51 protein-coding genes and 2 pseudogenes (1 of these 53 running past the window's edge) are annotated in these 57671 nt (G+C 63.0%); 22 read left to right on the top strand and 31 right to left on the bottom strand.

Translation table 11 applies throughout. The features are described from left to right. The 6 genes from ACFSQT_RS31845 to ACFSQT_RS31820 all read right to left on the bottom strand — a co-directional run. On the bottom strand, positions 1–1846 hold the 5' portion of the coding sequence (locus ACFSQT_RS31845) for an ABC transporter permease (protein WP_379025574.1). 137 nt of this gene lie to the left of the window's left edge; only the first 1846 of its 1983 coding nucleotides appear in the window; the start codon lies at positions 1844–1846; its stop codon lies off the left edge, out of view. After that, positions 1843–2922, bottom strand: coding sequence for a quaternary amine ABC transporter ATP-binding protein (locus tag ACFSQT_RS31840; protein WP_379025572.1), 1080 nt, complete (start codon positions 2920–2922; stop codon positions 1843–1845). Before ACFSQT_RS31840 ends, ACFSQT_RS31845 begins: the two co-directional genes overlap by 4 nt. 75 nt (positions 2923–2997) lie before the next feature. Continuing rightward, positions 2998–3972, bottom strand: a complete 975-nt coding sequence (locus tag ACFSQT_RS31835) for an ABC transporter substrate-binding protein (protein WP_379025570.1) — start codon at positions 3970–3972, stop codon at positions 2998–3000. 439 nt (positions 3973–4411) lie between these two features. Continuing rightward, positions 4412–5176, bottom strand: a complete 765-nt coding sequence (locus ACFSQT_RS31830; RefSeq protein WP_379025568.1) for an SDR family oxidoreductase — start codon at positions 5174–5176, stop codon at positions 4412–4414. 67 nt (positions 5177–5243) lie between these two features. Next, entirely contained in the window at positions 5244–6134 is an 891-nt protein-coding gene (locus tag ACFSQT_RS31825) for a DUF427 domain-containing protein (protein ID WP_379025614.1), read from the bottom strand. Further along, entirely contained in the window at positions 6131–7786 is a 1656-nt protein-coding gene (locus ACFSQT_RS31820) for an ABC transporter substrate-binding protein (RefSeq protein WP_379025566.1), read from the bottom strand. Before ACFSQT_RS31820 ends, ACFSQT_RS31825 begins: the two co-directional genes overlap by 4 nt. Before the next feature lie 113 nt (positions 7787–7899). On the opposite strand from ACFSQT_RS31820, the gene ACFSQT_RS31815 reads away from it, so the two are divergent. Beyond that, positions 7900–8802, top strand: coding sequence for a LysR family transcriptional regulator (locus ACFSQT_RS31815; protein ID WP_379025564.1), 903 nt, complete (start codon positions 7900–7902; stop codon positions 8800–8802). Between the two features lie 36 nt (positions 8803–8838). Here ACFSQT_RS31815 and ACFSQT_RS31810 read toward each other — a convergent pair whose 3' ends face one another. From ACFSQT_RS31810 to ACFSQT_RS31775, 8 genes are all read right to left on the bottom strand, one after another. Then, positions 8839–10881: a dipeptide ABC transporter ATP-binding protein gene (locus tag ACFSQT_RS31810; protein ID WP_379025562.1), complete on the bottom strand. Its 2043-nt coding sequence runs from the start codon at positions 10879–10881 to the stop codon at positions 8839–8841. Then, positions 10874–11752, bottom strand: a complete 879-nt coding sequence (locus tag ACFSQT_RS31805; RefSeq protein WP_379025560.1) for an ABC transporter permease — start codon at positions 11750–11752, stop codon at positions 10874–10876. Before ACFSQT_RS31805 ends, ACFSQT_RS31810 begins: the two co-directional genes overlap by 8 nt. Next, on the bottom strand, positions 11749–12702 hold the full coding sequence (locus tag ACFSQT_RS31800; RefSeq protein WP_379025612.1) for an ABC transporter permease: 954 nt from the start codon (positions 12700–12702) through the stop codon (positions 11749–11751). The genes ACFSQT_RS31805 and ACFSQT_RS31800 overlap by 4 nt, the downstream gene beginning before the upstream one ends. Before the next feature lie 71 nt (positions 12703–12773). Next, positions 12774–14438 carry an ABC transporter substrate-binding protein gene (locus ACFSQT_RS31795; protein WP_379025558.1) on the bottom strand — a complete coding sequence of 555 codons (1665 nt, stop codon included), beginning with the start codon at positions 14436–14438 and terminating at the stop codon, positions 12774–12776. Between the two features lie 264 nt (positions 14439–14702). After that, positions 14703–15887, bottom strand: coding sequence for a mandelate racemase/muconate lactonizing enzyme family protein (locus ACFSQT_RS31790; protein WP_379025556.1), 1185 nt, complete (start codon positions 15885–15887; stop codon positions 14703–14705). Between the two features lies 1 nt (position 15888). Then, on the bottom strand, positions 15889–16995 hold the full coding sequence (locus tag ACFSQT_RS31785) for a mandelate racemase/muconate lactonizing enzyme family protein (protein WP_379025554.1): 1107 nt from the start codon (positions 16993–16995) through the stop codon (positions 15889–15891). Positions 16996–17032: 37 nt separating this feature from the next. After that, complete coding sequence (locus ACFSQT_RS31780) at positions 17033–17725, bottom strand: GntR family transcriptional regulator (protein ID WP_379025552.1); 693 nt, start codon at positions 17723–17725, stop codon at positions 17033–17035. 105 nt (positions 17726–17830) lie between these two features. Further along, entirely contained in the window at positions 17831–18631 is an 801-nt protein-coding gene (locus ACFSQT_RS31775; protein ID WP_379025550.1) for a HalD/BesD family halogenase, read from the bottom strand. Positions 18632–18738: 107 nt separating this feature from the next. Between ACFSQT_RS31775 and ACFSQT_RS31770 the strand changes: the two genes are divergently transcribed. Next, on the top strand, positions 18739–19671 hold the full coding sequence (locus ACFSQT_RS31770; protein ID WP_379025548.1) for a LysR substrate-binding domain-containing protein: 933 nt from the start codon (positions 18739–18741) through the stop codon (positions 19669–19671). A 21-nt stretch (positions 19672–19692) separates the two neighbouring features. Here the strand turns inward: ACFSQT_RS31770 and ACFSQT_RS31765 are convergent, their stop codons facing one another. Then, positions 19693–20844 (bottom strand): efflux RND transporter periplasmic adaptor subunit, encoded by a 1152-nt coding sequence (locus tag ACFSQT_RS31765; RefSeq protein ID WP_379025546.1) that lies wholly within the window; start codon positions 20842–20844, stop codon positions 19693–19695. 14 nt (positions 20845–20858) lie between these two features. Beyond that, a complete protein-coding gene (locus tag ACFSQT_RS31760; RefSeq protein ID WP_379025610.1) occupies positions 20859–24035 on the bottom strand; it encodes an efflux RND transporter permease subunit in 3177 nt (1058 codons plus the stop codon). 62 nt (positions 24036–24097) lie between these two features. On the opposite strand from ACFSQT_RS31760, the gene ACFSQT_RS31755 reads away from it, so the two are divergent. Both ACFSQT_RS31755 and ACFSQT_RS31750 read left to right on the top strand, forming a co-directional pair. Next, a complete protein-coding gene (locus ACFSQT_RS31755; protein ID WP_379025544.1) occupies positions 24098–24361 on the top strand; it encodes a hypothetical protein in 264 nt (87 codons plus the stop codon). A 182-nt stretch (positions 24362–24543) separates the two neighbouring features. Next, entirely contained in the window at positions 24544–25134 is a 591-nt protein-coding gene (locus ACFSQT_RS31750; protein WP_379025542.1) for a TetR/AcrR family transcriptional regulator, read from the top strand. Positions 25135–25488: 354 nt separating this feature from the next. Here ACFSQT_RS31750 and ACFSQT_RS31745 read toward each other — a convergent pair whose 3' ends face one another. The 5 genes from ACFSQT_RS31745 to ACFSQT_RS31725 form a co-directional block, all read right to left on the bottom strand. Continuing rightward, positions 25489–26511 (bottom strand): LacI family DNA-binding transcriptional regulator, encoded by a 1023-nt coding sequence (locus ACFSQT_RS31745; protein ID WP_379025540.1) that lies wholly within the window; start codon positions 26509–26511, stop codon positions 25489–25491. Positions 26512–26681: 170 nt separating this feature from the next. Further along, positions 26682–27473: an ATP-binding cassette domain-containing protein gene (locus ACFSQT_RS31740; RefSeq protein ID WP_379025538.1), complete on the bottom strand. Its 792-nt coding sequence runs from the start codon at positions 27471–27473 to the stop codon at positions 26682–26684. Between the two features lie 3 nt (positions 27474–27476). Continuing rightward, positions 27477–28463: an ABC transporter permease gene (locus ACFSQT_RS31735; protein ID WP_379025536.1), complete on the bottom strand. Its 987-nt coding sequence runs from the start codon at positions 28461–28463 to the stop codon at positions 27477–27479. 113 nt (positions 28464–28576) lie between these two features. Then, the gene (locus ACFSQT_RS31730; protein ID WP_379025534.1) at positions 28577–29512 is read right to left on the bottom strand and encodes a substrate-binding domain-containing protein; all 936 of its coding nucleotides are present in this window, start codon (positions 29510–29512) and stop codon (positions 28577–28579) included. Between the two features lie 349 nt (positions 29513–29861). Continuing rightward, entirely contained in the window at positions 29862–31019 is a 1158-nt protein-coding gene (locus tag ACFSQT_RS31725; RefSeq protein ID WP_379025532.1) for a fumarylacetoacetate hydrolase family protein, read from the bottom strand. A 234-nt stretch (positions 31020–31253) separates the two neighbouring features. Here ACFSQT_RS31725 and ACFSQT_RS31720 point away from each other — a divergent pair, with 234 nt between their 5' ends. The 7 genes and pseudogenes from ACFSQT_RS31720 to ACFSQT_RS31690 all read left to right on the top strand — a co-directional run. Then, positions 31254–32537, top strand: a complete 1284-nt coding sequence (locus tag ACFSQT_RS31720) for an NAD(P)/FAD-dependent oxidoreductase (RefSeq protein ID WP_379025530.1) — start codon at positions 31254–31256, stop codon at positions 32535–32537. A gap of 103 nt (positions 32538–32640) precedes the next feature. Continuing rightward, positions 32641–33525, top strand: a complete 885-nt coding sequence (locus ACFSQT_RS31715; protein WP_379025528.1) for an ABC transporter permease — start codon at positions 32641–32643, stop codon at positions 33523–33525. Further along, on the top strand, positions 33522–34388 hold the full coding sequence (locus tag ACFSQT_RS31710) for an ABC transporter permease (protein WP_379025526.1): 867 nt from the start codon (positions 33522–33524) through the stop codon (positions 34386–34388). The genes ACFSQT_RS31715 and ACFSQT_RS31710 overlap by 4 nt, the downstream gene beginning before the upstream one ends. Next, positions 34373–35437, top strand: coding sequence for an ABC transporter substrate-binding protein (locus tag ACFSQT_RS31705; RefSeq protein WP_379025524.1), 1065 nt, complete (start codon positions 34373–34375; stop codon positions 35435–35437). The genes ACFSQT_RS31710 and ACFSQT_RS31705 overlap by 16 nt, the downstream gene beginning before the upstream one ends. 232 nt (positions 35438–35669) lie before the next feature. Then, entirely contained in the window at positions 35670–36278 is a 609-nt protein-coding gene (locus ACFSQT_RS31700; RefSeq protein WP_379025522.1) for a cupin domain-containing protein, read from the top strand. Beyond that, a complete protein-coding gene (locus ACFSQT_RS31695; RefSeq protein ID WP_379025520.1) occupies positions 36268–37353 on the top strand; it encodes an ABC transporter ATP-binding protein in 1086 nt (361 codons plus the stop codon). The genes ACFSQT_RS31700 and ACFSQT_RS31695 overlap by 11 nt, the downstream gene beginning before the upstream one ends. A gap of 1003 nt (positions 37354–38356) precedes the next feature. Next, positions 38357–38831, top strand: a pseudogene (locus tag ACFSQT_RS31690) (IS5 family transposase); the annotation flags it as partial. On the opposite strand, the pseudogene ACFSQT_RS31685 reads toward ACFSQT_RS31690, so the two are convergent. Continuing rightward, a pseudogene (locus ACFSQT_RS31685) lies at positions 38828–38955 on the bottom strand (transposase); the annotation flags it as partial. The pseudogenes ACFSQT_RS31690 and ACFSQT_RS31685 overlap by 4 nt on opposite strands. Before the next feature lie 82 nt (positions 38956–39037). Between ACFSQT_RS31685 and ACFSQT_RS31680 the strand changes: the two are divergent. From ACFSQT_RS31680 to ACFSQT_RS31670, 3 genes are all read left to right on the top strand, one after another. Further along, complete coding sequence (locus tag ACFSQT_RS31680) at positions 39038–40252, top strand: IS701 family transposase (protein ID WP_379019609.1); 1215 nt, start codon at positions 39038–39040, stop codon at positions 40250–40252. Positions 40253–40403: 151 nt separating this feature from the next. Then, positions 40404–40793 carry a hypothetical protein gene (locus ACFSQT_RS31675; protein WP_379025518.1) on the top strand — a complete coding sequence of 130 codons (390 nt, stop codon included), beginning with the start codon at positions 40404–40406 and terminating at the stop codon, positions 40791–40793. A 300-nt stretch (positions 40794–41093) separates the two neighbouring features. Then, a complete protein-coding gene (locus ACFSQT_RS31670) occupies positions 41094–41447 on the top strand; it encodes a SnoaL-like domain-containing protein (protein WP_379025516.1) in 354 nt (117 codons plus the stop codon). A gap of 98 nt (positions 41448–41545) precedes the next feature. Here the strand turns inward: ACFSQT_RS31670 and ACFSQT_RS31665 are convergent, their stop codons facing one another. Genes ACFSQT_RS31665 through ACFSQT_RS31655 form a run of 3 tightly spaced genes read right to left on the bottom strand, consistent with a single transcriptional unit; the run spans position 41546 to position 42947 of the window. Continuing rightward, complete coding sequence (locus tag ACFSQT_RS31665; protein ID WP_379025514.1) at positions 41546–42025, bottom strand: SRPBCC family protein; 480 nt, start codon at positions 42023–42025, stop codon at positions 41546–41548. Further along, a complete protein-coding gene (locus tag ACFSQT_RS31660; RefSeq protein WP_379025512.1) occupies positions 42022–42378 on the bottom strand; it encodes an ArsR/SmtB family transcription factor in 357 nt (118 codons plus the stop codon). Before ACFSQT_RS31660 ends, ACFSQT_RS31665 begins: the two co-directional genes overlap by 4 nt. Continuing rightward, on the bottom strand, positions 42375–42947 hold the full coding sequence (locus ACFSQT_RS31655; protein ID WP_379025510.1) for a dihydrofolate reductase family protein: 573 nt from the start codon (positions 42945–42947) through the stop codon (positions 42375–42377). Before ACFSQT_RS31655 ends, ACFSQT_RS31660 begins: the two co-directional genes overlap by 4 nt. Before the next feature lie 155 nt (positions 42948–43102). On the opposite strand from ACFSQT_RS31655, the gene ACFSQT_RS31650 reads away from it, so the two are divergent. Beyond that, a complete protein-coding gene (locus ACFSQT_RS31650) occupies positions 43103–43459 on the top strand; it encodes an ArsC family reductase (protein ID WP_379025508.1) in 357 nt (118 codons plus the stop codon). Positions 43460–43678: 219 nt separating this feature from the next. On the opposite strand, the gene ACFSQT_RS31645 is transcribed toward ACFSQT_RS31650, so the two are convergent. From ACFSQT_RS31645 to ACFSQT_RS31635, 3 genes are read right to left on the bottom strand one after another with little or no spacing between them, the layout of a single operon-like run. After that, the gene (locus tag ACFSQT_RS31645; RefSeq protein WP_379025506.1) at positions 43679–44032 is read right to left on the bottom strand and encodes a DUF488 domain-containing protein; all 354 of its coding nucleotides are present in this window, start codon (positions 44030–44032) and stop codon (positions 43679–43681) included. A gap of 22 nt (positions 44033–44054) precedes the next feature. After that, positions 44055–45311 (bottom strand): aminopeptidase, encoded by a 1257-nt coding sequence (locus ACFSQT_RS31640; protein WP_379025504.1) that lies wholly within the window; start codon positions 45309–45311, stop codon positions 44055–44057. Between the two features lie 26 nt (positions 45312–45337). Further along, a complete protein-coding gene (locus tag ACFSQT_RS31635) occupies positions 45338–46306 on the bottom strand; it encodes a LysR substrate-binding domain-containing protein (RefSeq protein ID WP_379025502.1) in 969 nt (322 codons plus the stop codon). A 95-nt stretch (positions 46307–46401) separates the two neighbouring features. Between ACFSQT_RS31635 and ACFSQT_RS31630 the strand changes: the two genes are divergently transcribed. From ACFSQT_RS31630 to sbmA, 3 genes are all read left to right on the top strand, one after another. After that, positions 46402–46626, top strand: coding sequence for a hypothetical protein (locus ACFSQT_RS31630; protein ID WP_379025500.1), 225 nt, complete (start codon positions 46402–46404; stop codon positions 46624–46626). 116 nt (positions 46627–46742) lie between these two features. Then, complete coding sequence (locus ACFSQT_RS31625) at positions 46743–47903, top strand: YbfB/YjiJ family MFS transporter (protein WP_379025498.1); 1161 nt, start codon at positions 46743–46745, stop codon at positions 47901–47903. 114 nt (positions 47904–48017) lie between these two features. Next, positions 48018–49280, top strand: coding sequence for a peptide antibiotic transporter SbmA (sbmA, locus tag ACFSQT_RS31620; RefSeq protein ID WP_379025608.1), 1263 nt, complete (start codon positions 48018–48020; stop codon positions 49278–49280). Positions 49281–49306: 26 nt separating this feature from the next. Here the strand turns inward: sbmA and ACFSQT_RS31615 are convergent, their stop codons facing one another. Continuing rightward, positions 49307–50314 (bottom strand): polysaccharide deacetylase family protein, encoded by a 1008-nt coding sequence (locus ACFSQT_RS31615; protein WP_379025496.1) that lies wholly within the window; start codon positions 50312–50314, stop codon positions 49307–49309. A 191-nt stretch (positions 50315–50505) separates the two neighbouring features. Here ACFSQT_RS31615 and ACFSQT_RS31610 point away from each other — a divergent pair, with 191 nt between their 5' ends. Next, positions 50506–51171, top strand: coding sequence for a tetratricopeptide repeat protein (locus tag ACFSQT_RS31610; protein WP_379025494.1), 666 nt, complete (start codon positions 50506–50508; stop codon positions 51169–51171). Continuing rightward, the gene (gene der, locus ACFSQT_RS31605) at positions 51168–52601 is read left to right on the top strand and encodes a ribosome biogenesis GTPase Der (protein ID WP_379025492.1); all 1434 of its coding nucleotides are present in this window, start codon (positions 51168–51170) and stop codon (positions 52599–52601) included. Before ACFSQT_RS31610 ends, der begins: the two co-directional genes overlap by 4 nt. 18 nt (positions 52602–52619) lie before the next feature. Here der and ACFSQT_RS31600 read toward each other — a convergent pair whose 3' ends face one another. After that, positions 52620–53543: a LysR substrate-binding domain-containing protein gene (locus ACFSQT_RS31600; RefSeq protein ID WP_379025490.1), complete on the bottom strand. Its 924-nt coding sequence runs from the start codon at positions 53541–53543 to the stop codon at positions 52620–52622. A gap of 123 nt (positions 53544–53666) precedes the next feature. Here ACFSQT_RS31600 and ACFSQT_RS31595 point away from each other — a divergent pair, with 123 nt between their 5' ends. Further along, positions 53667–54989, top strand: a complete 1323-nt coding sequence (locus ACFSQT_RS31595; RefSeq protein WP_379025488.1) for an MFS transporter — start codon at positions 53667–53669, stop codon at positions 54987–54989. 7 nt (positions 54990–54996) lie between these two features. Here ACFSQT_RS31595 and ACFSQT_RS31590 read toward each other — a convergent pair whose 3' ends face one another. Beyond that, positions 54997–56190 (bottom strand): acyltransferase family protein, encoded by a 1194-nt coding sequence (locus ACFSQT_RS31590; RefSeq protein WP_379020035.1) that lies wholly within the window; start codon positions 56188–56190, stop codon positions 54997–54999. 279 nt (positions 56191–56469) lie between these two features. Between ACFSQT_RS31590 and ACFSQT_RS31585 the strand changes: the two genes are divergently transcribed. Continuing rightward, positions 56470–57654 carry a cell wall hydrolase gene (locus ACFSQT_RS31585; RefSeq protein WP_379020033.1) on the top strand — a complete coding sequence of 395 codons (1185 nt, stop codon included), beginning with the start codon at positions 56470–56472 and terminating at the stop codon, positions 57652–57654. Positions 57655–57671: the final 17 nt, after the last annotated feature.

Genomic DNA, 57671 nt, shown 5'->3' with positions numbered 1-57671 from the left:
GGCCGAGATCGCGGGTGCCGACCATGGCGCAGATGATGATCATCGCCAGCGCCATCAGGATCGTCTGGTTGACGCCGAGCATGATCTCGGGAAGCGCCAGTGGCAATTGTACACGAAAGAAGGTTTGTCGCGGCGTGCAGCCGGACACTTTAGCCGCCTCGATCAGCGCCGGCGGCACCTGGCGGATGCCGTGATTGGTGTAGCGGATGGCCGGCACCACGGCGAAGGCGACGGTGGCGATCATCGCGGTGACGTCGCCGACGCGGAACAGCATCACCACGGGGATGATGAAGCAGAACGACGGCAGCACCTGCAGCGTGTCGATGACCGGCGTGACGATCTTCTCGAAACGGTCGCTGCGTGAGGCCGCGAGCCCGATCGGAATGCCGATCAGGCACGCGATGAAGGCCGAGATGCCGCAGAGATAGACCGTCGCCATGGTCTTTTCCCACAGTCCGGTGACGGCGCAGAAGGCGGTCAATGCGGCGACCAGGGCGGCTAGACGCAGGCCGCTGAGCTGATAGCCGGCAAGGCCAAGCAAAAACACCGCACCCAGCCATGGAAAGCCCTCGCAGAAGGCGCGCAGCGGGTTCAGCACGTTGAGAATCAGCGCCACGCGAAACGCTTCGATCATGTCGAAGAAATTGATCGTCACCCAGTTCACCGCCGCTTTCCATAACGGCGCGGTGGTGAAGGTGATCGCCTTCGGCACCGTCGCGAAGGCCGGCACGAACAGGCCGAGCAGGGTGGTGACGACAAGAATGGCGATGGCCAGCGTCAGATTGGGGTAGCGCCGCCAGAAGCTCGGGCTCACCGCCTGATGGACATGGCCCTTTGCCTGTTTGTGCGCTATCGCCTGGCTCAGCCGGTCGAGCGCGATCGCCAGCGCGACGATGGCGAGACCGGCCTCCATCGCCTCGCCGACCTTCAGCGCCCGCAGCGCCAGAAGCACGTCGTAGCCGAGGCCGCCGGCGCCGATCATCGAGGCGATGATCACCATGTTCAGCGCCAGCATGATCACCTGGTTGACGCCGATCATCAGCGTCGGCCGCGCCGATGGCAGCAGCACCCGCCACAGTTTCTGCCGCGCCGTGCAGCCGGCCATCTCGCTGAAATCGTCGATTTCGGATGGCACCCGTGACAGGCCGAGCATTGTTGCCCGCACCATGGGCGGCGTGGCGAAGATGGCGGTCGCGATCATCGCCGAAACCGGGCTGTTGCCGAACAGGAGCAGCATCGGGATGAGATAGGCGAAGGTCGGGATCGTCTGCATCAGGTCGAGGGCAGGGGAGACGATGAGCCGTTCCGCCGACGGCTTGCGCCATGCCCAGATGCCGGCGAACAGCCCGGTGACGATGCAGAACGGCACGGCGATGGAGATCAGCGCCAGCGTCAGCATGGCGCTGGTCCACTGGCCGAACAGCGCGATGTAGAGGAAACAGCCGCCGACCAGCATGCCGAGCTTCCGGCCGCCGGCGGCATGCCCGGCAAGGAACGCGGCAGCGCAGACGCCGACCCAGGACAGGCGTGGCAAGACATAGGCGTCGGCGCCGTGACCGATCTTGAAATTCTTGGCCAGAAGGTTGAGCGCGAAGTCGAGCGGCACGCCGAGCACCGCGGTGATCGAGCGGGTCAGCCACGACAGGTTCGACTTGATCCAGGCCATCAGCGCGCCGACCCAGTCGGCGACCGGCACGGTCGCGCTGGCCGGATAGTTGACGGCCCAGGGCAGGCTGTCCTGCAGCAGGAAGACGACAAGCACGACGGCAAGCGCCGAGGCCCAGACCAGCAGCCAGACCTGAACCGGGCGCGCTCTTGCCTCGCCGGCGCCAGCCGTCACCGTCATGCGCCGGCCCTCGAACGATCGATCCCGGCCAGCAGGTCGATCACCGCTTGCGGCGTCACTTCGCCGATCGGCTTGCCGGTGCCGTTGACCACCGCGAACGGCTTGCCGGCCGATACGATATCAGCCGAAAAACTCGCTATCTTGGCATCCGGCGCCACGGTGCCGCCATGCTCGGCGCCGTTGCAGGCGCGCATCAGGCTGCGGGCCGAGATCACCTTGGCGCGGTCGACGTCGCGGGTGAACTCGGCGACATAGTCGGTCGCCGGGTTGACCACCAGTTCCTCCGGCGTGCCGATCTGGATGACCTCGCCGTCCTTCATGATGGCGATGCGGTCGGCCAGCCGGATCGCCTCGTCGAAATCATGGGTGATGAAGACGATGGTCTTGTGCAGCATCGTCTGCAGCCGCATCAGTTCGTCCTGCATCTCGCGGCGGATCAGTGGGTCGAGGGCCGAGAACGGCTCGTCGAGAAACCAGATTTCCGGTTTGGTCGCGAGGCTGCGGGCGATGCCGACGCGCTGCTGCTGGCCGCCGGAAAGCTCGCGCGGATAGAAATGCTCGCGGCCACGCAGGCCGACAAGCTCGATGACCTCACGCGCACGCGCCTCCCGCGTCGGCCGGTCCTGCCCCTGGATGCTGAGCGGGAAGGCGATGTTCTCCAGCACGTTGAGATGCGGCAAGAGCGCGAAATTCTGGAACACCATGCCCATCCGGTGACGCCGCAATTCGATCAGCGCCGCGTCGGAAATCTTGAGCAGGTCCTTGCCCTCGAACTCGACCTTGCCGTACGTCGGCTCGACCAGCCGCGACATGCAGCGCACCAGCGTCGACTTGCCGGAGCCCGACAGGCCCATGATGATAAAAATCTCGCCCTGGCGGATCTCGAGATCGACGGCGCGCACCGCGCCGACCAGACCGGCAGCAGTGACGTCGGCCATGCTGGCCTTGCCATCGCGCTCGCGGATGAAATTCGCCGCGTTCGATCCGAACAATTTCCAGACATTGCGGCAGGCAAGCTTTATCGGACGGGCATCCTTGCCCGGCTGTGTCGGTGCCTGTTCAGTCCTATCCGTCATCCAATCGTCCTTCTGGAACGTCAGGAATAGACCCGGCTGATCAGCAGCCGGGTCTCACTTTTCCAGTCGGAACAATCACTGCGCCCAGGCTTTCCAGTCTGCCTCATGCGCTGCGATCCAGGCGGCCGCGACGTCTTCCGGCGTCTTGCCGCCGAGATCGATCTCGCCGCTCATCTTGTTGAGCTCGTCGGTGTCGATCGTGAAGGCCTTCGCCACCTTGTAGGCGACCGGCCATTTGTCCTTCATGCCGGACCAGGAGTATTTCCAGATCTCGCCATGCGGCTTGCCGCAGTCATATTTGGCGTCGGGGTTCACGCCCCATTTCGGGTCGTTGTAGCATTCGGGCGTGTATTCGGGGAATTGCACCCATTCGCCCTTGTACTTGGCCGGCGCCCAATGCGGCGAATAGATCCACAGCATGATCGGCGCCTTGCGCTGATAGGCCGATTCCAGCTCGGCGAACATCGCCGCGTCGGTTCCGGCGTGGATCACGGTGAAGGGCAGTTTCAACGCCTCGACACGCTCGTCGTCAAAGCCCTCCCATGTTACCGGGCCGCCGAGATAGCGCCCTTTCGGTGCGGTCTCCGCCGTCGAGAACGACGCCGCGCATGTGGCGTCGAGCAAGGCATGCCAGTCCGGCAAGGTTGGGCATTTTTCCTTCATGTATTCGGGAAACCACCACTCTTCCTTGGCCTTGGGTCCGAGCTTGCCGAGCCGTTCGGTCTGGCCGGTCGCATCGGAGGCTTTCATGGCTTCGCCGGCGGTCGTGTCCCAGAACTCCAGGCCGACATCGAGGTCGCCATTGGTGAGGCCGGTGGTCAGACTGGAGAGGTAGTCGGCGGTCGGATATTCGACCGTATAGCCAAGCTTTTCCAGGATGCCGCCGAGGATCTTGGCGTTGAGGTTGACGCTGGTCCAGTCGAACAGCGCGATCTTGATCGGGTCGTTGGATTCGGGCGCGGCGGCTTGGGCGGAAGGCGTCAGCAGGCTTAGCGTCGCGAGCGCGACGGCGCCCATCGACAGGTTCGAGATCTGGCTGCGAAATGACATGCTTGTTCTCCTTCAAGCTGTGTGAAAATTATCGTTGGTTCCCTTCTTGCGGCTTTTCTTGATTGTGTTGGAAAGGCGGTTCGTTGCGCAAGCCCGTCGGCGCCGAATTGTCGCCATGGCTTTGGCCAAGGCAGGCAAGACGGCGCTCAATTCTGGTGATGGCGGAATAGGACTGGAGTGTCGGGGTCATGGCTGCCGACGGACCGTTGCGGGAGCGATCACCTGTGGGTCATTTGCCAGTCTTGCGGCGCCCTTCAAGGTGCGAGCCATCAAGGTTCCATGATCTCGGCTGTCGGCCCTGGCAAGCCCCATCTCGCTAAGCCGTTTCATGAGATGAAATTATATATACCAAGGTTCATCTCGCGCAACGATTAACGCCTGCGGGATGCACGATTTCAGACTGCACGCGAAGTCGAGCCCGGCCGCTCGATCTTTCGTCCTACCAGCAGACGTAGCCGCCATCGACGATCAGGTCGAGGCCGGTGACGAAGCTTGATGCGCGGCTGGCCAGGAACACTGTCGGCCCGACCATTTCCTCCGGCGCCGCAATGCGCCCCATCGGCGTGTCGCGTTTGAAGATCTTGATTTCTTCCGCCACCTCCGGCCGCTTGTTCATCGGCGTCAGCGTGTAGCCCGGGCTGATGACGTTGACGCGCAGCCCGCGGTCTGCCCACTCCATGGCGAGGCTCTTCGACATATGAATGACGGCGGCTTTCGAGGAGTTGTAGTGCGCCTGCGTCAGTCCCCGGTTGACGATGGTGCCCGACATCGAGGCGATGTTGATGATCGAGCCGTTGTGCCGCGCCAACATCTTGCGGGCTTCGGCCTGACAGGACAGGAACACGCCGGCGACATTGACCTCGTGCACCTTGCGCCATGTCTCCAGCGACAGCGTCTCGGCCGGTTCCGAACCGGCAATACCGGCATTGTTGACGGCGACGGTCAGCGCACCGAGTTCGCTCTCGACGCGATCGATCGCCGTCGCGAGGTCGCTCTCGGAAGTCACTGTGCCGGTCAGCACCAGCGCCTTGCGGCCGAGCGCCTTGATCCGGTGGGCGGTTTCGTCCAGACCACCCTTGGAGGCATGGCCGAAACAGGCGACGTCGGCGCCTGCCTCGGCCAGTCCGATCGCGATTGCCTGGCCGATGCCGCTGCCCGCGCCCGTGACCAGCGCGACATCGCCGTCCAGCTTGAAAAGATCCATCGATAGCCCTCCCTGCCTCGGAGAGGGTATGCGCTGAACCGTGCTCTGATCAAGCGCCCTGCGTTGCTCAGAAATAACCGTCCGACGCGGCGGTGGCTTCCTTGGGGATTTCGACGCCGTCGACCAGGATCTTGTCGACCAGTTCGTGGTGGAAGCAGACCAGCCCCTTGATCCGCTCCGCCTCGTGCACCGGTTCCGGATAGTACCAGACGAGGTTCTCGTGGCGCTTGGCCTTGGTCGTCACGTGATAATAGCTGGAGATGCCCTTGTAGGGGCAACGCGAGATGTAGCGGCTTGGCGCAAACATATCGAGCCGCGTGTCGGAGATCGGCAGATAGTGGCGCACCGGATGGCCGGTCTCGAACAGGAACACGCCCCGGCATGAATCGGCGACCTGTTCGCCGTCGAGGATGACCTGCACCCGCCGCGACGATGGCAGGCAGTCGACGCGGCGGAACGGATCGCGGGCATGGACGAAGATCTCCTCGTCCTCCTCGAACCAGTGGCCCATCTTGCTCCAGTAGAACGACATATGGTCGGCGAGCGGCGGGCTGCCTTTCACCGGATCGGCGTAGCGCCAGGCCGCGTCCTCGACCAGCGTCACGCCGGTGTTGAGCGAATAATGGGTCGCGACGCCCTTGAATGGGCTCTCCGTCGTCGTCGTGCTCGGCAGCAGGAACTCCTCGCGCACGTCGCTCATCGGAAAATAGTAGACCGGCAGATGGTCGGACTCGTAGAGCACCAGCGCGTTGACCGTGTCGGCGACCGTCATCGACCCGACCTGCACCCGCAGCCGCTTCTGCGTCGGCATGGTGAAGGCGACATAACCCGGCTCGAACTCATATTGGACGATGCTGTCGAGCAGCGGAAAATGCGGCCCGCGGCCGCGCAGATGGCGCTTGCGAATGGTACTCTCCCGTTGCTTTTCTTTGGTGATCGGGCGCTGGCGCACGGTCAGCTCAATGACACGCGATCGAGCAGCAGCCCGGCGGCGATCGGCGGCAGTCCGCTGACATTCTTGCGCACCGGCACCAGCAGATCGGGGAAATAGCTGAAAATGACCGGCGTTTCGTCGAGCAGCAGTCTCTGGATGTCGGAGGCGGTCCTGCGCTGCGCGCCGACGTCGAGCGCCTTCAGATAGCTGGTGACCATGCCGTCAAAGGCCGGGCTCTTGAAATGCGCTGCATTCCAGGGTCCGTCGCTGACCAGCGGGCTCTTGAGGAAGACGTTCGGCACGCTGCGGTGCGCGTAATCGGTGATGCCGAGCGGGCTGTCCAGCCAGTCCGACTGTCCGAACACCGCCTTGCCGTAATACTTGTCCTGGTCCTCGATGTTGAGCGCGACGCGGGCGCCGATTTTCTTGGCGAAGTTCTGGAACAGCTGCGCGTAGCCGGGAATGTCGGAATAGCGCAGCGTCGTCAGCGTGATGTCGAAGCCGCCGGCAACGCCGGCCGCCTCGAGCAGTTGCCTGGCCTTGGCGAGGTCCTGGACGCGTTGCGGCACCGTCTTGTCGGTCGCGGGGAAGGCCGGCGCGAACGGGCTGTCGTTGCCGGTCGCCGCCATGCCGCGGCACAGGCCATCGACCAGCTTGGAGCGATCGATGCACAGCGCCAGCGCCTGGCGCACGCGCTTGTCGGTGAACGGGCCGGTGTCGCAGCGCATGTGCAACTGGCGGTGCGCGGTCGAGGCGACACGCAGCACCGTGATGTCGGGGCTGTTGAGCACGACCTGGCTGACGTCGAGCGGAACGGCGTCGAGGATATCGACCTCGCCGGCCTGCAGCGCCAGGATGCGCGGCTGCACGTCGCCGTAGAACTTGAATTCGAGCCGGTCGGGCAACGCCTTCTCGCCCCAATAATCGGGGTTGCGCACGAAGGTCGCGCCGACCTTCGGCGTGTAGGTCTCCAGCCGGAACGGTCCGGTACCCTCGAAGGTCTTTTCGTAATCGCCCTCGTAGCTCGCCGGCAGGATGACGGCGTTGTAGTTGTCGATCGACACGGAATAGGGAAAGCTGCCGTTCGGCGCATCGAGGTGGAAGGCGACGGTATGATCGTCGACCTTCTGGGTGCCGCCCTTCGACAGCAGGCCCTTGAACACCGACAGCGCGTTCGAGGCACCGCTCGGATCGGCCAGCCGGTCGAAGGTCGCAACGACGTCATCGGCCTTGAAGTCCTCGCCATTGTGGAATTTCACGCCCTTGCGCAGCTTGAAGGTCCAGACGCTGCCGTCTTCGTTCGGCGCCCAGCTTTCCGCCAGCACCGGTTTCAAGGTGAGGTCCGGCTGGGTGACGCAGAGAAATTCCGCGGTCTGGAAAACCAGCTGGTAGCTGCCGCTGTCATAGTAGGTGACAGGATCGATGGCGCCGCCGGGCGTCGCCACGCCGGCGCGCACCGTGCCGCCGGGCTTGCCCTCGGCGCGGGCCTGCTGCGTGCCGAGGCCGGCAGCAGTGACAAGGCTGCCGAGGAACGGCAGGGAGAGGCCGAGCACGCTGCCATGGCGCAGGAAATCACGCCGGCCCATCCTGCCGGCCAGCAACTCGTCGACAGCGGAATTTTCGATTGCTGTGAGATTCCGGCGAGCGGCGTCGATCATCCTGAAATGCTTTGGCATGGCTGCATTCCTCGCTTGTCTTGGGTTTTGCCATCTAGTTCATTGTTGACTGCCGCCGGAAAGCGATATTTTTTGATAGGGGCCATCGAAATTTTCGATGCAAGGGGTGAGGCATGGACACTGAAAATCTGCGCAGCTTTCTCGAAGTTGCCGCCCATGGCAGCTTCACCGAGGCGGCCAGCCGGCTCAATCTCGCCCAGTCCACCGTCAGCGCTCGGATCCGCGGGCTGGAGGAGCAGTTGGGACGCCGGCTTTTCGTGCGCGATCGCGATGGCGTCACGCTGACGCCGGCCGGCCGGCAGTTCCTGCCGCACGCCTCTTCCATCACCCGCACCTGGGAGCAGTCGCGGCAGGACATCGCCGTTCCCGATGGCTACGAGACGCTGCTGCGGCTGACCGCGCCCGCCTATCTCTGGGACCGCATCACCTCGCCATGGGTCGAGTGGATGCGCGCCAGACGGCCGAACGTGGCGCTGCGCCTGGAGGGCAGTTTCCCGGATCTGGCGATCGACCAGCTGGCGGAAGGCCTGCTCGACATCTGCATCCTCTATCTGCCGCGCCCGCATCCCGGCATCGTCTACGAAACGCTGGCCGTCGATCAGGTCGTGCTTGTCCAGCATGCGGCGCAGACGAAGCCATGGACCGAAAACTACATTCTCATGGACTGGGGGCTGGAATTCCGCATCGAGCACGACCGCGCCTTTGCCGGCATGGTCAAGCCGGCGATATCGGCGGGGCTGGTCTTCATCGGGCTGCAGCATGTGCTGTCGCGGCAGGCGGCGGCCTATCTGCCGCTCAGCGCCGTCAGCACTCATATCGAGCGTGGCGAGATGCGGCGCATCGACAATGCGCCGGTGTTCCAGCGTCCGATCTACCTCGCATACCCGAGCAACCCCGTCTCGTCGGATGTGCTGGATGTCGCGCTCACCGGACTGCGCACGTTGGCGACAGACTGGACCAGCGATCGGGGCTTTGCGGAAGGCGACCGGTCTTTCAGCATGACCGGCCAGATGTGACGGGCCGGATCACCGGAGCGTCCACGGTGATGCCCGCTATGCCGGCTCGGTCACGACTGCCTTCTGTAGCCTCGCCAGTTCCGCATAGGGAATGTGGCAGCGGATCGAATGGCCGGGCTGCGCCTCGCTGAGCGGCGGTTCCTGCTGCTCGCAGATCGCACCGATCTTGCGTGGGCAGCGTGTGTGGAACACGCAGCCAGAAGGGGGGTTGGTGGCGCTGGGGATTTCGCCGTCGAGGCGGATGCGCGCCGTCTCGGTCTGGTCGAGCTTGGGCACCGCCGATAGAAGCGCTTCGGTATAGGGGTGATGCGGGCCGGAGAAGACTTCCTCCGAAGGTCCGATCTCCATGATGCGGCCGAGATAGAGCACGGCGATCTTGTCGGAGAGGTAACGCACAACGCCAAGGTCGTGCGAGATGAAGATGTAGCTGACATCTTCCTTCGACTGCAGGTCGGCGAGCAGATTGAGGATCGCCGCCTGGACGGAGACGTCGAGCGCGGAGGTCGGCTCGTCGCAGACGACGATGCGCGGATCACCGGCAAAGGCGCGCGCAATGGCGACGCGCTGCTTCAGCCCGCCCGAGAGCTGGCGCGGCTTGACTGCCAGATGCCGGTCGGTCAGACGGACCGAACGGACGAGGTCGTCGAGGCGCGCCTCCTGCGCCTTGCCGGAAAGGCCGGCCAGCCGCTTCAAGGCGCGGCCGAGGATGTGGCGGATCGAATGCGAGCGGTTGAGCGCGGAGTCCGGGTTCTGGAAGATGATCTGCATCGCCTTGACCTGGTCGTCGCCACGCTTCTCCAGCTTCGGCGCCAGCGCCTTGCCCTCGAGTTCGATGGTGCCGCCGTCATCGGGCGGCACAAGGCCGAGCAGCAGCCTGGCGAAGGTGGTCTTGCCGCTGCCGGATTCGCCGACCAGCCCCAGCGTCTCGCCGGGCCTGAGATCAAGCGACACGTCCTTCACGGCGCGCAGCGCATGGCCATGGCTGGCATAGGTCTTGTTCAGCCCGGCGACACGCAGCACCGGTGCGGTTGTCGGCTTGGGCACTGTCGCAACATCGCTCGGTGTGGCGCGCGGCAGAGCTTGCGCCTTGTCGTGGTGGAAGCAGCGCGACAGGCGCTTGCCGCGCTCGTCACTCAGATCATAGAGCGGCGGCAATTCGGTGCGGCAGCGGTCGTCGGCGAGCGCGCAGCGATCGGCAAAGGCGCAACCCTTGATGTCGGCACCTATGCCGGGCAGGAAGCCCGGAATGGTGTCGAGGCGGCCCTGGTCCTTGCGCTGGCCGCCGCGCGGCAGGCAGCGCAGGAGCGCGACCGTATAGGGATGGCGCGGATCGTTGAAGACGACATCCGTCGGCCCTTCCTCGACCAGCATGCCGGCATAGAGCACGCCGACGCGGTCGCACATGTTGGAGACGACCGCCAGGTTGTGGCTGATGAACAGGATCGAGGCCGACAGTTCCTGCCTGAGCTGTGCGATCAGGTCGAGCACTTCTGCTTCCACCGTCGCATCGAGGCCGGTGGTCGGCTCGTCGAGGATCAGCATCGACGGATCGTTGGCCAGCGCCATGGCGATCGCCACGCGCTGCTGCATGCCGCCGGAGAGCTGGTGCGGATAGCGCTGCATGACGCTTGTCGGGTCGGAGATGCGCACCCGGTTCAGCATGGCGATTGCCTTGTCGGTGGCCGCCTGTCCCGTTATGCCGCCAAGCTCGAAGATCTCGGTCAGCTGCCGGCCGACGCGGATCGACGGATTCAGCGCCTTGCCCGGGTCCTGGTAGACCATCGAGACGCTTTCGGCCCGCGCCCGCCTGAGCGCTTCGGCGTCCAGCTTCATGATGTCCTGGCCGTCGAGCGAGATCGCGCCGCCGGTGATCGAGCCGTTTCTCGGCAGGTAGCGCACGACGGTGAGCGCCACGGTGGATTTGCCGCAGCCGGATTCGCCGACCAGCCCGTAGGCTTCGCCCTGGCCGATGTTGAGGCTGAGGTTGCGCAGCACCGCGCGGTTGCGGCCGGCAACGCGGTAGGCAACCGACAGGTCGTGTAGTTCAAGGGCGTTTTTGGCCTTGGCGGACTTAGTCATTGAGCGCTCCATGAACGCCGTCGGCCACCAGATTGACACCGATCACCAGCGAGGCGATGGCGAGCGCATCGAACAGCACCGTCCACCAGAAGCCGCCGCCGATCATGCCGTAATTGCTGGAGATCGAGAGCCCCCAATCGGGCGACGGCGGCTGGATGCCAAAACCCATGAAGGAGAGCGTGGCGACGGCGAAGATGGCGTAGCCAAGCCGCACGGTGGTCTCGACCAGGATCGGCGGGATGACGTTGGGCAGAATTTCGACGAACATCGTATGCAGGGCACTTTCATGCCGTAGCTGCGCGGCGGCGACATAGTCGAGTTCGCGCTCGGCGAGCACCGCGGAGCGCACCGTGCGCGCGATGATCGGCGCGAAGCTGAGGCCGATGACGACGATGACCGTTGTCTTGGATGTGCCGAGCGCGACGATCGCCAACAGCGCGACGATGACCACCGGGATCGCCATGAAGGCTTCAAGGATGCGGCTGACGACATCGTCGACGAGGCCGCGAAAATAGCCGGTGAGCAGGCCGAGCGCCGTGCCGGCCACGGTCGCCAGCAAGGTTGCCAGCGGGGCGACGGTCAGGATGTCGCGCGAGCCGACGATGACGCGCGAGAAGACGTCGCGGCCGATCTGGTCGGTGCCGAACCAGTGTTCGGCCGAAGGCGGCGCCAGCGCGTTGATGATGTCGTCGGCGAGCGGATCGTAGGGCGCGAAATGTTCGCCGAACAGCGCGCAGGCAACCCAGAACAGCACGATGGCGAAACCGGTCAGGAAGGTGCCGGAGCGCAGCAGCGACAACAGCACCTCCGCCAGCGGGCCGCGCCGGCGCGTGTCGTCGGGAGTGGGGGAGGTGGTTTGGACGGCGCTCATTGATCTGACCCCAGCCGGATGCGCGGATTGAGCACGGAATAGAGGAAGTCGGCGACAAGCGTCGCCACCGCATAGACGATGCCGATGGTGAGAATCCCCGATTCCAGCATCGGGAAATCCTTGCCGCGCGCCGCGGTGAAGATCAGCGAGCCGATGCCCTGGTAGCGGAACAGCGTCTCGATCACGACGAGGCCGCCGATCAGATAGCCGGTCTGCGTCGCGATGACGGTGATGGTCGGCAACAGCGCGTTGCGCAGCACATGCCGCCAGATCACCGTGCGCCATGGCAGGCCCTTGAGCACGGCAGTTCGTGTGTAGTCGGAATCGAGCGCCTCGATCATGCCGGAGCGTGCCATGCGGGCGATGTAGCCGAACAGCACCAGGAACAGCGGCAGCGAAGGCAGGATAAGGTAATAGAGCTGGGTGAAGAAGCCGGCATTGCGCGGCCAGGCGGCCGATATCGGCAGCCAGCGCAGCCAGACGCCGAAAATCAGGATCAGGATGATGCCGGTGACGAATTCGGGCAGCACCGTCACCGACAGGCCGCCAAGGCTGATGATGCGGTCGAGCGGCCGGTTGAGATTGAGCGCCGCGATGACCCCGCCGAGGATGCCGATCGGCACCACCAGCACGAAGGCGACTGCCGCCAGCTTCATCGAATTGCCGAGCGCATCGATGACGAAGGGCGCGACCGGCGAGCGGAAGATGTAGGAGGTGCCCATGTCGCCCTGGACGAAGTTCGAGATCCAGCCCCAGTACTGCACCAGCAGCGGGCGATCGACACCGAGCGTGTGATTGAGCGCGTCGACGGCGCGCTGGTCGGCGAACGGGCCCAATATGGCGCGCCCGACATTGCCGGGCAGCACCTGGCCGCCCAGAAACACCATGATGCTGAGCAGGAACAGCGTCACCAGCGATAGCGAGACACGCCGGACAAGGAAGGAGAGAATGGCTAAGACTCCTTGTGGAGCCAGCCCCCTTGGGGGAGCTGGCTGTTACAGGATTGGCTTTCCCTTTCCGTTCAGGCCTTCGATGCCTTGTCGAGGAACAGCTGCGACATCGCGGTCGGCTGCACGCCGGTCACGCCTTTCGCCGTCGCCGTCAGATAGTCGTAGAAATAGCCGAAGATGACCGGCGTTTCTTCGAGCAGCAGGTTCTGGATCTTGCCTGCCGTCGCCTTCTGCGCCTCGAGGTCGAGTGCGGCGATGTAGCTGGTCGCCAGCGTGTCGTAGTCCTTGTTCTTGAAGTGCGCCGCGTTCCAGGTACCGTCGCTCTTCAGCGGTGCTGCAAGATAGACATTCGGCACGCCGCGGTGGCCATAGTCGGTGATGCCCATCACCGAATCCAGCCAGTTCGACTTGCCGAACACCGCGTCTCCGTAGTAGCCGCCCTGGTCGAGGATATTGAGCTCGAGCTCGATGCCGATCTCCTTGACCCAGTTCTGGATCAGCTGGGCGTATTCGGGGATTTCCAGATAGCGCTCGGTGGTCAGCGTCACCTTGAAGCCCTTGGCGGCGCCTGCGGCTTCCATCAGCTGCTTTGCCTGCGCGATATCCTGCTTGCGCTGCGGCACGCTCGTATCGGTCGAGGGGTAGGCCGGGGCGAACGGACTGTCATTGCCTGGCGAAGCCCGGCCTTTCATCAGGCCGGCAACCAGCTTGTCACGGTCGAGGCTGAGCGCGATGGCCCGGCGCACGCGCGGGTCCTTGAACGGGTCCGAATCGCAGCGCATATGCAGTTGCTGGTGAGCGACCGACTTCAGGCTGATGATGTCGACATTCGGATCGTTGAGCAGCGCGACGCCGGACAGCACCGGCAGTTGGTTGATGATGTCGACCTGTCCGCCCTGCAGTGCCAGGATTTGCGGCTGCGTGTCGGTAAAGAAGGTGAATTCGGTGCGCTCCGGCAACGCCTTCGTGCCCCAATAGTCTTCGTTGCGGACGAAGGAGGCGCCGACCTTTGCCGTGTACTTCTCGATCTTGAACGGCCCGGTGCCGTCGAAGCTCTTTTCGTAGTCGCCCTTGTAGCTCGCCGGGATGATGACGGCGTTGTAGTTGTCGGACGACAGCATGTAGGGGAAGTTGCCGTTCGGCGCGTCGAGGTGGAATTCCACCGTGTAGTCGTCGACCTTCTTGCTGGCGCCCTTTTGCAGGATGCCGTTGAATACCGACAGCGCGTTGGACGAGTTTGCCGGATCGGCAAGGCGGTCGATGCTGGCCACGACGTCGTCGGCCTTCATCTCGCCGCCGCTATGGAATTTCACGCCCTTGCGCAGCTTGAACGTCCACACCGTGCCGTTGTCGTTCGGCTTCCAGCTTTCGGCCAGCGCCGGCTGCAGCACGAGGTCGGGGCCGTCGACGCAGAGGAACTCGGCAACCTGCTGCATGATCAGCAGGCCGCCGGCGTCCGCGATGGTGACCGGGTCGATCGTTGCCGCCGGCACGCTGCTGGCGACGCGGATGGTGGCGCCGGGCGCGCCTTGGGCGCGCGCTAGCGACGGCATGCCGCCGAGGCCGGCGGCTGCACCGATGCGGCCCAGCAGCGGCAGCGACAGGCCGAGCAGGCTGCCGTGACGGATGAAGTCGCGGCGGCTGACCCTGCCGTCGACGAGGCCATCGATCAGGTGATTTTCAAGCGGCGAGCGATTGCGCCGGATCAGGTCGAGAATGTGATAATTCTTGCTCATGGGTTTTTACCCTTCCCCTGTGTTCTTATGGTTGACGAATTTTTTGCGGATTTGCTCCATTTCCGATCGTCAGAAAGGCCTGCTAACCGGGACTGTAGCATGCGGTTTTGTCCGGTCCATCCGGTCGTTGGCGTGGATGCGCCGGATTCCTGGCTGCACTGCTTCCACCGTCTTTGTCCGACCTTCCCGACCGAAGTCACGGCGGTTGGCTTCTCGTCTGTTGGCCACATATCTTGGTCGTTTGTTCTGGCCGCCTGCCGTCATCTAGTTCAGCGGCAAACGGCGATAGGTTCCGGGCTTTGCCGGATCATGATACTTGTTGCACGGTCCTTTCTCGGTAAAGTCTCTGTGACAGGCAGCGAGGTTTTCCCGCGACAACGTGATGCCGAGACCGGGGCCTTCCGGCACGCGCACGACGTTGTTTTTCGGCGAAAACGGCCCTTCGTCGGTGACATCCATCGGCAGCATGCGAAACAGCGACTGGTTCGGCTCCCTGATCCAGCCGAGTGCCGCGCACAGATGCAGATAGGCCGCGCTGCCGATGCCGCTGTCGCCGCTGTAGCACCAGAAATCGATGCCGGCGTGCTCGCAGGCGCCGACGAAACGCAGCAGGCGGCCGATGCCGCCATGCGTCGTCGGGTTACCGACGAAAGCGTCCGGCACCTTGGTTTCCATGGCGCGGGCAATATCGATGTTGTGGGTCGAGAACGGGATCGAGCAGTGGCGCCGCAACTCGCGCATCTCCTCGATGGTGGCCACCGGATCTTCCCAGTTGCGCACCCCGAGCTCTTCCAGCGGCCGCGCCAGCCGCCGCGCCGTCGCCAGCGAATAGGCCTGGTTGGAATCGATGCGGATCATCGCATCGTCGCCGAGTTTACGGCGGATCAGCTCGACGATTCTCAGCGAGACTTTCGGGTCCTCGGTCGAGAACTTGCCTTCGAAAAAGGTCGTCCCGTATGTCTCGTGCATCTCGACGCAATAGTCGGCGACTTCTTCCGGCGTCGTCTCGCCTTTGACCTTCAGCCCGTCGCCGCGCAGCGAGAAATAGTCGGTGAACGGGATATCCTTGCGCACGGCGCCGCCGAGCAACTGGTAGAGCGGCTGGTTCCACGCCTTGCCGCGCAGGTCCCAGAACGCCATCTCGATGGCGCCGAAGGCCATGATGCGGGTGCGGTCGTTGATCGACTGCACACCGGTCCAATAGGGCAGGCAGACATTCTCGGCGCCGGCAATGTCGAAGGCGTCGCGGCCGACCAGCCGTGGCGCAAGGACATCGTTGATGATCGCGGCCGCTGCTGGCGTCGGCGCCTCACCGAGGCCGATCAATCCATCCTCGGTCTCGACCTCGACGATGGTGGGCGAAAACCCGTCGAGCTCGCCGAACACCCAGGCGTAGGGCGCCTCGAGGCGCAAGTTGACCGGAGTGGCGGTGATGCTGCGGATTTTCATCTCAGTGGCCGACCTCGAAGAACGGCGCGCCAAGCAGATCGGGAACGACGTCGATGCCGAGGCCAGGTCCATCCGGAATGCCCATGCGGCTGCCGGTGACCGGCGGCATGTTCGACGCCGTGCGCACCGTCACCCATTCGTGGAAGGCGATGGCATGCAGCCGGCGTTCCTCCGGTGTCGACAGCGACAGATGCGCCATCGCCGCGGTGTCGATCTCGGCGCCGCCGGTGTCCTCGACGGTGATCATGAAGCCGAGGTCGACGGCGAGATCGCGGATCTGCCGCGTCTTGGTGACGCCGCCAAGCCGCGAGATCTTCAAGGTCAGCCCGTCGGCGGCACCCTTGCGGTGGATGTCGAGCATGTCGTCGAGCGAGGCGACGGACTCATCCAGCACCATCGGCTTGTCGAGCGAACGGCGCACCGACATGCATTCGTCGATCGTCGTGCAGGGCTGCTCGAACGTGTAGTCGATGGCCCGCGTCGTGTCGGCGAACTGGCGCGCCTGGTAGGGCGTCCAGCCGGCATTGGCATCGCAGAAGATCACCGTGCCTTTCGGCACCGAAGCGGCAACCGCAGTCACACGCTCGATGTCGTCATGGACATTGCCGCCGACCTTGACCTGCAGCCGGTGGAAGCCGTCCTTGACGATGCGCTTGGCCAGCGCCGCCATGGCCTCGACGCTGCCGTGGGTGACGACCTTGTAGAGTTCCGCGGTTTCGCTCTCCCGGCCGCCAAGCAGCGTCACCAGCGGCACGTCGGCGGCGCGCGCGGCAAGGTCCCAGCAGGCCATGTCGAGCGCCGACTTGATGTAGGGGTGGCCCTTGAACACGGTGTCCATCAGCCGGCCGATACCAGCCAACCCGCGCGGATCCTGGCCGATCAGATGCGGGGCGATCTCCGGCACGCCTGAGCGCGTGCCTGCCGGAAATGCAGCGGAGTAGAAGTTGCCGAGCGGCGCCATTTCACCCCAGCCGGTCAAGCCGCTGTCCGAGGTGATGGCCACGATCACCGCGTCGAAGCAGTCGGCGACGCGTCCCTTGGACATGCGGTAGGGCCCGTCCACGAAAGGCTGCACGACATGGTAGGCTTTGATGGTTTCGATCTTCACGTGTGTCTTGTCCGCTATTTCTGCTGTTGACGGTTGGTCAGGCGCCTTTCGAAGGGCGCTGTTCGAGATCGCGCGCGTAGGAAAGAAGCTCTTCGAAATCGAGGTCGATATGTTCGCGGGCATGGCGCTGGGCAGCACGCATGTCGGCGCCTTTGAGCAGTGACACATAGGTCTCGTGAACGTCTTCGGAAGGCACCGCTTCGTTGCGTGCCTGCTGGTGCAGGGCGAAATACATCTGCAGCCGGCTGGTCAGCCGCTGCCAGGTTTCCAGCAGCACCGAATTGTCGGCCCATTCGTAGATCAGGCCATGCAGTTGCAGCGCCGTTTCAATCTGGCGGGTGGTGTCGCGGTTGCGGGTCGCCTGTTTCACCGCCTCGTGACGACGGTCGAGCTCATCGAAGAAGCGCTGGTCGCGCAGCGGCCAGGTGCGCTCGATGGCGAATTCGTCCAGCACCTTGTTGAGCGAATAGGCATCGTCGATGTCCTTCGCGGTGACATCGATGACGAAGGTGCCGGCATAGGGAATGCTGGTCAGGATGCCTTCCTGCACCAGCTCGCGCATCGCCTCGCGCAGCGGCGCGCGGCTGACCTTCATCTGTTCGGAAATTCGAAGCTCGTTGAGCTTCTGGCCGGGTTCGAGCTGCCCGGTCAGGATCGCGCGCCGCAACAGCGCCACGATCTCGGCGCGGCGCGTGGTATCCGCGATCGGACTGAAATCCGCTTTGCCCATTCGGCCACTCCCGAGGAAATCGAGAACAAGACAAGCAGATTGTCGACAATCTAACAAGAGGCCATTTTCGGATTCTTGAAGACCGCTGGCATGCCTGCTTCTTCCTCAGGCAGCGCGGCCGTAGAAGCCGACCCGTTCCTCGGCGCTGAACATCACACCAGGCTTCTCGTAGTAGGAAAACACCGCGATCACGCGTTCGCGTTCGCCTTCGACAGTGGTGACCCGGTGCGCGGTGTTCTTGCCGCGAAAGACGTTGAGCGTGCCCGGCCTCACGCGCAGGATCTTTGCGTCGGAATCGCGCCCCTCGAGCAATCTGGCAACGCCGTCATAGTTGGGATTGTCGTCCGACCGCAGATCGGTGCGATATTCGAAATCGCCGCCGCGCTCCGGCGCTTGCAGGAGAAGTGTGGTGGTGAACTCCGAACGATCGAAATGCCAGTTGAGCGCTTCGCCGGCGCGATAGGCCATGACATTGGTGCGCGCCAGCGGGTCTTGCATGACATGCAGCTTGCTCTTGCCCATCGCCGCCGCCAGGAAGCGCAGCAGCGGCTCGTATTCGTAGATGGCAAGCACGACGCTGCCGGGAATCTGGTCGGCACAAACGGTGTGGCTGATGGTTTCGACCTTGCGCAACGCCGGATGATCGGGAGCAAGCCCGGGAATGTCGGGCTTGAAGTAGATGTTGTGCATGCGCTTGTGCACATGCGACCGCGCCGCCATGACCGGCTGGATTTCCTGGACGGCTTTTTCAGCGACGCGGGGCCGCAGAAACCCCTCGAGATTGAACATGCCGTCGGCTTCGAGCGCGGCGACGGATTGTTCGACAAGGCGCTGCCATTCGGCGCTGCCTTCGCGGTCGAGTGGATAGCGGTCGAGATCGAGAATGTCGTTCATGGTTTTGGTCATGATCATGGGGCTCCGAGGTTTCGAGCCTATGAGATGGCAAAAAAATCTTTCTCTCAACGCGGAAAATTATTAGGATTGCGCTAGAAAAACTTTCGGGAAGATTGGGCATGGAACGGTTGCCGCCGCTGAATGCGATCAAGGCCTTCGAGGTCGCGGCGCGCACCAGTAGCTTCACCTTGGCCGCGACCGAGCTCGGCGTGTCTTCGGCGGCGGTGAGCCAGCAGATACGCAACCTCGAAACCTGGTTCGGCAAGCAATTGTTCGTACGCAGTGGCAACCGCATCGCGCTGACCGACGCCGGCCACGCCATCTATCCGCAGACCGCGCGGGCGCTGAGCGACATAGCAGCGATCGGTCGGCGCATGCTGGAAGGCGGCTTGCGGACGCGTCTTGTCGTCAGCGTGCCGTTTTCGCTGGCCGAACTGTGGCTGGCGCCGAAGCTGGCCGCGCTTCTCGATGCCTTTCCGCAGATGGCGATCGACGTCCGGGTTGAGGACGATCCGGTCGATTTGATGCGCCAGAACATCGATCTGCGCATCAGCTATGGCGACTACCACTATCCCGGATTGAAGCTAGTCCGGCTTGTCCATGACGAGGTCCTGCCGGTCTGCGCGCCAGAATTCTGGCAGAGGAACGGCAACGGCGATTCGGGTCTGGCGGATCTGCACGAGAGCCTGTTCATCCACACCAATTGGGGGCCGAACTATGCCTCGCACCCGACCTGGGCGGACTGGTTCGCGGCGTCCGGCGGCAGCCGTTCGCCCGATCCATCGCACGGGCGGCGCGTCGGCCTGTCCAGCCTGGCGATCGCCTCGGCGCGGCTGGGTCTGGGCATCGCCCTTGGCCAGCGGGTCATGGCGCGTGCCGATCTCGAGGCAGGACGGCTGATCGCGCTCTCGTCCGTCTCGGTCCGCCTCGGGCATCCCTATTGCGCGTTCATGCCGCCTGCCAAGGCCGACCGTGCCGATGTCGCCGGCCTGGTCGAGTTGCTCACAAAAAACGGCGCCCGCGACCTGTGGGAGGTCGGGGCGCCGCGCTGAAGCCGGACCTGACGGGGGTGTTCAGGTGGCCGGCTTTTCCGGGAGCGGAGAAATCGGCATTCCGGGTCCGATCTTCTGCAGATTGCCTGTTATCACCTGGTCGCCTTCGGCCACGCCGCTCAGGATCGCCACCTGATCGCCGCTGGTCGGCCCGAGCGAGACCAGCCGCTGGTCGACCGTGTTGCCCTTGCCGACGACGTAGAGATATTTGCCGAGCTGGCTCGAGCCCAGCGCCGTCTGCGGCACCATCAGCGCGTCGGCCTGCTGCTTCACATGCAGCCGGACGCGAACATACTGGCCCGGCAGCAGCGTGAACTTGCCGTTGCCGATCGTCGCCCGCGCAGTGATGGTGCCGGTCGAACGGTCGACCGAATTGTCGATGAAGGTGAGTTCGCCTTTCTGGCTGGCCTCGGTCTCGCCGGGAAGCAGGACCTCGACTTCGATCGGGCCGGCCGCGCGCGCCTGCTCGATCTCGGCCAGATCCGTCTCGCTCGGATTGAAGGTGACGTAGATCGGGTCGAGTTGGACCAGCGTGTTGAGCACGGTGCCGGCTACGCTGACCAGCGTTCCGACCGAGGCCTGGTTGCGACCCAGGCGTCCGGCGAACGGCGCGCGGATTTCGGCGTAGCTCAGATTGAGCTCGGCCGTGCGCACCGCCGCCTGGTTGAGCGCCAGCGACGCCTGTGCCTCGCGCAAGGTGCTGGTGCGCTGGTCGAAGCCGTCCTTGGCGAGATAGCCGCTCTTGGCAAGCTCGGTGCCGCGGCCGAGATTGGACCGGGCATAGTCGAGCGTTGCCGTGTCGCGCTGCACCTGCGCCCTGGCCTGGTCGAGAGCCGCCTGGAAGTCATCGGGTGAGATCTTGTAGAGAAGATCGCCTTGGCGGACGTCGACGCCGTCGGCAGCGGCCTGCTCCTGCAGGTAGCCTGGAATCCTGGCCTGCAAGGTGATGTTGCGGATAGGCTCCGTGCGCGCGGCGTAGTCGAGGTAGATCGGGATCGTCTTCTTGACGACGCTGACCACCGGCACCGGCATGACGAACGCCGCCGGAGCGGGCGCCGCACCAGCCGTGCCGGCATTGAGGCTGAGGTTGCCCATGTCGAGCAGGTGGACGCTGGCCACCGAGATCGCTCCCAGCGCGACAGCCGTTCCCAACGCGATTTTCCATTTACGCATGATAGTCTCCAATTTTATTCGGCCGCTTCCGCCAGGGGAGGGAAGGCGGGTTCGGCAGTTGGTTCAGTGTGTTCAGCGGCGGGCTCGTCATTGCCACGGCGTTCGCGCAGCTGTTCGATGACCGCGTAGAAGACCGGTACGAACACCAGCGACAGGATGGTGGCGGCGACCATGCCGCCAAAGACGGTGGTGCCGATCGACTGACGGCTTGCCGCACCAGCACCGGTGGCGAACATCAGCGGCAGCACGCCGAGGATGAAGGCGAAGGCCGTCATCAGGATCGGCCGCAGCCTGAGCCGTGCGGCCTCCATCGCCGCGTCGACGATGCTGAGGCCCTCCTCGCGTCGTCGCCTGGCGAACTCGACGATCAGGATGGCGTTCTTCGCCGCCAGGCCGATCAGCATGACGAAGCCGATCTGCGAGTAGACGTCGATCTGCATGCCACGCGCCCACAGCACCGCGAACGCGCCGAACAGAGCGAGCGGCACCGCCAGCAGCACCATGAACGGCATCGCCCAGCTTTCATATTGCGCCGCCAGGATCAGGAATACGAAGACGATGGCGAGGCCGAAGACGACGGACGCGATCGATCCTGCCTTGAGCTCCTGGAAGGTGATGCCGGTCCATTCGAAACCGAAATCCCTGGGTAGTGCGGTGGCGGCCGCCCGCTCCATCGCGGCGACCGCCTGGCCCGAGGAGAAGCCGGGTGCGGCACCGCCATTGATCGAGGCAGACGCATTGTTGTTGTAATGCGGCACGGTTTCCGGGCCGACGAAGGGCACGAGTTTGCCCAGTGTGCTCAGCGGCACCATGCCGCCGGAGGCATTGCGAACGTAGAGCCGCGAAATGTCGGCGGCGCCCGCACGTGCATCCTTGTCGGCCTGGATGGTCACCCGGAAGGTGCGGCCGAACAGGTTGAAGTCGTTGACGTAGAGCGAGCCGAGATAGATCTGCAGCGTGTTGAACACATCCGGCAGGTTGAGGCCGAGCAGTTTCGCCTTGCTGCGGTCGAGGTCGTAGTTGAACTGCGGCGTCGAGGTCGAGAACGGCGAGAACAGTTGCTGCGGAGCGATCTCGGGCTGCTTGCGCGCCTCGGCGATCACGGCTTGCGTCGCATCGTTGAGTGCCGCGCTGCCGCGACCGGTGAGATCCTCGACGACGAATTCGAAGCCGCCCGTGGTGCCGATACCGGGGATCGAGGGCGGATCGAAGCTCAGCGCGAAGGCTTCCGGAATCTGCATCAGCTTGCCGCGCACGTCGTCGACGAGCTTCGACGCGCTCTGGTCGGGGCCACGTTCCTCCCATGGCTTCAGGATGGCGAATTCGACCGCCGAGTTCGACTGCGCCGCACTGGTCAGGAAGTTCAGGCCGCTGATCGAGCCGACGATGTCGACGCCTGGCGTCGCCTGCAGGATGTCGCGCGCCTTTTGCGCCACCGCGTCGGTACGCTCCAGCGAAGCGCCGTCGGGCAACTGGATGACGACAAAGAAGTAGCCCTGGTCCTCGACCGGAAGGAAGGTCGAGGGCAGGCGCTGCCAGACGAAATAGGTGGCGACAAGTCCGGCGGCGAACAGCCCGAGCATGATCCAGCGCAAGCGGATCAGGATGCGCACGCCGTGGGCGTAGGCATGCGACAGCCTGTCGAAGCCGGTGTTGAACCAGCGGAACAGCACGAACTGCGTTGGCTGGCGATGCCGCAGGAAGGCGGCGCTGAGCGCGGGGCTCAGCGTCAGCGAGTTGAAGGCCGAGATGCCGACGGAGATCGCCACCGTCAGCGCGAACTGGTTGTAGAGCCTGCCGGAGACGCCGGGAATGAAGGCGACGGGCACGAACACCGCCATCAGCACGGCGGTGGTGGCGATGATCGGACCGGTGACTTCGGCCATCGCGGCCTTTGTCGCCGCCAACGGCTTCAGCCCGGCCTCCAGCTGTCGTTCGACATTCTCGACCACGACGATGGCATCGTCGACGACGAGGCCGATCGCCAGCACCATGCCGAGCAGGCTGAGCATGTTGAGCGAGAAGCCAAGCATCTCCATGACGACGAGCGTCGCCACCAGCGACACCGGAATGGCGATGGTCGGGATGATCGTCGTGCGCCAGCTTTGCAGGAAGATGAACACCACGGCGACGACGAGGACCAGCGCTTCGCCGAGTGTGATCAGCACGTCATGCATCGACGCCGAAACGAAGCGCGTCGTGTCGTAGTGCATCGCGTAGGAGACGCCCTTCGGGAATCGGCCGGACAGCTCCTGCATCTTGTCCTTGACGCGCTGCTGCAGATCGAGCGCGTTGGAGCCGGGCATCTGGTAGACGGCGAGCACCACGGTCGGATCCTTGCCGAAGAAGGCCGACGACGAATACTGCAGCGCGCCGAGTTCGATGCGGGCAACGTCGCGCAGCCGCACCAGCGAGCCGGTGTCCGTGTTGGCGCGCACGACGATGTCGCCGAACTCCTTGGGATCGCTCAACCGGCCGACGGCGTTGACCTGCATCTCGAAGGCGGTGCCGGCGGGAGCAGGCGACTGGCCGATCTTGCCGGCCGCCACCTGGACGTTCTGCTCGGCAATCGCATTCTGGACGTCGACGGCGGTGATGCCGAGATTGGCCAGCTTGTCCGGGTCGAGCCAGACGCGCATCGAATAGCGCCGCTCGCCGAAGATCTGCACGTCGCCGACGCCGGGCAGCCGCTTCAGCGGATCGACCACCTGCAGATAGGCCAGGTTGCTCAGCGCCACCGGATCGACCGAACTGTCCGGCGAGGTCAGGTTGACGATGAGGACGAAGTTCGGATTCTGTTTCTTGATCGTCACGCCGCCCTGATTGACGATCGCTGGCAGCGACGAGGCCGCCTGCGAGACGCGGTTCTGGACGTCGACGGCGGCGGTGCTCAGCGAATAGCCGACATCGAAGGTGATGGTGATGGTCGAGGAGCCGTCATTGGAGCTCGTCGACGACATGTAGGTCATGCCTTGCACGCCGTTGATCTGCTGCTCCAGCGGCGTCGTTACGGTATCGGCCACCACCTGCGCGCTGGCGCCCGGATAGTGGGCGCTGACCACGACCTGGGGCGGTGTGATGTCGGGAAACTGCGAGACAGGCAGCAGGAAATAACAAATCGTCCCGGCGAGCACCATGATGATGGCGATCGCCGAGGCAAAGATCGGACGGTGGATGAAGAAGTTTACCACGATACGCACGCCTCTCCGGCTGCTCTTGCCCTGCCGAAGGCATTGGCAACCCTGGACAGCCTTTGGCCGCGCCCATCACCGGGCTCTTGCAGCGAACGCAGCAACGGCACCTCGCGGCGCTGCGCATCGGCGAGCGAGCGCAGCATCCTCTCGAAGGCGCGCGGGTCGACGCCATCCGCTTTCATGACCAGCCGGATCATCGGATCCCGGACGGCTTCATCTATGGTAAGATCGCGGCGCTGTGGCATTGGCCGGCTCCTTGTCTGTCGATTCGCAGCCCATGCTCGCGAACCGTTTTCATCTCTTCACCGGCCGAAGCCGCATGATCTGCAATTTCCGCCCATCTCGATCTGACCCATCCTCAATCTGGCAGGACCAGTTCACAGCCTTGTGATTGACGAAAGGCGGCATAGGTGTTACCAGTAAGTAACATTCGTGACGTTACAGACCGGTAACACCCTAGTCAAGAGGCGTGCCGAGGGATTTTTGGGAAACCAAGGAGGTTTTGATGGAAGACGGCACTGTGGAACGCGTTCGCCCCCGGGACAGGATCCTGGAGACGGCGCAGGACATGTTTCACAAGCATGGCATCAAGGGCGTCGGCATCGACGCCATCACTGAGGCCGCCGGAACCAACAAGATGACGCTCTATCGTCATTTCGATTCCAAGGACGACCTCATCATCCAATGCCTGCGCGCCACCGCCTGCAAGGCAGGTGCGATGTGGGAGAAATTCGAGGTCCAGCATCCCGGTGACAAGCTGGCGCAATTGCATGCCTGGGTTCGCATGGCCGCTGATTGCCTGACGGCTGACGGCCGCGGCTGCGACATGGCCAACGCCGCCATCGAGTTGACCGACGCGGATCATCCGGCCAGGCGCGTGATCAAGGAACTCAAGGAAGCCCAGCGCGATCGCCTCGTGACGCTGTGCAGGGATGCCGGCATCGGCCAGGCCGAGCTGCTCGCCGATACGCTGTCGCTTCTGCTTGAAGGCGCCCGTGTCAGCGTTCAAAGTGTCGGTACGGAAGGCCCCAGCGCGCAGTTCGTCCGCATGGCTGAAGGGCTGATCGTCTCCTTCCGGGGCACTTCGGCCGGCTGAATTCTCCCCGGCAACCGACGCCGCTTTTTTCGATCCCATGACCGAGGATGAACGATGCCTTGCGCCTTTTGGCGTGAGCAGCCTTTGCAACCGTCGTGGATTGGAACGAAAAAAGCCCGCTGCCGGGAGGAGGTGGCAGCGGGCTCGATTTCGAATGCGGCGCGGGAGGAGGTGCACCCCATTCAGCGTCGGCATCGCATCTGGGAGGAGTAGATGGCCGACAACGAGAACGTACGAGTTGCTTAAGGATTCGGCAACCATGAAACTTGCATAGCAGCTGTGCAGATTTGCCGTATCGCAGACGAAAGCTTGTCGCGTGTGATCCAAAAAGCTCACACGGGCTCGCTTGCGACTTCATTGCACCGGAATGTTTTCCCTGAAGATCAAGCGCGGTTCGATGAACTTCCTTGTCAGATAGGGCGCGGAGGATGCAATCGAGCCAAGCAGCCGAATGACCGACTGCTCGGCGATCAGCCTGGCATTCTGGTCGATGACGACATCGACCAGGTCGTCGACGAGATAGCCCCGAGTGTCCCGGGTGAGGTCGTGACAAATGAACACCGGCTTGCGGTTGGGCTTTAATTCCCGGATCGCCTTTGCAACGCCCGAGTGCCCGGCTCCGACGCAATAGATGCCGAGCAGTTCGGGCTCGTTATGCAGCGCCTTCATGGTCTCGGCATAGCTGACATCAGGCTCGTCGTTGATCTCGACGGCGCTGCTGACCGTCAGGTTGGGAAACTCCTCATTGAGCACCGAGCGGAAACCCATTTCGCGTTCTTCGTGGCCGCGATAGGAGCGTGAGCCGACGACCATCGCCAGGTGGCCGGTGCGGCCGCCGAGGAATCGTCCCATCAACAGCGCCGCCGTTCGTCCCGCCACCCGGTTGTCGATGCCGACATAGGCCGACCGCGGCGCTGCCGGAACATCGGAGACCAGCGTCACCAGGCGCATGCCGGCGTCGACGATGTCGCGCAGGATGTTGCGCGTGCGCGGATGGTCGACGGCGATGACACCGACGCCATTGGCCCTGAGCGAAAGGTTTTCGACGGCTGACTGCAGCGCGTTCGGCGAGATTCCGGCAAGGTTGTGGATCCGGCACGAGGCGACGAGCGGCAGCCGCGCGGCGTAGTCCTCGATATGCCCGGCGAGATCGCGCATGAAGGCATTGCTGCCGATCGGCAGCAGGAATTCGAGATGGGCGGGCCGCGAGGGCAGCGTCACCTGATCGGCGACCGGCAGATAGCCGAGCTGCTTGGCCGCCTCCATGACGCGCTGCCGGTTGGCGGCACTCGCGCCCGGCCGGTTGTTGAGCACCCTGTCGACCGTTGCGGTCGACAGCCCGCAGCTGCGCGCGATATCCGAGACGGTGGCTTTCATGCCGCAACCCTATGTGCCCTGCGATGCCGCGCCAGACGAGCGATGCGATTTGAGGTGACGGATGATTGCCGCCCATCAGACCGACGGTCATTCGGCTGCCTCGACAACGCTTTCGCCCATTCTCAGGCGATGGCTTGCCATCTGCCTCAGGCGCTGGCTTGCCATCTGCCTCAGTGCGATGGCTTGCCATCGGCGATGGCATCGCGAATTTCCTTGTCCGACATGCCGGTGATGATCCGTTCGACTTCCGCCACGCTGGTCTTCTTCGGGTCGATGTCGTCGGCGACCACCTTGCCCCGGCGCATGACGACGATGCGGTCGACCACCTGGAAGACATGGTGGATGTTGTGGGCGATGAAAATGCAGGAATGGCCGGAATCGCGGGCGTTGCGCACGAAGCTCAGCACGCCCTGTGTCTCGGCGACGCCGAGATTGTTGGTCGGCTCGTCGAGAATGATGAGGTCGCTGTCGAAATGCATGGCGCGCGCGATCGCCACAGCCTGGCGCTCGCCGCCGGAGAGCGATCCGATCGGCGTCGTCGGCGGGATGTTCTTCGAGATGCCGACCTGCTTGAGAAGATCGCGGGCGACCGTATTCATGGCGTCCTGGTCCATCCGGTTGAGGAAGCGCGGCGGCTTGATCGGCTCGCGTCCGAGGAACAGATTGCGGGCGATCGACAATTGCGTGACCAGCGCCGAGTCCTGGTAGATCGTTTCGATGCCCTGCGCGATGGCGTCGCTGGTGCTGCGCAAGGTGACCTTCTTGCCGCGGATGAAGATGTCGCCGCTGGTCATCGGAACGGCGCCCGAGAGCACCTTGATCAGCGTCGACTTGCCGGCGCCGTTGTCGCCGAGCAGGCCGACGATCTCCCGTTCATTGACATGGAAACTGGCATCCTCGAGGGCCTGCACGCGGCCATAGGACTTGCGGATGTTCTGCATGCGGATCAGTGGCTCGGCCATGGTTCAAGTCCCTGCCTGATGCCGGCGTTCCAGCCATGAATGGAGCGCCATCATGCCAAGGATGATCGCGCCGATGAAGATGTTGTAGGCAAGGCCGGGCACGCCGATCAGCACGATGCCGTTGCGCATGACGCGCAGGATCAGGATGCCGAGCACGGTACCGATGATGGTGCCGCGCCCGCCGGTCAGCGCCGTGCCGCCAATCACCACCATGGCGATGACTTCCAGCTCATAGCCGGTGCCGCTGTTGGGGTTGGCGGCCGAGGTGCGCAATGAAGAGATGACGCCGGCAAGCGAGGCCATCAGCGATGACAGGACGAACAGGCCGATCTTGACGCCGCTGACATTGACGCCGCGGGCGCGCGCCGCATTGGGATTGCCGCCGGCCGCTTGGATCCAGTTGCCGGTGCGGCTTTGCGTCAGGACATAGCCGAGCGCGATGGCCGCGGCGATGAACCAGAACAGCGACATGTAGATGCGGAACGGCCCGATGAAGAAGTCGCCGACCAGAGCCTCCGCCAGCCAGCTGCCTTCGGCGCTCCAGGTCCGCTGCGGAAAACCGTCGGTGACGAAAAGGGCGGTGCCGCGCACCACCAGCAGCATGCCGAGCGTCACCAGGAAGGACGGGATCTTGAGCTGCGTGACGAACCAGCCGTTGACCAGCCCGATGAAGGCGGCGACCAGCAGTGCTGCGACAAAGCCGACCTCCAGCGAAGTGACGCCGCTGTTGAACAGCGTCCACATCAGCACCGGTGAGAAGCCGAACAACGATCCGACCGAGAGGTCGAACTCGCCCGATGTCATCAACAACGTCATCGCCAGCGCGATCAGGCCGAGCTCGACGGTGAAGGCCAGTATGTTGGAGATGTTCTGTGGCGACAGGAAGTCGTGGTTGATGCTCCAGAACACGGCGAGCTCAATGACCAGCAGCACCAAAGGGCCGAATTCGGGCCGCGCGATCAGGTGTTGGATGAGTGAACGATTTTCCACGAGCAACCCGCGATAGGATTGGAAAGGCTGAGCCTTGCACAGCGAAGGGCTCGGCGAAAATGGGACGCCAGTCGCGACCGCCGGAGCAGTCGCGACTGTTTGAGTTTGGAATCTTATTTGCCGGAAAGGATCTTGTCGTAGACCGCGGCAGTATCCTTTTCGTAGAGCGCGCCGGTGATCACGTTGAACCCCGGAGGAATGCCGGCAGCGGCCATGTTGGCCAGGGAGAGCGCGACATAGCTGGTCGCCTGCGGGTCCTGCCACTGGCCGGCATTGACATAGCCGTTCAGCACTTCCTGGGTGGTGTCGAGCGAGTTGCCCCAGCCGACAACCGGAATTTCACCCGGCTTGATGCCGACCTGGTCGAAGACCCGCTTGATCGAGCCGGTCACCAGGTCGCCGAGGCCGATGATCGCCTTGACCTTGGCCTTGTTGGCGGTGAGGTAGTCGACCATGCGGTTGATCACTTCGGCCTGGTCGAGCGTCGCTTCGGTGATCTCATAGGTGATGCCGAGAGGACCGAAGACGCTCTTGATGCCTTCCTCTTCCTGGACGCCATAGGTGGCGCCGGGGACCTCGACCGGCATCCAGACGAAGTCGCCTTTCTTCACCAGGCCCTTGTCGACCAGATACTGCGCCCAGTGCTTGCCGAAGGTGACGTTGTCACCGCCGACATAGGCGTTGAAATTGGCCTTGGGATCGGGCGTGTTGAAGTTGATGATCGGGATGTTGGCCGCGCGGGCTTCCTTGACGATCTCGACAAGGCTGCCCGGATCGGGGCTGGTGGTGACGATGCCATCGGCCTTGGCGGAGAGGGCGGCGCGCACCGCTTCCTGCTGCGAGGCAACGTCGCCATTGTGGAACGAGGTGTTGACGGTGTTGCCAGTGTCCTTGGCCCATTGCTTGGCGCCGGCCAGGAAGTAGGTCCAGACCGGGTCAGCCGGGCCGCCATGCGAAATCCAGTAGAAGGTCTTGGCCTGTGCCACTGCCGGAACAATCGTCAGCGCCACCAACAGGCCATAGAGAACGAGTCTTAGCCGTGTCAGCATTTGATTTCCTCCCGTTGTAGATGGTCAGTTCAGAATCCGTCCCTTGTTCCGGCTACCGCCGGATCGCGTCTTTTGCCAGCGCCGTTGGATGCATCAGAGCATTCCCTTTTTCGACGGATGGCAAGCCTCCATCTGCAGATGTAGTGGGCGCCTGACGGGGCGCCATCAACGGTCCCATCAGATTGCATCAGTTGCGGTGATTTTTCGCGGCGGTCGCAGGGTTGGCGTCGACAATGCCGCCGGCGCACTCCGGCAAGCTCCGCCATCGCGCCCATCAGCACCAGCGTCAGCCGCCGCACCTTGGCGGTCGCAATGCCGGCACGGGCACCGGCGTGCGGACGGAGGCCGGCTAGATAAGCTTGGCCCCGGCGAGTTCGCGCATCAGATGGCTGGCGCCGTAGGTCCAGTTTGGGCAGTCGGGCGACAGCCGCACCCGGTTGACCAGCGCGCCGAATCTTTCCGACGAGATCGTGACGATATCGCCGACCTTGTGGGTAAAACCCTTGCCCTTTTCGCCACGATCCTTCGAAGGCACGAACATGGTGCCCAGATAGAGCGCCAGCCCGTCAGGATATTGGTGGTGCGGACCCATGGCGGCGGCAACCAGTTCTTCCGGCGAGCGGCTGATCTCGGCCATCGAGCTCGCGCCCTCCAGCGAGAAGCCGTCCTCGCCCTCGACCTTCAGGCGCACGACGGCCCGCTTGACGTCATCGATCGAGAATGTGTCGTCGAACAGGCGGATGAAGGGGCCGAGGGCGGCCGAGGCATTGTTGTCCTTGGCCTTGCCGAGCAGCAGCGCCGAACGCCCTTCGACGTCGCGCAGATTGACGTCGTTGCCGATGGTGGCGCCGACTATTCTTCCGCTGCTGGCGGCAATCATGGCGATCTCGGGCTCGGGATTGTTCCAGGTCGACACCGGATGCAGGCCGACATCGGCACCGAAGCCGACCGAGGCCATTGGCTGGCACTTTGTGAAGATCTCGGCGTCGGGGCCGATGCCGACTTCCAGATATTGCGACCAGGCGCCGCGCGCGATGAGCTTGGCCTTGATCTCCATCGCCTCTGGCGATCCGGGCTTGAGCTTCGACAGATCGTGGCCGATCAACCCGGCGATGTCGGCGCGGATGGCGTCGGCCTTTTCCGCCGAGCCGCGCGCCTGTTCCTCGATCACCCGTTCCAGCAGGCTGACGACGAAGGTGACGCCCGAGGCCTTGACCGCCTGCAGGTCGACCGGGGAGAGCAGGTACGGCTTTTTCGCATCGCGTGTGGCCTCAAAACTGTTGGCGGCGATGGCGTCGAGCGAGCCGATCGGCTTGCCCCTGGCTGACCGCACATGGCCGGCAGGATCAGGCATCTCGCAGACATCACGCACGGTCGGTGCCGCGCTCGACGTGATGTCGAAGACCGTGCCGTCGCGCACCGTGATCACCAAAGGATACGAGACATCACCGCTTCTGGCGCGGCCGACAAAAAGGCCCTCGGTGGGCAGGTGCGTCGGGTTGGTCATGGCGTTCGGTCCTCTGAAATGATCGACACTGGCCGGATCGGCGCGGCACTTTCACCGGATTCCGGTCAAAGGTCTATCCCGTCGCTGGCGATCGCGATGGCTCCGTCATTCGCGGAATTTTACACGCCTGGTGGCTCTGCTGGGGTCAGTCTACAACGAAAAACTGAAACGCTCTTTCAAAATTGTGAAATCCTGACTAGGATTTTCACTCAACGCAGCGCATCCAGGTGACCCTTGCCCGCACCGTTCTCCGATCCGATCTGGCGCAAGCCGCAAGCGGTTTCCAAGGTTCGGTCGCTCTTTCCAAGCGGCGATCGTGTCGATGTCGTGATTGTCGGCGGCGGCATCATGGGCCTGTCGACGGCTTTGCATGCTGCCCGGCTTGGCATGTCGGTGCAGGTGCTTGAAGCCGGCGAAATCGGCCAGGGCGCTTCGGGGCTGAATGGCGGGCAGGTCATTCCCGGCCTGAAATACGATCCGGAATGGCTGCTGGCGCATTTTGGCCCGGAGCGTGGCGAGGCGTTGGTCAATTTCGCGGCGTCGACCGCGGATGCCGTGTTCGAACTGATCCGCGATGAAAAACTGGCGGTTCCCTTCGTCCGCAATGGCTGGATCCAGGCGGCGCACACCGAGGCCGCGCTGAAGGCGGCGGCAAACCGTGACCGGCAATGGCGCGCGCGCGGCGCCGACGTCCGGTTGCTCGACGCGGCAGAGATCGCCGCGATGACCGGCACTCAAAATTATCTCGGCGGCTGGCTCGATCGCCGCGCCGGTGTCATCGACCCGCTCGCCTACACATCGGAACTCGCCCGCATCGCGGCGGCGGCTGGTGTAAGGATAGCGGAGCGCCAAAAGGTCGTGCGGCTCACCAATACTGCCGGCGTTTGGCGAATTTCGATGGAAAATGGCGCGGAATTGCAGGCCAAGGCGGTCGTGCTGGCAACCAACGCTTATACGGACGGTTTGATCCCCGGCCTCGCCCAGACGATCGTGCCGCTGCATTCCTTCCAGATTGCCACGGCGCCATTGCCGCCCGACCTGGCAGCCACGATCCTGCCGGAAGGGCAGGCGGTGTCGGACTCCAGGCGCATCCTCGTCTATTACCGCAAGAGCGCCGACGGCCGGCTGGTGCTCGGCGGGCGTGGCCGCATGGCCTTGCCGACAAGCCCCAGTGACTGGGCGCATCTCGAGCGGGCGCTGCGGCGGCTCTATCCCATGCTGTCCGACGTCGCCATCGAAAAGCGCTGGTTCGGCCGGGTAGCGATGACGCCGGACCACCTGCCGCACATCCACGAGCCGGAGCAAGGCCTTGTGGCGGTGGTCGGCTGCCAGGGGCGTGGTGTCGGTCTGATGACGGCGCTTGGCGAGCGCATCGCAACCTATCTTTCCGGTGGTGACGCCAGGCAGTTGCCATTTCCGGTCTCGCCGATCCGGCCGATCCCGTTCCACGCCTTCCGGCAGGTCGGCGTCGCCGCGACCATCGCCTGGTATCGTCTGCTCGACGCGCTCGAGCGTTGACGCGGCAATTCATGGCATTCGGATCCTGCCCAGGGATTCCGCTTGACAGTTTCATGAATATGAAAAAACCTTAGGCAATTTCAAAATTCTGACGGGCAGGTCGATGTCGACCATTGTTGCAACACAAGCGCCAGAGGCCCGGTCTTCATCGGGCTTCCGGGTTGCGATGTTGCTGCCGGGTGCGCTGGTGACGTTCCTGCTGATCCTGTTTGCCCTCGGCCTTGTGTTTTTTCTGGCCTTCCGCGGCAATGATGGTTCGCTGCTCGGCACCGGTTTCAGCCTGGCGAATTTCGCCACCGTGGTTTCCGATCCGTTGTACTGGACGGTGACGCTGCGCTCGCTGGTCATTGCCGCTCTGGTCACGCTGGCCACCGTCGTCACCGCCTATCCCGTCGCCTACTATCTTGCCTTCCATGCCGGCCGGCGGCGTGGCCTGCTACTGTTCCTGGTGACGCTGCCGTTCTGGACCAGCTATCTCCTGCGCGTCTTCGCCTGGAAGATCGTGCTGGCCTACAATGGCGTGCTGAACTCGGCACTGATCGAAAGCGGCATCTGGTCCGAGCCGACATTGGCCTTTCTCAACACGCCGGCCGCAGTCGTCGTCACGCTCGCCCACGCCTATGCGCCGTTCGCCATCCTGCCGATCTACGTGGCGCTGGACACCATCCCGAAGTCGCTGATCGAAGCCGCTTCAGATCTTGGCGCCAGACCCTTCACCTCTTTCCGCCGGGTCGTGCTGCCCAACTCGATGCCGGGCGTGCTGGCGGCCGCGCTTGTCGTTTTCGTGCCGACGGTCGGCGACTATGTCACGCCCGCGCTCGTCGGCGGCCCGGCCAGCACCATGATCGGTACGCTGATCCAGGCTGAGTTCGGCAAGGCCAATGACTGGCCGTTTGGCGCCGCCCTCTCCGTCGCCGTCATGCTGGTCATCCTGGCCGTGGTGCTGGTCGCACGTTTCACCGACCGCAGATTTGGCAGCCGCACATGAGCGCCATGCGCACGGGAGGGGGCCGCTGGCTTGGCGTCTACGTCATCGCCTATCTGGTGTTTCTCTATCTGCCGGTGCTGCTGATCCCGCTGTTTTCCTTCAACAACTCGATCCAGGCAGCGTTTCCGCTGCAGGGCTTCACCTTGCAATGGTACGCGACGCTGTACGGCAATTCGGCGCTGTCCGGGGCACTCTTGAACAGCCTCGTCATCGGCGCCATTGCCGCCACGGGCGCAACGCTGTGCGGCATCACCGTGTCCTACATGGACCTCTATGGCCGCTCGCCGCTGGCCGCCACCATCAGCGCCATCGCCCGGCTGCCGATCCTGATCCCGGGCGTCATCGTCGGCATATCGCTGCTGATCCTCGTCAACCTCATCGGCCTCGGGCCATCGCGCATTGCCATCGTTCTCGGCCACATATTGGTGGCGCTGCCGACGACAGTGGTGATCATGCGCAGCCGCTTCGCCGCCATCCCGAAAACCATTCGCGAGGCAGCACTCGATCTCGGCGCTTCCGACTGGACGACCTTCCGGCGGGTCATGCTGCCGCTCAGCCTGCCGGCCATCGTCTCGGCCTTCATGCTGGCCTTCCTGATCTCCTTCGACGAGTTCATCGTCGTCTTCTTCCTCGCCGGCACGGAGCCGACGCTGCCGCTCTACATCTGGAGCCAGCTGCGGTTCCCGAGATCGCTGCCAACCGTCATGGCGCTGGGCACGTCGATCCTGGCCGTCTCCTTCGTCATCGCTGCAATCGCCGAAACCCTGCGCCATCGCGGCCTGTCCGCAACGGCGCCACGACCCGCGGATCCGTCACAACCAAAACAAACCAAGAGAGGAGAACTGCAATGGCATTCGACCTGATATCTGGAAAGATGGCCCGGACCGGCCTGGCCGCCCTGGCATTGGCGCTGTCGTCGACCGTCGCTTTCGCGGGCGACAAGCTGCAATATTTCACCTGGTCGGGCTATGAACTGCCCGACTTCAACAAGAGCTTCCTTGCCGCACACCCCGACGGCGTCGAGGCCTCGATCTTCGGTGACGACGATGACGCCTTCACCAAGGTCAAGGCCGGCTTCCGCCCTGACATCGCGCATCCCTGCTATGACAAGGTGGCGCGCTGGAACAAGGAAGGCCTGCTGCAGCCGATCGACACCAAGCGTATCAAGAACTGGGATTCGATCTTCCCGGTGTTCAAGAACCTGCCCGACCTGCAGGCCGGCGACGGCAAGGTCTGGATGGTGCCATGGGACTGGGGCAACACCTCGATCCTCTACCGCACCGACCTGGTGAAGAATCCGGAAGCGAGCTGGAACCTTCTGTGGGACAAGCAGTACGCCGGGCGCATGGCGACCATCGACGCCGTGCACGACACGCCGATCGTTGCGGCGCTTCTGGCCGGCGTCAATCCGTTCGACATGACGCCCGAGCAAATGGACAAGGTGGCCGAGAAGCTGCGCGAGCAGCGTCCGCTGCTCTCCAACTACACCACCGACATGACCTCGGTCGAACAGGCGCTGGCAAGCGGCCAGCTGGTTGCCGCCATGACCTGGAACGCGTCGGCCACCTCGCTGAAGAAGCAAGGGGTGCCGGTCGAATTCATGAAGCCGAAGGAGGGCATGCTGACCTGGTCCTGCGGCTTCGTCATGCTGAAGGACGCCAAGAACGTCGATCTCGCCTATGATTTCATCAACAGCCGGCTGGACGCCGACTCGGGCAAATACCTGATCGAGTCCTATGGCTACGGCAGCTCGCTGAGCTCTGCCTTTGCCACCGTGCCGAAGGAGGAACTGGAGAAGCTGCAACTGCCGTCCGACCCGGAGGTGATGCTGAAGACCACCATCTTCACCGGACCGATGAAACAGAACGACGAGCTCGCCAAGATGTTCGAGAAAGTGAAGGCTGGCGGCTGAGCCTGGCTTTCAATCACGTTGGATACAACCAGTCGCGGAGGTCTGCGCCGCCCCTCATCCGCCTGCCGGCACCTTCTCCCCGTATAGTGACGGGGAGAAGGGAAGCACTCCAACGCCGGCGACCCCCTCTCCCCGTCTCTATACGGGGAGAGGGTAAGGGTGAGGGGCAGCGCTGACGTTTGGAAACGTGCAGCACACTGGCGACAATAAAGCGGCAAACGAGGACGAATGCATGGATATGCTGGACGAAGCGGCTGAAAAGCCGAAGGACGATGCCGATGTGCGGGTCGGCCGGCGCGTGCGGGCGCTGCGGCTGGAGCGCAAGCTGTCGCTGGCCGATCTCGCCGCCAGGGCCGGCGTGTCGATCGGGGCGCTCAGCCAGATCGAGCGCGGCATGTCCTCGCTGCGCGTCAAGGTGATCTGGCCGCTCGCCGCCGCCCTCGACATCGAACCGTCGGCGCTGATCGCCGACGGCAATGATGCCGTCAACGACCTCTATTGCGTGCGTGCCAACAGCCGCCGCGCGATTCCCGTGAAGTCCGAAGGCATCGCCAAGGCGCTGCTGTCACCGCCGGGCGCGACATTGACCGGCATGCTGGTGACGGTGGAAGCCGGCGGCGGCACCGCTGAGGCCTATGCCCATGCCGGCCATGAATTCGGCTACGTGCTGGCAGGCGAGGTCGAGCTGGTCGTGGATTCGACGAACTACGTGCTGAAGACCGGCGACAGTTTTGCGTTCAAGAGCACGCTTTTGCATGCGTTCCGCAATCCGGGCGCCGAGCGCTGCCAGATCCTGTGGGTCAACACCACGAAGCCGTCCGAGGTTCGCGATGGCGCCTGATCCTCTCGTCCGGCTGCAGGCGGTCTCGAAGCTCTTTCCCGGCGGCATCGTCGGGCTCGATGCCGTCGATCTCGATATCGTCGGCGGCGAGTTCCTCACCCTGCTCGGCCCATCCGGCTGCGGCAAGACCACCAGCCTGCGCGTCATCGCCGGCTTCGAAAGCCCGTCGAGCGGCAAGGTGCTGCTCGACGGCCGTGATATCACCGCACTCAGGCCCTTCGACCGGCCGGTCAACACCGTGTTTCAGGACTACGCGTTGTTTCCGCATATGAACGTTGCCGAGAATGTCGGCTTCGGCCTGTCCTTGCGAAAACTGTCCGGCGCCGAGCAGGCGAAACGCGTCGGCGAAGCCCTCGAGATGGTCGGCCTCGCCGACAAGCTCGGCGCCCGCGTCTCCGAACTGTCGGGCGGCCAGCGCCAGCGCGTCGCGCTCGCCCGTGCCATCGTCTGCGAGCCGCGCGTGCTGCTGCTCGACGAGCCGCTGTCGGCGCTCGACGCGCATCTGCGCGAACAGATGCAGGTCGAACTGAAGCGGCTGCAGTCGCGGCTCGGCACCACCTTCGTCATGGTCACCCACGACCAGACCGAAGCGCTGTCGATCTCGGACCGTATCGTCGTCATGAACAAGGGCCGCATCGAGCAGATCGCGCCGCCGGCGACCCTTTACGACCGGCCCGCCACCACATTCGTCGCCAGTTTCATCGGCACCATGAACTTGTTGCAGTCGCGTTTTATCGGACGCGACGGCGATCGCTTGCGGTTCGCCGCCGGTGCCTTGCCGCTGGAAGCGACCTCCGAAACCGGCGAGGCTCCCGCCGAGGGCACTATCCGCACCGTCGGCGTGCGGCCCGAGGATTTGCTGGCGACCACCGAAGCGGCAATCGGCACGGCGCCGGCGCGAGTCAGCAGCATCGTCTTCCACGGCCGCACCTTGCGCCTGCATGCCGAACTCGGGCAGGGCGCACCTGTTGTCATCGATGCGCCGCGCCAGGCCGAGGGTTTTCAGTTCAGCGTTGGCGACGTGGCGCATATCAGCCTGCGCCGCGGCGCCAACTGCCCTGTGCTGCCAAGCTGATCTCGACTTCATCTTCCTGAGAAGCCGGAGCACTGCCCGTGAGCAATCATCTCATCGGCCCAGGGCCTCGCTGCCACGGTCATTTGGCCCCTGAACATTAAGGGGGCAGAGATGTATGGTAGGCGGATCAAAGAGCGAGTGGGATGGCACGGAAGCCGTCTTCGTCGAGGCCAGGTTTTCCTCCCCAAGCTTCGTTCCGTTTGGCGGAAATACAACGGGAGATCGACCTGCACCCCATGCCTTGGATCAGACGGAATAATGCCTATGCGCTGTATATTTCTTATTGCCCTCTGGTTCGTTGCGCCAACCTTAGCGTTTGCTGATATGAATTTAACCAAGCCATCTGGTTGGATTGAGTACAAAGATGAGATAGCTCAACTGAGCTCTGGCTCAAAATCTTCAATTGCTCCTATTGGTGGGCGTTTCATTTTTCACGCGACGAAGACGAAGACCGAATGGTCGCGCTGCTCACTGATCAGCCGGCTGTCCGCGAAGCAATTGCGTACATGCGCCAACTGGAAGACCAACTAGGCCGTGAACTCATAAAATTGGGAATCGTTGAGGCTGATGGATAGTGGACAAGTCTTGGGTTGATGGGGTTCACTCTGGACCCTTGAAGAAATACGCCCCCAAAGGAAATCTCTCTCCTTTGCACATCAGTTTTCCCCCGCTTTCCTCAAAAGTTCGTAGAGTCCACCGGGCGAAGTCAATCGCGAGGCACAAGGCTTGAAAGGGATCGCCTCCAGCAATGCGGAGAGGTCTCTGAAAGTCGCCCATCAAGACGACACAACGCCACTGCATCTCGCGCTCTAGGAAGGGGCTCTGAACTTCCAGTATGAAGGGTATCGAAGGGCCATCGGCTGGGATGGCTTCGAGTTCCAGCGATAGGATCGGGGGTTGTTTACTCATGCAAACGGACTTAGCCGAAAAGCGCGATATTCGCTATTGAGCCTTCGCAACTTGGCGGCTTTCATATCACACCGGGGTATGATTCAACATCGGCATGAGCCGATACGATCTGACAGACTTCGAGTGGCGCGTGATCGAGCCGCTACTGCCCAACAAACCGCGAGGCGTACCGCGCGTTGATGACCGCCGCGTGCTGAACGGCATCTTCTGGGTGTTGCAGTCGGGAGCGCCGTGGCGCGACCTGCCCGAGCGCTATGGCCCGCGCACCACCTGCTACAACCGCTTCGTGCGATGGCGAAAGGCAGGTGTATGGGACCGGCTGATGGACGCCGTCACAGCCGCGCACGATAGCGACATCCAGATGATCGACAGCACCTCCGTTCGCGCCCACCAGCAGGCCGCGACAGGCAGACGCCGATACGCTGCTCGATCATCTCGGCCCGCGCACCATCGTTCTGGCCGACAAGGCCTACGATGCAGACCGCATCCGTGAACTGATCGAGGAGCAGGGTGCCACGCCCAACATCCCACCGAAGAGCAACCGGCGCTGGAAGCCGTGCTTCAGTAAGCGCATTGAGGCGAGCTGGACCATGGCGAGGAAGTTGGCGGCGAGCTTGTCGTAGCGGGTGGCGACGCGGCGGAAGTGCTTCAGCTCGAGAAGAAACGCTCGATCAGGTTGCGCTCGCGGTAGAGCCGCCTGTGGCTGCGAGCTTATGAGTCTACAGCCTAGCATTACAGTTGCATATTTATCTATGGTCTGAATCTATGGGTCTCCATGATTCGGAGGTCATGGATGACAGGTGCATCAATCGAAACTACGCTTGAGCTTTGGGCATCATCGCTGCGTGACGTGAAAGCGCGTATGCGCGGACTGTTTACGCAGGAGCGAGTTGCAGCATCTGCGAACCTTTTCCTGGACGGCTTGCTGGGTGACGAGCGGCGTAAGACAGGTTGGATGCGCGCTGAGGCGGCCGGTGATCCCGGCCCGTGGCGGCAACAAGCCATTCTGGGTCGCGGGCGTTGGGACGCGGACGCACTTCGCGACATCGTGCGAGAGTATGTTGTAGAAAACCTCGCCACAGATGATGCGGTCCTGGTCATCGATGAGACGGGCTTCCTCAAGCAGGGCAAGACATCGTGCGGTGTTGCGCGTCAATATACAGGTTCTGCAGGCAAGATAACGAACTGCCAGATCGGTGTGTTCGCCGCCTATGTGTCCGCTCGCGGTCATGCCTTTGTCGATCGGGCCCTGTACTTGCCCAAAAGCTGGACCGGAGATCCGGTAAGGCTTGCAGCAACCCATGTTCCTGAGGCTATAGCCTTCGCTACCAAGCCAGGCTTGGCTGTCGATATGATACGGCGTGCGCTGGCAGCCGATGTGCCGTTTTCATGGGTGGCCGCAGATGCGGTGTATGGCGTCGGGGACGTCGAAGGAACCCTGCGGCGAGCCTGCAAAGGCTACGTTCTTGGGGTCAAGTCGGACCACCATTTCGGCTCTTGGTCGGGGAAGCCTCCGGTCGCCGGCACAGCTCAGGAGATCGCCCGTGATCTCGATCCAAGTGCATGGCAGCGTCTTTCCGCCGGTGAGGGCACCAAAGGCGCGCGGCTTCATGACTGGGCCTACTGCGAACTCGCCGATCTCGATGCCGACGAATATAACGAGACGAAATCGGGGCTTTGGACCCGTGGCCTCCTGATCCGGCGCAATATCAGCGACGGCGATCTCGCATTCTTCACCACATGGTGCCCGGCCGGGACGGGCATCCAGACGCTCGTTTCCGTGGAAGGCCATCGCTGGGCGATCGAAGACAGCTTCGAGACCGCCAAGAACGAGCTCGGACTCGATCACAACGAAACCCGGTCATGGCATGGCTGGCATCGCCACGCCTCCCTCGTCATGCTCGCCTTCGCCATGATGGCGGTGATCCGATACCGCGCCAATGACGCGACGCCCCAAAAAAGACCGCGGATGCCGACCATCAGGATTTGATCCGCTGGTCTATCCAGGAAGTCCGGCGCATCGCCATCAGACTCGCCCAGCGTCGCATAAACCCCGCCTACGTCATCGCATGGTCATGCTGGAGGCGCGCCCATCAGGCGGCCGCTCGACGAGCTCACCTAAAATCTAGAATGCAACTGTAATGCTAGGCTATCGTCTCATTTCAGTCGAATCCGGTGACTTCGAAACTGGGAACACCACCATTCTCGCCACCGAGAACGGATACATGCCGTGGTGGCAAACAAAAAGTGATAATTTTAAGCCGATCGATCAGTTTGTGCGAAGCACGATGTCACGAGCGGATCTCGATACTGAATCCGTTGAGGTCATTGGGCTTTATTTGGATAATCGAGAATATGAAATGGCTTTCGAGGGTCTGTTTTTAGAGCTAATCAAGTCTGGAAAAAAGATCAAACTAAACACCAGTGAATGCACGGGTATGGCACGGCAGCTAAAACTCGATAAAGAAACGGTATTTGACTACCAGTTCTGGCCAAAGTTTGAGGCGTACCTTCGCGATATGGCCAAATGACGTATCTCGATTGAACCGCACGTGACGTTGCTTCGCGGCAGGCTGGGGTCGTCGAGCCGACCTCCTGGACGGTGCGGGGTTTCTCGTTGATCCGCAGCCACCAGGGTGAATACGAATGCCCGGCCAGTTGGCAATTGACCGGCCATGATGATGCCGTGGCCACGATGTAAAGACCTCAAATCGTCTTCACCTATTCTCCACCATCGTCCTGACACGGATTGTCAGCTATCGACCGGTCCGACAGTGGCAGGCCAGCAAGCTGTTCCCTACTTGCAGTGCGTCAGAACAGGAGGAACACAAATGACCATCGCGGAAATTGCCAAGGATTTCACCGAGCTCCTCAAGCAGGGCGATCACAACGCCGCGGCCGAAAAATACAATGCCGACGACATCGCGAGCTACGAAGCGATGGAGGGGCCAATGGCCGTCAGCCATGGCAAGGCGGCTCTCAAGGAAAAGAGCCAGTGGTGGCAAGAGAACAACGAAGTCCATGGCGGCTTGGTCGAAGGCCCCTATGTCAACGGCGACCAGTTCGCGCTGCGCTTCAAATTTGACATAACGCCCAAGGCTACGGGCGAGCGCGTAACCATGGACGAAGTTGGCTTGTACACGGTCAAGAACGGCAAGATCACCGAAGAGCGCTTCTACTATTGATGCCCGAAGTACTACCGGCTTCCGGGAGCCTGCTCTCTTCGCTGGTTTGAAAATCAGCATGGCGGCCGGGACGATGCCCTGGCCGCCATGCGGGAGGCTCAAATCGTCTTCACGTACTCGGCAAGCTGATCCGCCACCGTGCCCCAGCCATCGAAGAAGCCCATCTCTTCATGGCTCTTGCGGGTGGCTTCGTCGCGGTGGATCGCGGTGGCGGTGTAGCGCGTCGCTTTGCCGTCCGGCTGGAAGGAAATGACCGCGGTGATGAACGGCTCCCCTGAGGGCCGATAGCCCGGCAGCAGCGCATCCGTCCACACCAGCCGCTCGTTCGGCACGATCTCGAGATAGCAGCAATGGCGGTCGTTGACTTGCCTGCCGTCGGGCGACTGCATGCGTGTCCGGAACAGCCCGCCGGGGCGCAGATCGATCTCGCAGTCGGTGACCAGCCATGGCTTTGGCGTGAACCATTGCTTGACATGCTCCGGCATCGTCCAGGCTTTCCACAACAATTCGCGCGGCGCATCGACGACACGCTCCAGCACGAGGTCCAGTCTGGGATCCGGCTTGAAGGGATAGCTCATTTTTCTTGCTCCTTCAGGGTCATGACATAGGCGTCGAACTGGTCGAGGCGGCGCTCCCACAATGTGCGCTGTTCGGTCAGCCAGTTTTCGGCGAGCTTCAGCGGCTCGGGCGCCAGTTGATAGGTCCTGACCCGGCCGGTCTTTTGCGAGCGCACCAGTCCGCAGCCTTCCAGAACCCTGAGATGCTCGATGAAGGAGGGCAGGGCCATGTCGAAGGGCTGCGCAAGTTCGCCGACCGAGGCGGGGCTGCGGTTCAGCCGCTCGACCACGCGTCTCCGCGTCGGGTCGGACAGGGCACGAAAGATGCCGTCGATTGGTGGCGGTGTTTGCGTCGCGGATTGCAGACTTGTCATGGCGATGACCGCTCGACACGATAGGTGAGCACCACCGCGCCGTTGGCGAAGGAGCGTGTGTCGACCAGCCTGAGGTTCGTCGTGTCCTCGGTCCTGTCGAAAAGCTGCGCGCCGCTGCCGAGTATGACCGGGAACACCATCAGCCGGTATTCGTCGACAAGGTCGTGCTGCTTGAGCGCATTGACCAGCGTGCGGCTGCCGCCAACGACGATATCGCCTTTCAGATCCTGCTTGAGTTTGCGGATCGCAGCCATCGGTTCGCCTTGAAGGACCGTCGTGTTGTTCCAGGCTGGGGTCTTCACCGTCGTCGACACCACATATTTCGGCATGCTGTTCATCCGGTCCGCAAAGGCGCCTTTGTAGGTCGGCCAGGCGCCGGCGAAGCTTTCATAGGTGACCCGGCCGATCAGCAGCGCTTCGTGGTCCAGTACCTCTTGGAATTTGTACTCGATCTGTCCGGCCTCGTGCCGCTTGCCGACCCAGTCGGTGTGCCGGTAGCCCGGCTCGCCTCCCGGCGCTTCCATCACGCCATCGATGGAGATGAATTCCGATACAACGATCCTGGCCATGGTCATTCCTTTCCGGCTTTGACCAATACTTAGGAAAATTCCTTAGTGATGGCAACAGCCAAAATTCGAAGGATGCCAACCAAGGGTGCTGGCAAAGCGGGAAGGGCGGTTCTAGGCTGCGAGCGGATTCGACTGTCAGTTTGGGGACGTGCGTTTTGACGATCACGATGTATGGCATCACCACCTGCGACACGATCAAGAAGGCGCGCGTCTGGCTTGAAGGTCATGATGTGCCCTACCGTTTTCACGACTACAGGGCGGAAGGGCTGGAGGCGAAGCGGCTGGATGGCTGGGTCGGCAAGGTCGGCTGGGAAATCCTGCTCAACAAGGCGAGCACGACGTTCCGCGAACTGGAGGACAAGGACAAGCAGGGCCTCAATGAGAAGAAAGCCAAGGCGCTGATGCTGGCCAAGCCGACGATGATCAAGCGACCGGTGCTGGAACTGGGCGACCGCATCCTCGTCGGCTTCAAGCCGGATGTCTATCAGGTGGCTGTGGGCGGTTTTAAGTAGGAATAGCGGGACGGAGAAGCTGCCAATCTCCCTCCTTGCGGGGGAGATGGCCGGCAGGCCAGAGGGGGTGGGAAGGATCGCCACCCTTTGACTGTTCCAACGCGAACCTGTCTGAGGACTTGGCTGCGGTTGGTTGACAGGTCGGCGGGACAGCACCCCCCTCTGCCCTACCGGGCATCTCCCCCGCAAGGAGGGAGATTAGTCGCCGACGTTGCCCCCTCAACCCGCGCGCAAATACCCCGCCAGCGCCACCGCATTGTTGTGGGCCTCGTCATGCGCGCCGTAGAGCAGCGTGACCTTCCCCGCATCGAGCATGGCCCGCAACTGGCGAACCACCTCGCCATTCCCATCCAGTTCAGCACGATACCGCTTCTGGAACTCTTCCCACCGCTCCGGCTCATGCCCGAACCATCCGCGCAAGCCATCGCTCGGCGCGACGTCCTTCAGCCACAGCGCCAGCGCCGCGTGCTCTCTGCTGACGCCGCGTGGCCAGATCCGGTCGACCAGGACCCGCTGCCCATCGTCGGGCGCGGGCTGCTCGTAGATCCGCTTGACCACAAGGTCGAACCCCACCGGACCCTCCGCAAGTGCCCCCTCAGGCCCACTCGCCCTGGCGCATCACCGGCACGCGGGCGCCATCCTTGTGGACGCCGTCTATGTCGACCTTGTCGGAGCCGATCATCCAGTCGATGTGGATGAAACTCTTGTTGCCGCCGCGTGCGGCGATCTCGTCCTGGCTGAGCGAGGCGCCGCCGACGAAGCACTTCGAGTAGCACTGGCCGAGCGCGATGTGGCAGGCGGCGTTCTCGTCGAACAGCGTGTTGAAGAACAGCAGGCCGCTGGCCGCGATCGGCGAGGAATGCGGCACCAGCGCCACCTCGCCGAGGCGGCGCGCGCCCTCGTCGGTGTCGAGCACCTTCTTCAGCACATCCTCGCCCTTCGATGCCTTTGCCTCGACGATGCGGCCCTCCTCGAAACGCACCGAGATCTCGTCGATCAGCGTGCCCTGGTAGGACAGCGGCTTGGTCGAGGAGACATGGCCCTCGACGCGCCTTGCATGCGGTGTGGTGAAGACTTCCTCGGTCGGGATATTCGGATTGCAGGTGATGCCGTTCTTGGCGGTCGAGGCACCACCCATCCATTCATGGCTGTCCGCCAGCCCGACGGTCAGGTCGGTGCCTGGCCCGGTGAAATGCAGCGCATGGAAATTGTGGCCGTTGAGCCATTCGGTGCGGCCGCGAAGTGCCGCATTGTGCGCCACCCAGTTGCCGATCGGGTCTTCCACATCCACCCGCGACGCCGCGAAGATGGCGTCGGCGAGCTTGGCCACGGCGACGTCGTCGGCATCGCCAGGGAAGACCTGCCTGGCCCAGGCAAGGTCAGGGTAGGCGACGATGTTCCAGTTGATGTCGAAGCCGGTGATCTTCTCCAGCGCCGGCTGGTAGGCCATCGAATTGGCCTTGTTGGCGCGCGCCACTTTCGCCGGATCCTGCGCCGACAACAGCGACGGATCCTCGCCGCGCACGGCAAGCCGCGCCGCATTGTTGGCGAAGGCCTTCGCCATGCCTTCATAGAGCCAGCCCGCCGCACGGTCGAAACCGGCATCGGCGCCGAAGCGGTAGCGCGCCAGCGTCATTTCGTCGTCGTTGAAGATCGGCGTCACCAGTCCGGCACCGGCCTTGTAGGCATGCTCGACGATCCGCCTGGTCAACGGCAGCGCCGCGATCGATGACGTCACCACCAGGTCCTGGCCGGGTTGCAACTGCAGCCCGACCTTGATGGCGACTTCCGCCAGCCTGTCGAGCTTCACCGGGTCGATCGATGCGGAAACGCCGCGCGAATGTGTGGTCATGATCCTGCCTGCCGTAGTTTGATGTCTCACTCTACATAGACCGGTACCACGGTCCTTTCCACCGCGATCCCACCGGAGGGCGCGGTGGCGGCATTCGTCGACCCGAACTGTGCCATCGTCGCCCCGATCTCTTCCTTGATCCAGACCTTGAAATCCCGGACCTTGCGGCTTTCGGCCTTGGCGGAGGATGTCACCAGCCAATAGCCGAGCCCGCTCTGGGCGCGGATTCCGAATGGCGCCACGAGCCGGCCGTCGGCCAGCGCATCGGCGGTGAGCAATTGCCAGCCGAGCATCACACCGTGGCCGGCAATCGCCGATTCCAGGCACAGCATAGGATCGGTAAAGCGCGCGCCCTTCAGGAAGGTGACGGGTGGAACGCCGGCTGCCTCGAACCAGCTCTCCCATTTGATCATCGCCCGCTCGTCGGTGATCGCGCAGGTCCGAGCAAGGTCCTCGATCGACTTCAGCTTCTTGGCGATTGCCGGGGCACAGACCGGGAAGACTTCCTGCGCCAAAAGCAGTTCGGCCCGCCCGCCCGGCCATTTGCCGTCGCCGAGCCGGATGGCGATGTCGATGTCGGAGTGATCGAGATCGGCCAGCCGCACCGAAGCGTCGATGCGCAGCAGCACGTTGGGATGCCGGGCGAAATGACGCGACAATCGCGGCAGCAGCCATTTCGAGGCAAAGGCCGGCGCCACCGAAACCACCAATGTGCATTGCGTCGCCTCGTCGGCCAGCGCCACGGCGTGAGCAAGTTCACGAAACCCGACGCCCAGGCGAGCCGCGAAGACGGCGCCGAATTCGGTCAGCACGAGACCGCTCGCCGTCCGCTCGAACAGCGCCTGGCCGAGCTGCTTCTCGGTGCGGCTGATCTGCTGGCTGACGGCACTGACGGAAACGTTGAGTTCAGCCGCCGCCGCCGCGAGCGACCCGAGACGAGCGACGGTTTCGACGGCGCGAAGGCCGTTGAGATGGACGCGGTTGAGCATGGCCATTTGAGTTTTTCTAAACCGATCCGGCTGAAATCTCAATTGAAAGACACATCGAAACGGCGGACTTTGTCGGAGGAGACCGACCCGTGGAGCCGAAAATGCTGAGGATGTTGTCATCGCTGAAGGTCTTTTTCGCGACGGATACGCCCCATAAGTCGCGCCGCGACAGCGAGACGCAAAGATGGTTGACCGATCCGCTTTCGCATCCGGTGCTCAACACCATGTCGGAGCGCGAATTGGGTGACGTGCCGTTCAGGCTGACGGCACGGCGGACGGCGCACGAGACCGCTTCAGTGCATGCCGGTTTCGGTGGACGCTGCTGAGCGGACATCACACGTTCCGGCTTAAGCAAAAGTCGAGGCGAGCGCCGCGTGCTGCGACCGCTGGCCCAACGGATGGCGGATTGTTTCAGCGATCCCTGCACTTATTGTGCGCTGCAATGATATCAGCCACCTCAACAGCGCTGCGTTTCGCCATCGCCGGCATGATCGCCATGGCTGTTGCCATGGGCATCGGCCGCTTCGTCTACACGCCGATCCTGCCCGGCATGATGGAGGAACTCCATCTTTCGCCGGCCGATGCCGGGTGGATCGCCTCCGCCAATTATCTTGGCTACCTCGTCGGCGCGCTTGCCGCCGCCGGCGGTTGGGCGCATGGGCGCGAGCGCCTGCTGATGCTGGCCGGCCTCGGCGCCAGCACGGTCCTGGCAGCCCTGATGGGGCTGTCCGACACCATGGTCGCCTTTCTCGTCATCCGCTTTCTTGCCGGTCTCGCCAGCGCCTTCGTCATGGTGTTCATGGCCAGCATCGTTTTCAGCCATATAAACGCAGCCGGCCGCAGCGACCTGCAGGCGTGGCATTTTGGCGGCGTTGGCCTTGGCATCGCCATATCGGCGGCGATGATGGCGGTGCTGGTCACCGAGCATGCCGGCTGGGCGGCGGGCTGGCTATGGTCGGCCGCCATTTCGGCTTGCGGTTTCGTCGTCGTGGCGCTGTTGGCGAACGAGGGGCCACTCGCCGATGGCGACGCCGCCCGTGAGCCGGCGCTGCCGAAGGACTGGTCGCTGGTGAAGATCATCGTCGCCTACGGCCTGTTCGGTTTTGGCTATGTGGTGACGGCGACGTTCCTGGTTGCCATCGTCCGGCAAGCCGGCGGAAGTCGCGTCTTCGAGGCCACGGTGTGGATGGTCGCCGGCCTTGCCGGCTTTCCCTCGACCTGGCTCTGGCAGAAGATCGCCGGATGGATCGGGCTCCATGCCGCCTATGCGCTGGCATGCTTCGTCGAAGTCGTAGGCGTCACCGCCAGCGTGGCCGTCGGCGGATACACCGGGCCGCTGCTTGGCGGCGTGTTGCTCGGCGGCACTTTCATTGCCATCACGGCACTTGGCCTGCAGGCCGCGCGGCAACAGGCGCCACCGGCGCCTAGGCGTATCTTTGCCCTGATGACGGCCTCTTTCGGCCTGGGCCAGATCATCGGCCCGATCGCCGCCGGGTTGCTGGCGCAGGCGTCGGGCAATTTCTTCCTTGCCTCGCTCACCGCCGCCTCCATGCTGGTCATCTCCGGCGCCACCATATGGTCGGCTGCGCCAAAATCGCCATGATTATGGTCTTGCTCGGTGCCGGGCTTCGGGCACGGGCATTTTCTTTCCAGCTAATGTGTGACTTTATGCCCGCTGATATCAGCTGATTTGCGCATCGACGAGGAATTCGCCACAGTGTTTGTATCTTTTTTCCCGCAGCCGAAGCTGTTCTTTTCTTCGGTAGTCGTCTGGGTCCTTGCGGCGATTTTGTTCTGGTTTTTTGGTGGAGAACAACTTGGCGCTGTATTTGGATTGCCTCCCACAGCTGAAGGCGTTGACAAGATCATTGGCGTATCACTCTTTTGGTCTAAGCCATTTCTCTGGTTTTACTTATATTTTGCCGCTGTTGTCCTTATTTTCTACGGCTTTTGGGCCTGGTATCGACCTCATCCGTGGCGTAATTGGTCTATCCTTGGCACTTCACTGATCCTCTTTGTCATCTACTATCAGGTGCAGGTAAACGTCGCTTTCAACGACTGGTACGGTCCCTTCTACGATCTCATTCAGAAGGCTTTGGGCACACCGTTTTCCACGACGCCATGGGACTTCTATAGCCAGTTGCTGACAATTATGTGGATTGCGCTTCTGGCGGTTACGGTTGGGGCCCTCAATCGCTTTTTCGTAAGCCACTGGATATTTCGTTGGCGCACCGCGATGAACGAATACTATATGAATAATTGGGAAAGATTGAGAAACATCGAGGGTGCGTCACAGCGTGTTCAAGAAGACACGATGCGCTTCTCAAGCACGATGGAGGATTTGGGCGTAAGCTTGGTCGGGTCTGTCATGACCCTGATTGCATTCCTTCCTGTGCTGCTGCATCTCTCTCAAAACGTCACGGAGCTGCCGATTGTCGGCACGGTGCCTTACTCCCTGGTCGTTGTGGCAATCCTTTGGTCACTCTTCGGGACCACTTTCCTGGCGTTGGTAGGAATCAAGCTGCCGGGGCTCGAATTCCGCACTCAGCGTGTCGAGGCGGCTTACCGCAAAGAACTGGTCTATGGCGAAGATGATTTAGGCCGCGCACAGCCACCAACTGTTGCCGAGCTGTTTCGAAATGTAAGGAGAAACTATTTTCTTAAATATTTTCACTATTTATATTTCAATGTCGCCAGAATATTCTACCTTCAGATTGACAATATATTTCCATACATCGTCCTTGTTCCCACAATGGTCGCAGGAAAGATCAAGCTCGGAGCTCTGAATCAGATTCTCAATTCCTTTGATCAGGTCCGCTCTTCGTTTCAGTATCTGGTCAATTCCTGGCCGACCATTGTCGAACTGATTTCGATCTACAAGCGTCTGCGTGCTTTCGAGGCGACGATCCATGGCGAGCCGCTTCCTGAAATTGACCGCCGCTTCATGGATCGCCAAGCACAAGAACCCGACCCGGCCTGACTATGGGAAATAGCGGCGTGGGCGGCTCAGCCGCCCACGACTGCCTGCTTTTCGCCGGCACGCTGCCGCGAAACATAATCGCGAAAGCTGACGCATTCGACATCGGCCCTGACGCAGACCTCGCCGGCAAAGCGCTCCAGCGCGTTCCAGTAGGCGCCGTCATTCATCAGCGTGAAGTGGAAGCCGAGTTCCAGCGGAATGCGCTTGCCCTGATATTGCGCATCGAACGCGGCGCGAAAGGCATCGTAGGTCCGGTTGGCGAATTCGTCCGCCATGCTTGGCCGCTCGAAGCCGCCGGAATGTCTGACATAGAGATTGTAGTCCATGGCGATCACCGGCCTTGATTTCGGTCCTTCCGGGATCTGCGGCAGTGAAAAGTGCATGATGCCGTGGCTTGCCGCCGGCCAGGCAGGGCCCTGCGAGACGCCGCTGGCGTCGAATTGATAGCCGGCCGCCGGCAACGCGTCGTAGAGCCCCTTGCTTGTCGACAGGTATGGCGCACGGAAGCCGACCACCGCATGCCGCGCGAAATCGCGCCAGCCCTTGGGCTCGGGCGCGATGCCATTGATCGCATAGGCGTTCTCGAAAATGTGCTCGAACGAGCCGAACTCGCTCAGCCAGTCGGCCTTGCTCCAGTCCTTGCCGTCGAAGTGGCCGCAGCCATGGCTGGCGATGTCGTGACCTTCCGAGGCGGCAAGTCCGATCTGCTCGAGCCGCTCGGTCACTTCCTGCTTGGAGGCGGCAAAGCCGATGTTGGATTTGCCTGATGTCTTGCCGGGTGCCGTGTATTCCTCGCGTGTCTCGGGTGACAGCAGGAACACACACGAAAGAAAGTAGGTGAAATGCGCGCCGGTGCGCTGCGCCAGCGCGCGGCTGCGCTTCCACTGCGAAATGTCACGGGCGCTGTCGAACGAGATGATGACGACCTGCCTGGGCTTCGTCGGCGCCGGTGGCGCGGGCGGATCGGCCAAGGCTCCGCTGGCTGTGGCCAGCGAGACGAGGGAAAACGCAGCAACGCGAAACGGAAGGTACATCGGCAATCTGATCTTAACTCGGAGGATGTCTCGAAGCCGGCTATCGCGCAAATGTGGCGTGGGTGCGATTGGCCTTTTCGCCCGTCCGCCCTGGCAATAGGCGATTTTCCGGTCGAACCCCTTCCATGCCGACAAAATTTCGCTAAAACGCGGGCTGACAACGGCCCGAGAGGGCAGGAATGGTTTGATTGATGTCCGACGACAGTTTTATCCGTGAAGTCAACGACGAGATGCGCCGCGAACAGGCGCAGAAGCTGTGGGACCGTTTCGGTCCCGCCTTGCTCGTCATTGCGATCCTCGTGGTGCTCGGCACCGCCGCCGTCGTCGGCTATCGCTATTGGGACGAGACGCGCGCCAACCGCTCGGGCGATGCATTCTCGCAGGCGCTGAAGCTCGCCAATGACGGCAAGAACGACGAAGCGCTGACCGCGCTCGATCAGTTGGAGAAGGATGGCTACGGCGCCTATCCGCTGCTCGCCCGCATGCGCGCCGCCACCGTCAAGGCCAGCAAGGGCGACGTCGCCGCCGCCGTCAAGGATTTCGACGATGTCGCCGCCGACACGGCCATTCCCTCGGGCATTCGCGACATGGCACGCCTCCGGGCAGCACTCCTGCTTGTCGACCATGGCTCCTTCGCCGACGTCTCCAGCCGCGTCGAGGCGCTCACATCGGACACCAACACGCTGCGCCACACGGCGCGCGAGGCGCTCGGCCTGTCCGCCTGGAAGGAAGGCAAGACCCAGGACGCGCTGAAGCTGTTCGACCAGATCGCCGCCGATGACGGCGCCCCGCGCAACACCCGTGAGCGGGCAACCTTGATGTCCGAGCTGATCCGCGGGTCGGGCAGTGCGTCGTGACCTTCAAAGTCGCCATCATCGGCAGACCTAACGTCGGCAAATCGACCCTTTTCAATCGACTGGTGGGAAGGAAGCTGGCGCTTGTCGACGACACGCCGGGCGTCACACGCGACCGTCGCGTCCATGCGGCCAAGCTTTACGACCTGCATTTCGATGTCATCGACACCGCCGGCTTCGAGGATGCCGCCGCCTCGACCTTGCCCGGTCGCATGCGCGCGCAGACCGAGATCGCCATCCGCGAGGCCGACATGATCTTCTTCACGGTCGATGCCAAGTCCGGCCTGATGCCGGACGACAAGACGTTCGCCGAGATCGTGCGCAAGTCCGGCAAGCCGGTCGTTCTCGTCGCCAACAAGGCCGAGGCGAAGGGCGCCCAGGGCGGCATGCTCGAGGCCTGGGAGCTTGGCCTTGGCGAGCCGATCCCGGTTTCGGCCGAACACGGCCAGGGCATGCCCGACCTGCGCGACGCGGTGATCGGCGCGCTCGGCGAGGCACGCGCCTTCGGCGAAGAAGAGGATGGTGTCGGTGACGAGATCGCCGCCGGCGAGGTGCTGATCGGCGAGGATATCACCGATCCGGACGCCGAGCCTTCATACGACGACACCAAGCCGATGCGCATCGCCGTCGTCGGTCGCCCAAATGCCGGCAAGTCGACGCTGATCAACGCGCTGATCGGCGAGGAACGGCTGTTGACTGGGCCGGAAGCCGGCATCACCCGTGATTCCATCTCGGTCGACTGGGACTGGCATGGCCGCCGCCTGAAACTGTTCGACACGGCCGGCATGCGCCGCAAGGCCAGGATCCATGAAAAGCTGGAAGTGATGTCGGTGCAGGATGGCTTGCGCGCCATCCGCTTCGCCGAGATCGTCATCATCGTGCTCGACGCCACCATTCCGTTCGAGAAGCAGGATCTGCAGATCGCCGACCTGATCATCCGCGAGGGGCGGGCGCCGGTGATCGCCTTCAACAAATGGGATTTGATCGACCATCCCCAGGAGCTTCTGGCGGAGTTGCGCGAGAAGACCGAGCGGCTGCTGCCGCAGGTGCGCGGCATCCAGGCGGTGCCTGTGTCGGCCGAAACCGGGCGTGGCCTCGACAAGCTGATGGATGCGGTGCTGAGGACCCACAAGGTCTGGAACAGCCGCGTCTCGACCGGCAAGCTCAACCGTTGGCTGGAAAGCATTCTGGCGCATCACCCGCCGCCTGCCGTCGCCGGCCGCCGGCTGAAGGTCAAATATGTCACCCAGGCCAAGACGCGGCCGCCGGGCTTTGTCGTCCAGTGCTCGCGGCCGGAGGCGATGCCGCAATCCTATGTCCGCTACCTCTCCAACAGCCTGCGTGAAGCCTTCGACATTCCCGGCGTGCCGATCCGCATTGCGCTGCGCACCTCGGACAACCCGTTCGCCGGACGGGCAAAGAAACGCGGCTGAGCGTCGAAGCTCTTCAGATCACGCCACGCTGCGCAAGCCGTTGTCGTTAGCCCGGCTATTTTCGGGCAGCGCCTGTCGCGCTGCGTCCAGCAGGATGTCGGCGAGGCGGGCCGCTACCGGTTCGGGGTCGGCGTCCTTGCGATGCAGGAACAACGCCATTTTGGGCAGTGCCGGCAGCCCGGCGATCTCCGGTGCCATCGCGCTGACGCTGGCCGGCAGTCCGATGTCGGTGCGGATCGTCAGCCCCAGCCCCGCCGCGACGGCTGCCCAGATGCCGCCAAGGCTCGGGCTGGAAAAGGCCATCCGCCAGGACAGGCCGGCGCGGTCGAGCGTTTCGGTTGCCACCGTACGCAAAAGGCATGGCGCTTCGAGCGCCACCAGCGGCAGTGGCTCACTGTGGCGTAGGCTGGTCTCGATGCGCTTTGCCGGGCCGATCCAGCGCATCTGCACGTCGGCGACGTGCTCGCTGTAAGGCAGCGTCTCGCCGCTGTGCCAGGCGAGCGCGATGTCGAGGTTGCCTGACATGACCCTTTCGGCAAGTTCGTAACTGCGCGCGATCCTGGCTTCGATCTTGACCTTGGGATGGGCGCGGGCAAAGCGGCCGAGCACGTCGGGCAGCACGGCCTCGCCGAAATCCTCTTGCAGCCCAAGCCGTACCCAGCCTTCCAACTCGACGTCATGGATCGCGGATGCCGCCTCGTCGTTGAGCTCGATCAGCCGCCGCGCGTAGCCGAGCATGGTCTCGCCGGCTTCGGTCAAGGCGAGGCCGCGTCCCGACTTGCGGAAGATCGGCGTCGCCGCTTGTTCCTCCAGTTTCTTCAACTGCGCACTGACCGCCGACGTCGACCGGCCAAGCCGGTCGGCAGCCTTGGCGAAGCTGCCCAGCTCCATGCCGGTGACGAAACTGCGCAGAACGTCGAGGTCGAATGTCACGCGTCGCATGAAGATAATCCTGATTTTCAGGACAATTAGTCAAAAACTTCCCGATATTCAGCATGAACCTATGGCGATAGAGACAGGCCGTCAAGGTCCGGATGCAGTCGGACCGTCAAGGGAAATTAAGCCATGTCGCTCGTCGTTACGGATTTGCAATGCAGCCAGGGCAGGCCTCGGCAGCAGGCGGGTGGAGCCGCCGCTGGTGCCGCGACAGTCCGCTCCAATCATCGCTGGAAGGTGCTGGGCATCGGTGTTGCCGCCAATGCCAGTTTTTCGGCAACCTTCTCCGGCATCCCGGCGACAGCGGTTTTCTTGCGCTCGGGCTACCATCTCGGCAACGGCCAGCTCGGGCTGGTTCTCGGCCTTCTCGGCCTGGGTGTGGCGCTGAGCGAACTGCCATGGGGATTGCTCACCGACCGCTGGGGCGATCGCCGCGTGCTGCTCACCGGCCTCGGCGCGACCGCGGCATGGCTGCTCCTCATGGCATTCCTGGTCGTGCCGTCACCGGCACACATCCCCGGGGTTGCGCTTCTGGCCGCCGTGCTGCTCGTCACCGGCCTGCTCGGCGGCAGCGTCAACGGCTCGAGCGGCCGCGCCATCATGGCCTGGTTTCGTGAAGGCGAGCGTGGCTTCGCCATGAGCATCAGGCAGACCGCGGTGCCGCTCGGCGGCGGGCTCGGCTCCCTTGCCCTGCCGTCGCTCGCCTCGACGCATGGCTTTGCAATGGTCTACGGCCTGCTGGCCGTATTCTCCGCCGTCACGGCGCTTTTCGCGTGGCGCTGGTTGCGCCAGCCGCCAATTGGCGAAGACGCGACGTCCGCCAGCGACGCCATGGTGCCGGCCCGCCCGACACCGCTGCGCAATCCGGACGTCTGGCGCATCGCAATGGCCATCGGCCTGCTCTGCGTCCCGCAAGTGGCGGTACTCACCTTCGCCTCTGTCTTCCTGCATGATTTCGGCGGCATGGGGACGGCAGTGATCAGCGCCAGCCTGGCAGCCGTGCAGGTCGGCGCCATGGTCATGCGCGTCTGGAGCGGCCGCTTCACCGACCGTCACGGCAATCGTCGCTCGTTCCTGCGCCTTTTCAGCATGCTGAGCGCGGGCGCTTTCGCCACCCTCACGCTGCTTGTGTTTGTCGTGGCCACCATTCCCGGCTGGCAGCCGGTGCTCGCGACAACGATCGTTGCCACCCTGATCGTCGCCGGCATCTGTGTTTCGGCATGGCACGGCGTTGCCTACACCGAACTCGCCACGCTTGCCGGCGCCAGCAACGCCGGGACGGCGCTCGGTCTCGCCAACAGCTTCGTCTTTGTCGCCTTCTTCCTGGTGCCGGTCGCCATCCCTGGGCTTCTGGTTGTCGGATCATGGTCCGGCGTCTGGCTGTCGGCCGCCATCTGCGCGTTGATCGCCTGGCCGATCTTCCTGCGGCCAACGCCAACCGGATCGGCGTGATGCAAGGTCAGGCCGGGGCAACCAGGGGCAACTTCCCCAAGGACGGCGCTTGCCGGGACATCGGGAACCGTCGTTTGGCCCAGTCGATGGAGGGTTTCTCCACCGTCCGATGGAGTATGATCGAAAAGCCGAGGCTCAATATCGCTGCTGAAATTGCAGCCACCATCAGACTGTGGTGTCGGTGAATCTCAAAGACGAATGCCAGGTTATAAATGATGATTTGATGCACCATGTAGAACGCGAAGCTGATCTCGCCACAGAAAGTCAGAAAACGCCACGACAGAATGCGTGTCACGATGCCGGACTGATGTGCAAAGACATAGACCATGGCCGTGAACAGGGGATACATCCCATATTCGCGAAATGCGCTGGACGCCATGATCGACGCATGGCTGCTGAAAAATTGCGTGATCTCGGCATGCGCGCTCGCATAAAGCGCCAGGCAGGCTATTGCGGCGATCTGACATGACGCGACCCAGCCATCAGGGATGCGCCGACGTCGGAACAGTTGACAGACGGCTACTCCGGCCAGGAATTCCATCATGCGCAGAGGCGGAAAGAGCTGAACGAAGGATGCGTCCGTGACGTAGAAATCCTGCCATGGCCAGTTGGAAGGAGGCGGAAATACCGGTCCCGGCAAAACGCTCATGAAAGCCAGCAGACCGAGAACGGCGAGTGTCCAGCCGCAAATCACGAGCATGATCTGGTTTGGCCGCAGGATCAGAATGAACGGCAGCAGAAGATAGAAGAACAACTCCACCGATATCGACCATGAGACGCCATTGTATGCGTAAGCCGTGCCGTAAGTCGGAATCCAGGAACTCAGCAGCGTTGTCGTCAGATATGCGGTGAGCAGACGTGTCGGCACGGGAAGCGTCATCACGGCAAAGAAGCAGCACAGCATGTGAACAGGCCAGAGCCGGAAAAATCTCTGGACGATGAAGTTTCTTACCGAGCGCCAATCATGGAAGCGTCCGGTGAAACTGTACGACAGCACGAAGCCCGACAGGACGAAGAAAAACGAGACGGCGCAGCCGAGATCCACACCGCCGATGGATCGAGACGCGTCGATTCCAAATTCCCGCAAATGATGGACGAATATCGACAGGGCCGCGAAGGCCCGCAGCGCCGTCAGATTGTGGAGCTGGGGGCGTCCGGGTGCCGCCGTCGAATTCACGTCATTGGCGGTTGGGATCTCCACGACCGTTGCCTCGTCGTCCGGCTCTGCTCAGCCGCTGTTTCGAAACCGTCCCATGTGACGGCCGGAAGATGGATATCCGGTTAAGCTCGGCCCAACGCAGGGATGGCCCCGCGGCTTGGCGCGCATGACCGTCATCCTTCTCGCCGCAAAACCGCCCGACTTCGGAACCACGACCTTGAGCCGACTGAGAAAACCCGATCGAACCCGTTAACGTCCCATCAAGGTTAATGCATCATTTTGCTCTCCAGTGGGGTCAGTCGCGTTCCTGGAGAGAGTTCAGTGCATCGACGTGTGTTGAAACGGCTTGTTGCCGCCGCCGGTGAGAAGAAACGTGGCTTTCTGTCTCCGTTCGTCATCGGGCTTGGCATCTGGATCGGCTTTCCGACCGTCGCCGCCTACCAGGACATGACGAGCCTTGTCTCCGGCCTCGAAGCATCGAACACCCGCTGGAATTCCTATGTCGAGAAGTCCGTCGCCGGCTCGACCCATGCGGCCGAGATGCCGTTCGTCGATTCCGATGTCACCGGCTCTATCTCCGGATCGGGTGTCCATCTGGCAGGCGTCGGCAACGTGTCGTTTCGTGGCAAGGGCGGCAAGGTCAGCGGCACGCCCGACGAGGATCGCGTCGTGCGCGCCGACAAGAAGGGGCGCATCGTCCAGATGTCTCCCGTCGCGCCGCCGAAGAATTTCAATGCCGGCTCGATCTTCGAGCGCACCTCCTCCTTGCTGCGGCCCAGCATGGACAGCGGCCTGAAGATGGCCTTCGCCAAACCGCAGATCAAAGGCAAGGAGATCCAGATCGCCGCGGCATTCCATGCGCGCGAGGACAAGAAGCCGGATCCAGGAGTGCCGGCGATGCTTGCCGCGCTGGTCAACAACGACCATCCCGACGTGCTGGCGACCGCTTATGCGCAGGCCGAGCCCGACTATGCCAAGGCTTCACCCTTCGAAGCTCTGCTTCAGGACGAGCAGCCCAATGACGGCCGCTTCATTCCGCCGATGGCCAAGGGCGACCACTCGTGGATCCAGAACCCGCTTCCCGCAAGTGTCTTCTCCAAGAAGGAGCAGGCATGCCTTGCCAACGGCATCTATTTCGAGGCGATGAGCGAATCCGTGCGCGGTCAGGCCGCCGTCGCCCAGGTCATCCTCAATCGCGTCCGCAACCCGGCCTATCCGAATTCGATCTGCGGCGTCGTCTACCAGAACGACAGCTGGTTCAACCGTTGCCAGTTCTCCTTCGCTTGCGACGGCAGGAGGAAGCGCATCGACAGTCCAGCCGCCTACAAGACCGCGCAGGATATCGCCATGGCCGTCACCGCCGGCAAGATCTTCATCCCGGAAGTCGGATCGTCGACCCATTACTACGCCCAATATGTCCATCCCGGCTGGGCGCGCACGATGCACAAGATGACCAAGATCGGCCTGCATATCTTCTACCGCACCTATGGCGGCGGCTGGAGCTGAGCGCTGGACGATCGCTG

Origin of the sequence: Mesorhizobium calcicola, from assembly GCF_042682105.1 — a bacterium.
Lineage (GTDB): Bacteria > Pseudomonadota > Alphaproteobacteria > Rhizobiales > Rhizobiaceae > Mesorhizobium > Mesorhizobium calcicola.
Note: the sequence above shows the minus strand (reverse complement) of the source record. Positions and strands in the feature narration are given on the sequence as shown.

Excerpts from the sequence above, each read along its gene's own strand:
- ACFSQT_RS31790 (WP_379025556.1), bottom strand. The coding sequence starts at position 15,887 with ATGAAAATCCGCAGCATCACCGCCACTCCGGTCAACTTGCGCCTCGAG.
- ACFSQT_RS31730 (WP_379025534.1), bottom strand. The coding sequence starts at position 29,512 with ATGCTGACACGGCTAAGACTCGTTCTCTATGGCCTGTTGGTGGCGCTG.
- ACFSQT_RS31725 (WP_379025532.1), bottom strand. The coding sequence starts at position 31,019 with ATGACCAACCCGACGCACCTGCCCACCGAGGGCCTTTTTGTCGGCCGC.
- ACFSQT_RS31655 (WP_379025510.1), bottom strand. The coding sequence starts at position 42,947 with ATGGCCAGGATCGTTGTATCGGAATTCATCTCCATCGATGGCGTGATG.
- ACFSQT_RS31615 (WP_379025496.1), bottom strand. The coding sequence starts at position 50,314 with ATGTACCTTCCGTTTCGCGTTGCTGCGTTTTCCCTCGTCTCGCTGGCC.
- ACFSQT_RS31695 (WP_379025520.1), top strand. The coding sequence starts at position 36,268 with ATGGCGCCTGATCCTCTCGTCCGGCTGCAGGCGGTCTCGAAGCTCTTT.
- ACFSQT_RS31795 (WP_379025558.1), bottom strand. The coding sequence starts at position 14,438 with ATGAGCAAGAATTATCACATTCTCGACCTGATCCGGCGCAATCGCTCG.
- ACFSQT_RS31710 (WP_379025526.1), top strand. The coding sequence starts at position 33,522 with ATGAGCGCCATGCGCACGGGAGGGGGCCGCTGGCTTGGCGTCTACGTC.
- ACFSQT_RS31595 (WP_379025488.1), top strand. The coding sequence starts at position 53,667 with ATGTCGCTCGTCGTTACGGATTTGCAATGCAGCCAGGGCAGGCCTCGG.
- ACFSQT_RS31700 (WP_379025522.1), top strand. The coding sequence starts at position 35,670 with ATGGATATGCTGGACGAAGCGGCTGAAAAGCCGAAGGACGATGCCGAT.
- ACFSQT_RS31770 (WP_379025548.1), top strand. The coding sequence starts at position 18,739 with ATGGAACGGTTGCCGCCGCTGAATGCGATCAAGGCCTTCGAGGTCGCG.
- ACFSQT_RS31670 (WP_379025516.1), top strand. The coding sequence starts at position 41,094 with ATGACCATCGCGGAAATTGCCAAGGATTTCACCGAGCTCCTCAAGCAG.
- ACFSQT_RS31705 (WP_379025524.1), top strand. The coding sequence starts at position 34,373 with ATGGCATTCGACCTGATATCTGGAAAGATGGCCCGGACCGGCCTGGCC.
- ACFSQT_RS31830 (WP_379025568.1), bottom strand. The coding sequence starts at position 5,176 with ATGGATCTTTTCAAGCTGGACGGCGATGTCGCGCTGGTCACGGGCGCG.
- ACFSQT_RS31750 (WP_379025542.1), top strand. The coding sequence starts at position 24,544 with ATGGAAGACGGCACTGTGGAACGCGTTCGCCCCCGGGACAGGATCCTG.
- ACFSQT_RS31765 (WP_379025546.1), bottom strand. The coding sequence starts at position 20,844 with ATGCGTAAATGGAAAATCGCGTTGGGAACGGCTGTCGCGCTGGGAGCG.
- ACFSQT_RS31610 (WP_379025494.1), top strand. The coding sequence starts at position 50,506 with ATGTCCGACGACAGTTTTATCCGTGAAGTCAACGACGAGATGCGCCGC.
- ACFSQT_RS31715 (WP_379025528.1), top strand. The coding sequence starts at position 32,641 with ATGTCGACCATTGTTGCAACACAAGCGCCAGAGGCCCGGTCTTCATCG.
- ACFSQT_RS31600 (WP_379025490.1), bottom strand. The coding sequence starts at position 53,543 with ATGCGACGCGTGACATTCGACCTCGACGTTCTGCGCAGTTTCGTCACC.
- ACFSQT_RS31665 (WP_379025514.1), bottom strand. The coding sequence starts at position 42,025 with ATGAGCTATCCCTTCAAGCCGGATCCCAGACTGGACCTCGTGCTGGAG.
- ACFSQT_RS31680 (WP_379019609.1), top strand. The coding sequence starts at position 39,038 with ATGATTCGGAGGTCATGGATGACAGGTGCATCAATCGAAACTACGCTT.
- ACFSQT_RS31815 (WP_379025564.1), top strand. The coding sequence starts at position 7,900 with ATGGACACTGAAAATCTGCGCAGCTTTCTCGAAGTTGCCGCCCATGGC.
- ACFSQT_RS31775 (WP_379025550.1), bottom strand. The coding sequence starts at position 18,631 with ATGACCAAAACCATGAACGACATTCTCGATCTCGACCGCTATCCACTC.
- ACFSQT_RS31625 (WP_379025498.1), top strand. The coding sequence starts at position 46,743 with ATGATATCAGCCACCTCAACAGCGCTGCGTTTCGCCATCGCCGGCATG.
- ACFSQT_RS31635 (WP_379025502.1), bottom strand. The coding sequence starts at position 46,306 with ATGGCCATGCTCAACCGCGTCCATCTCAACGGCCTTCGCGCCGTCGAA.
- ACFSQT_RS31780 (WP_379025552.1), bottom strand. The coding sequence starts at position 17,725 with ATGGGCAAAGCGGATTTCAGTCCGATCGCGGATACCACGCGCCGCGCC.
- ACFSQT_RS31660 (WP_379025512.1), bottom strand. The coding sequence starts at position 42,378 with ATGACAAGTCTGCAATCCGCGACGCAAACACCGCCACCAATCGACGGC.
- ACFSQT_RS31640 (WP_379025504.1), bottom strand. The coding sequence starts at position 45,311 with ATGACCACACATTCGCGCGGCGTTTCCGCATCGATCGACCCGGTGAAG.
- ACFSQT_RS31805 (WP_379025560.1), bottom strand. The coding sequence starts at position 11,752 with ATGAGCGCCGTCCAAACCACCTCCCCCACTCCCGACGACACGCGCCGG.
- ACFSQT_RS31675 (WP_379025518.1), top strand. The coding sequence starts at position 40,404 with ATGCTAGGCTATCGTCTCATTTCAGTCGAATCCGGTGACTTCGAAACT.
- ACFSQT_RS31740 (WP_379025538.1), bottom strand. The coding sequence starts at position 27,473 with ATGGCCGAGCCACTGATCCGCATGCAGAACATCCGCAAGTCCTATGGC.
- ACFSQT_RS31835 (WP_379025570.1), bottom strand. The coding sequence starts at position 3,972 with ATGTCATTTCGCAGCCAGATCTCGAACCTGTCGATGGGCGCCGTCGCG.
- ACFSQT_RS31820 (WP_379025566.1), bottom strand. The coding sequence starts at position 7,786 with ATGCCAAAGCATTTCAGGATGATCGACGCCGCTCGCCGGAATCTCACA.
- ACFSQT_RS31840 (WP_379025572.1), bottom strand. The coding sequence starts at position 2,922 with ATGACGGATAGGACTGAACAGGCACCGACACAGCCGGGCAAGGATGCC.
- ACFSQT_RS31745 (WP_379025540.1), bottom strand. The coding sequence starts at position 26,511 with ATGAAAGCCACCGTCTCGGATATCGCGCGCAGCTGCGGGCTGTCGACC.
- ACFSQT_RS31630 (WP_379025500.1), top strand. The coding sequence starts at position 46,402 with ATGCTGAGGATGTTGTCATCGCTGAAGGTCTTTTTCGCGACGGATACG.
- ACFSQT_RS31810 (WP_379025562.1), bottom strand. The coding sequence starts at position 10,881 with ATGACTAAGTCCGCCAAGGCCAAAAACGCCCTTGAACTACACGACCTG.